This is a genomic window from Streptomyces sp. T028, assembly GCF_048159505.1.
Classification (GTDB): domain Bacteria; phylum Actinomycetota; class Actinomycetes; order Streptomycetales; family Streptomycetaceae; genus Streptomyces.
Genome location: NZ_JBLRVZ010000025.1, coordinates 57672 through 114954 on the forward strand (window position 1 = coordinate 57672; position 57283 = coordinate 114954).

47 protein-coding genes and 3 pseudogenes (1 of these 50 running past the window's edge) are annotated in these 57283 nt (G+C 70.7%); 27 read left to right on the plus strand and 23 right to left on the minus strand.

The features are described 5' to 3' along the window. Positions 1–621 carry the 5' portion of an FAD-binding oxidoreductase gene (locus tag ACLZN2_RS23625; RefSeq protein WP_416980997.1) on the minus strand. 411 nt of this gene lie to the left of the window's left edge, so only the first 621 of its 1032 coding nucleotides appear in the window; the start codon lies at positions 619–621; the stop codon falls past the left edge of the window. Positions 622–687: 66 nt separating this feature from the next. Beyond that, positions 688–2331, minus strand: a complete 1644-nt coding sequence (locus tag ACLZN2_RS23630; RefSeq protein ID WP_416980998.1) for a methane monooxygenase — start codon at positions 2329–2331, stop codon at positions 688–690. 282 nt (positions 2332–2613) lie between these two features. Between ACLZN2_RS23630 and ACLZN2_RS23635 the strand changes: the two genes are divergently transcribed. Then, positions 2614–4521 (plus strand): sigma-54-dependent Fis family transcriptional regulator, encoded by a 1908-nt coding sequence (locus ACLZN2_RS23635; RefSeq protein WP_416980999.1) that lies wholly within the window; start codon positions 2614–2616, stop codon positions 4519–4521. A gap of 63 nt (positions 4522–4584) precedes the next feature. Here the strand turns inward: ACLZN2_RS23635 and ACLZN2_RS23640 are convergent, their stop codons facing one another. From ACLZN2_RS23640 to ACLZN2_RS23670, 7 genes and pseudogenes are all read right to left on the minus strand, one after another. Next, positions 4585–4800 (minus strand): hypothetical protein, encoded by a 216-nt coding sequence (locus ACLZN2_RS23640; RefSeq protein WP_416981000.1) that lies wholly within the window; start codon positions 4798–4800, stop codon positions 4585–4587. A gap of 408 nt (positions 4801–5208) precedes the next feature. Then, the gene (locus tag ACLZN2_RS23645) at positions 5209–5697 is read right to left on the minus strand and encodes a luciferase family protein (protein WP_416981001.1); all 489 of its coding nucleotides are present in this window, start codon (positions 5695–5697) and stop codon (positions 5209–5211) included. A gap of 438 nt (positions 5698–6135) precedes the next feature. Then, positions 6136–6882 (minus strand): SDR family NAD(P)-dependent oxidoreductase, encoded by a 747-nt coding sequence (locus ACLZN2_RS23650; protein ID WP_416981002.1) that lies wholly within the window; start codon positions 6880–6882, stop codon positions 6136–6138. Positions 6883–7332: 450 nt separating this feature from the next. Further along, entirely contained in the window at positions 7333–8610 is a 1278-nt protein-coding gene (locus tag ACLZN2_RS23655) for an amidohydrolase family protein (protein ID WP_416981003.1), read from the minus strand. A 221-nt stretch (positions 8611–8831) separates the two neighbouring features. Beyond that, positions 8832–9028: pseudogene (locus ACLZN2_RS23660) on the minus strand (IS110 family transposase); the annotation flags it as partial. Between the two features lie 232 nt (positions 9029–9260). Beyond that, positions 9261–9859 (minus strand): annotated as a pseudogene (gene rraA, locus ACLZN2_RS23665) (ribonuclease E activity regulator RraA). Continuing rightward, a complete protein-coding gene (locus ACLZN2_RS23670; RefSeq protein WP_416981004.1) occupies positions 9820–10506 on the minus strand; it encodes a GntR family transcriptional regulator in 687 nt (228 codons plus the stop codon). Before ACLZN2_RS23670 ends, rraA begins: the two are co-directional and overlap by 40 nt. A gap of 247 nt (positions 10507–10753) precedes the next feature. Between ACLZN2_RS23670 and ACLZN2_RS23675 the strand changes: the two genes are divergently transcribed. From ACLZN2_RS23675 to ACLZN2_RS23710, 8 genes are all read left to right on the plus strand, one after another. Then, positions 10754–11902: an ABC transporter substrate-binding protein gene (locus ACLZN2_RS23675; protein ID WP_416981005.1), complete on the plus strand. Its 1149-nt coding sequence runs from the start codon at positions 10754–10756 to the stop codon at positions 11900–11902. 32 nt (positions 11903–11934) lie between these two features. After that, positions 11935–13716 carry an ABC transporter permease gene (locus ACLZN2_RS23680; protein ID WP_416981006.1) on the plus strand — a complete coding sequence of 594 codons (1782 nt, stop codon included), beginning with the start codon at positions 11935–11937 and terminating at the stop codon, positions 13714–13716. Next, a complete protein-coding gene (locus ACLZN2_RS23685) occupies positions 13709–14839 on the plus strand; it encodes an ABC transporter ATP-binding protein (protein WP_416981007.1) in 1131 nt (376 codons plus the stop codon). The genes ACLZN2_RS23680 and ACLZN2_RS23685 overlap by 8 nt, the downstream gene beginning before the upstream one ends. Positions 14840–14869: 30 nt before the next feature. Beyond that, positions 14870–15952 carry an isocitrate/isopropylmalate dehydrogenase family protein gene (locus ACLZN2_RS23690; RefSeq protein ID WP_416981008.1) on the plus strand — a complete coding sequence of 361 codons (1083 nt, stop codon included), beginning with the start codon at positions 14870–14872 and terminating at the stop codon, positions 15950–15952. Next, positions 15949–16710 carry an aspartate/glutamate racemase family protein gene (locus tag ACLZN2_RS23695; RefSeq protein WP_416981009.1) on the plus strand — a complete coding sequence of 254 codons (762 nt, stop codon included), beginning with the start codon at positions 15949–15951 and terminating at the stop codon, positions 16708–16710. The genes ACLZN2_RS23690 and ACLZN2_RS23695 overlap by 4 nt, the downstream gene beginning before the upstream one ends. Then, the gene (acnA, locus tag ACLZN2_RS23700; RefSeq protein WP_416981010.1) at positions 16710–19391 is read left to right on the plus strand and encodes an aconitate hydratase AcnA; all 2682 of its coding nucleotides are present in this window, start codon (positions 16710–16712) and stop codon (positions 19389–19391) included. Before ACLZN2_RS23695 ends, acnA begins: the two co-directional genes overlap by 1 nt. A 9-nt stretch (positions 19392–19400) precedes the next feature. Continuing rightward, positions 19401–20666, plus strand: a complete 1266-nt coding sequence (locus tag ACLZN2_RS23705) for a lactonase family protein (RefSeq protein WP_416981011.1) — start codon at positions 19401–19403, stop codon at positions 20664–20666. Positions 20667–20734: 68 nt separating this feature from the next. Beyond that, positions 20735–21955 carry an MBL fold metallo-hydrolase gene (locus ACLZN2_RS23710; protein WP_416981012.1) on the plus strand — a complete coding sequence of 407 codons (1221 nt, stop codon included), beginning with the start codon at positions 20735–20737 and terminating at the stop codon, positions 21953–21955. A 791-nt stretch (positions 21956–22746) separates the two neighbouring features. On the opposite strand, the pseudogene ACLZN2_RS23715 reads toward ACLZN2_RS23710, so the two are convergent. From ACLZN2_RS23715 to ACLZN2_RS23745, 7 genes and pseudogenes are all read right to left on the minus strand, one after another. Next, positions 22747–22894 (minus strand): annotated as a pseudogene (locus tag ACLZN2_RS23715) (dehydrogenase); the annotation flags it as partial. 557 nt (positions 22895–23451) lie between these two features. Next, a complete protein-coding gene (locus tag ACLZN2_RS23720) occupies positions 23452–24471 on the minus strand; it encodes a zinc-dependent alcohol dehydrogenase (protein WP_416981013.1) in 1020 nt (339 codons plus the stop codon). Between the two features lie 71 nt (positions 24472–24542). Continuing rightward, positions 24543–24866 carry a putative quinol monooxygenase gene (locus tag ACLZN2_RS23725; protein ID WP_416981014.1) on the minus strand — a complete coding sequence of 108 codons (324 nt, stop codon included), beginning with the start codon at positions 24864–24866 and terminating at the stop codon, positions 24543–24545. Positions 24867–24927: 61 nt separating this feature from the next. Continuing rightward, positions 24928–26511: an AMP-binding protein gene (locus ACLZN2_RS23730; protein ID WP_416981015.1), complete on the minus strand. Its 1584-nt coding sequence runs from the start codon at positions 26509–26511 to the stop codon at positions 24928–24930. A gap of 10 nt (positions 26512–26521) precedes the next feature. Beyond that, entirely contained in the window at positions 26522–27658 is a 1137-nt protein-coding gene (locus ACLZN2_RS23735; RefSeq protein WP_416981016.1) for a serine hydrolase domain-containing protein, read from the minus strand. A gap of 2 nt (positions 27659–27660) precedes the next feature. Then, entirely contained in the window at positions 27661–29184 is a 1524-nt protein-coding gene (locus ACLZN2_RS23740) for a flavin-containing monooxygenase (RefSeq protein WP_416981017.1), read from the minus strand. 56 nt (positions 29185–29240) lie between these two features. Continuing rightward, a complete protein-coding gene (locus ACLZN2_RS23745) occupies positions 29241–30284 on the minus strand; it encodes an AraC family transcriptional regulator (RefSeq protein WP_416981018.1) in 1044 nt (347 codons plus the stop codon). A gap of 400 nt (positions 30285–30684) precedes the next feature. Here ACLZN2_RS23745 and ACLZN2_RS23750 point away from each other — a divergent pair, with 400 nt between their 5' ends. Beyond that, complete coding sequence (locus ACLZN2_RS23750) at positions 30685–31161, plus strand: tautomerase family protein (RefSeq protein WP_416981019.1); 477 nt, start codon at positions 30685–30687, stop codon at positions 31159–31161. Between the two features lie 27 nt (positions 31162–31188). Here the strand turns inward: ACLZN2_RS23750 and ACLZN2_RS23755 are convergent, their stop codons facing one another. Beyond that, positions 31189–31773 (minus strand): TetR/AcrR family transcriptional regulator, encoded by a 585-nt coding sequence (locus ACLZN2_RS23755; protein ID WP_416981020.1) that lies wholly within the window; start codon positions 31771–31773, stop codon positions 31189–31191. Between the two features lie 118 nt (positions 31774–31891). Between ACLZN2_RS23755 and ACLZN2_RS23760 the strand changes: the two genes are divergently transcribed. The 3 genes from ACLZN2_RS23760 (at position 31892) to ACLZN2_RS23770 (ending at position 34068) form a co-directional block, all read left to right on the plus strand. Next, a complete protein-coding gene (locus ACLZN2_RS23760; protein WP_416981021.1) occupies positions 31892–33112 on the plus strand; it encodes a PaaI family thioesterase in 1221 nt (406 codons plus the stop codon). 245 nt (positions 33113–33357) lie between these two features. After that, a complete protein-coding gene (locus ACLZN2_RS23765; protein WP_416981042.1) occupies positions 33358–33642 on the plus strand; it encodes an ATP-binding cassette domain-containing protein in 285 nt (94 codons plus the stop codon). A gap of 54 nt (positions 33643–33696) precedes the next feature. Then, complete coding sequence (locus tag ACLZN2_RS23770; RefSeq protein ID WP_416981022.1) at positions 33697–34068, plus strand: fumarylacetoacetate hydrolase family protein; 372 nt, start codon at positions 33697–33699, stop codon at positions 34066–34068. Positions 34069–34467: 399 nt separating this feature from the next. On the opposite strand, the gene ACLZN2_RS23775 is transcribed toward ACLZN2_RS23770, so the two are convergent. From ACLZN2_RS23775 to ACLZN2_RS23790, 4 genes are all read right to left on the minus strand, one after another. Beyond that, positions 34468–35265, minus strand: a complete 798-nt coding sequence (locus tag ACLZN2_RS23775; RefSeq protein ID WP_416981023.1) for an MFS transporter — start codon at positions 35263–35265, stop codon at positions 34468–34470. Positions 35266–35343: 78 nt separating this feature from the next. Next, on the minus strand, positions 35344–36168 hold the full coding sequence (locus ACLZN2_RS23780; RefSeq protein WP_416981024.1) for an aldo/keto reductase: 825 nt from the start codon (positions 36166–36168) through the stop codon (positions 35344–35346). 175 nt (positions 36169–36343) lie between these two features. Further along, positions 36344–36970 carry an NAD(P)-dependent oxidoreductase gene (locus ACLZN2_RS23785; RefSeq protein ID WP_416981025.1) on the minus strand — a complete coding sequence of 209 codons (627 nt, stop codon included), beginning with the start codon at positions 36968–36970 and terminating at the stop codon, positions 36344–36346. A 288-nt stretch (positions 36971–37258) separates the two neighbouring features. Next, positions 37259–37840, minus strand: coding sequence for a TetR/AcrR family transcriptional regulator (locus ACLZN2_RS23790; RefSeq protein ID WP_416981026.1), 582 nt, complete (start codon positions 37838–37840; stop codon positions 37259–37261). Positions 37841–38093: 253 nt separating this feature from the next. Between ACLZN2_RS23790 and ACLZN2_RS23795 the strand changes: the two genes are divergently transcribed. From ACLZN2_RS23795 to ACLZN2_RS23815, 5 genes are all read left to right on the plus strand, one after another. Further along, positions 38094–38642 (plus strand): nuclear transport factor 2 family protein, encoded by a 549-nt coding sequence (locus ACLZN2_RS23795; RefSeq protein ID WP_416981027.1) that lies wholly within the window; start codon positions 38094–38096, stop codon positions 38640–38642. A 168-nt stretch (positions 38643–38810) separates the two neighbouring features. Further along, complete coding sequence (locus tag ACLZN2_RS23800) at positions 38811–39605, plus strand: maleylpyruvate isomerase family mycothiol-dependent enzyme (protein WP_416981028.1); 795 nt, start codon at positions 38811–38813, stop codon at positions 39603–39605. Between the two features lie 344 nt (positions 39606–39949). Further along, a complete protein-coding gene (locus ACLZN2_RS23805; protein ID WP_416981029.1) occupies positions 39950–40516 on the plus strand; it encodes a (2Fe-2S)-binding protein in 567 nt (188 codons plus the stop codon). Further along, positions 40513–41421: an XdhC family protein gene (locus tag ACLZN2_RS23810; protein ID WP_416981030.1), complete on the plus strand. Its 909-nt coding sequence runs from the start codon at positions 40513–40515 to the stop codon at positions 41419–41421. Before ACLZN2_RS23805 ends, ACLZN2_RS23810 begins: the two co-directional genes overlap by 4 nt. A gap of 247 nt (positions 41422–41668) precedes the next feature. After that, positions 41669–42532 (plus strand): SAM-dependent methyltransferase, encoded by an 864-nt coding sequence (locus ACLZN2_RS23815; RefSeq protein WP_416981031.1) that lies wholly within the window; start codon positions 41669–41671, stop codon positions 42530–42532. Between the two features lie 72 nt (positions 42533–42604). Here the strand turns inward: ACLZN2_RS23815 and ACLZN2_RS23820 are convergent, their stop codons facing one another. Then, the gene (locus tag ACLZN2_RS23820) at positions 42605–43978 is read right to left on the minus strand and encodes a metallophosphoesterase (RefSeq protein WP_416981032.1); all 1374 of its coding nucleotides are present in this window, start codon (positions 43976–43978) and stop codon (positions 42605–42607) included. A 903-nt stretch (positions 43979–44881) separates the two neighbouring features. Here ACLZN2_RS23820 and ACLZN2_RS23825 point away from each other — a divergent pair. The 6 genes from ACLZN2_RS23825 to ACLZN2_RS23850 all read left to right on the plus strand — a co-directional run bounded on the left by ACLZN2_RS23825 (position 44882) and on the right by ACLZN2_RS23850 (position 51426). Further along, positions 44882–45472: a malonic semialdehyde reductase gene (locus ACLZN2_RS23825; protein WP_416981033.1), complete on the plus strand. Its 591-nt coding sequence runs from the start codon at positions 44882–44884 to the stop codon at positions 45470–45472. Positions 45473–45676: 204 nt separating this feature from the next. Then, a complete protein-coding gene (locus tag ACLZN2_RS23830) occupies positions 45677–46615 on the plus strand; it encodes an ATP-binding cassette domain-containing protein (protein WP_416981043.1) in 939 nt (312 codons plus the stop codon). Continuing rightward, a complete protein-coding gene (locus ACLZN2_RS23835) occupies positions 46612–47454 on the plus strand; it encodes an ABC transporter permease (protein WP_416981034.1) in 843 nt (280 codons plus the stop codon). Before ACLZN2_RS23830 ends, ACLZN2_RS23835 begins: the two co-directional genes overlap by 4 nt. A gap of 90 nt (positions 47455–47544) precedes the next feature. Further along, complete coding sequence (locus ACLZN2_RS23840; protein ID WP_416981035.1) at positions 47545–48831, plus strand: sensor histidine kinase; 1287 nt, start codon at positions 47545–47547, stop codon at positions 48829–48831. Then, positions 48828–49502, plus strand: coding sequence for a response regulator (locus tag ACLZN2_RS23845; protein ID WP_416981036.1), 675 nt, complete (start codon positions 48828–48830; stop codon positions 49500–49502). Before ACLZN2_RS23840 ends, ACLZN2_RS23845 begins: the two co-directional genes overlap by 4 nt. 544 nt (positions 49503–50046) lie before the next feature. Next, on the plus strand, positions 50047–51426 hold the full coding sequence (locus ACLZN2_RS23850; RefSeq protein ID WP_416981037.1) for an amidohydrolase family protein: 1380 nt from the start codon (positions 50047–50049) through the stop codon (positions 51424–51426). Between the two features lie 554 nt (positions 51427–51980). Here the strand turns inward: ACLZN2_RS23850 and ACLZN2_RS23855 are convergent. Next, entirely contained in the window at positions 51981–53246 is a 1266-nt protein-coding gene (locus ACLZN2_RS23855) for a PucR family transcriptional regulator (RefSeq protein ID WP_416981038.1), read from the minus strand. Positions 53247–53365: 119 nt separating this feature from the next. On the opposite strand from ACLZN2_RS23855, the gene ACLZN2_RS23860 reads away from it, so the two are divergent. The 3 genes from ACLZN2_RS23860 to ACLZN2_RS23870 all read left to right on the plus strand — a co-directional run. Continuing rightward, positions 53366–55249 (plus strand): AMP-dependent synthetase/ligase, encoded by a 1884-nt coding sequence (locus ACLZN2_RS23860; protein WP_416981039.1) that lies wholly within the window; start codon positions 53366–53368, stop codon positions 55247–55249. Then, a complete protein-coding gene (locus tag ACLZN2_RS23865) occupies positions 55246–55647 on the plus strand; it encodes a VOC family protein (RefSeq protein ID WP_416981040.1) in 402 nt (133 codons plus the stop codon). Before ACLZN2_RS23860 ends, ACLZN2_RS23865 begins: the two co-directional genes overlap by 4 nt. Before the next feature lie 682 nt (positions 55648–56329). Beyond that, positions 56330–57283 (plus strand): DEAD/DEAH box helicase family protein (locus tag ACLZN2_RS23870; RefSeq protein WP_416981041.1); only part of this gene is annotated, 954 nt, incomplete at its 3' end.

Consider the following 57283-nt stretch of genomic DNA (forward strand, 5'->3'; position numbering starts at 1 on the left):
CATCACGCAGGTGCCGTAGGGACCCTTGACCGTGAGCGGGTCGCCCGGGGTCAGGGCGCCGTCGAGCAGCCCGGAGAACAGTCCGCCGGGGTAGCGCTTGATGATGAACTCCAGTTGGCCGCCGGGCCCTTCGGCGGGCAGGCCCGCCATGGAGAACGACCGCCACTGGTCGGTGCCGGGCACCTGGATGTCCACGTACTGCCCGGTGCGGTACGGCAGTTCGTCGGCGGGGTCGATCATCAGACCGAGCCGGACGATGTCGTGGGTGAGTGGCTGTACCGCGGCGACGGTGGTGCGGGCCTGACGCGGCGGGATGCCGGAGAGGAGCATCTCCTCGTCGTAGTTGATGAGTTCGACGCTGAGGTCGCCGTAGGCGTGCACGCGGCACAGCAGGACGTATCCCTCCTCGCTCTCGTAGTCGGCGAGCGCGAAGGTGGAGTAGCGCTCCATCTGCTGGTCGCCGTCGAGCAGGAAGGACTTGCAGGACGAGCACTGGCCCTCCTTGCAGCCGTGCATGAGCATGACGCCCTGGCGGAACGCGGCGTCCAGTACGGTCTCGTCCTCGTCGGCCTCGATCTCGATGCCGACCGGTTCGAATCGGATGCGGTGCTTGTCGCCCACAAGGACCAGCCTTCCGGGGCGGCGACCCCGCGACGGTTGCGTCCGCCGCCCCTGCACGGGTGTCGGTCAGAGCATTGACGGTGTGATGTTGCTGCGGCTGCGGTAGTCCGCGACGTGCGCCTCGCGCTCCGCGTCGGACATCTCGTTGAGCGCCACGTTGGGGCTGATGAGGGTGTTGCCGCGGATGTCGTCGAGCGTCCACAGCTTCTTCGGGTCGTCGAGGTCCAGGTGCGGCTGCGGGATCAGCGTCTTACCGTCGTCGCGGACGTAGCCGAGGTCCTGGACGATGTCGGCGAGGTCCTGCCCGTGGTAGCAGCTCTCCCACTCGCGCTTGCCGGTGAGGCGGCCCATCGACGGGGTGGGGCGGCCCTCGTACTCGGGCCGGAACGCGGTGGTGTCGGTCCACGCGCAGGTCTCCGAGCAGTACGTGCGCCACTGGCCGTCCACCTTGTCGACCACCATGTCCTGCCGGATCAGACAGGGCACCATGCACGACCAGCAGCGGTGCGGGTACTGGTAGCCGACGTCCTCGAAGGTGATCGGCTTGTTGGCACCGGGATGCCGCAGCCGGTTGTACGCCTCCCACCAGGCGCCGTACTCCGCGTACCAGCCCGGGTACTTGGACTCGAACCACTCGAAGTCGTCGTCGGTCATGCCATCGATGCGCCAGAAGTTCACCGGCCAGCCGGTGGCGAAGAACTGGGCGACCTTGTGGACGTAACCCTGGTTCCAGATCCGGTCCCACGCCTGCTCGACGAGGTCGTGCGGGATCTTCAGGCCGTACTTCTCCAGCGGGATCAGGTACGACCGGTAGTAGTCGTCGTAGATCCAGCGGCGCCACATCTCGGCGTAGCTGTCGCGGTCCCCCCGGCGGTCCTTGCTGCCGTACTCGATGAACGTGCCGATGGCGGCGTCCACCACACAGTGGTTGTTCCACCAGGCGTAGCGCAGATCGCGCTCCAGCAGCTGCCGGTTGTCCTCGTCGGCCAGCGCCATCAGCAGGATCGAGTAGCCGTTGGAGATGTGCCGGGACTCGTCCGACTGCACCGAGTGGAACACGGTGGGCAGCAGGTAGTCGCCGTTGGCGGCGGCCTCGGCGGGCATCGCCACGAACAGGGTGTTGGTGAAGGCCGTCTCCGCCACCAGCGTCAGGTAGACGTTGGCGGCGGTGATCGCGTCACCGGTGATGAACCCCTCGCCGAACTGCCGGCCGATGGTGCCCGCGTAGCAGTTGGCGAACGCCTTCTCGGAGATGTCGAACCCGGCGGGGTCGATGTAGTGGTTCATGTAGAGGCGCTTGAGGTTCATCTGGATCGTCGAGTGACGTACCTCGTCGATCATCTGCACCGCGAGCCCGTTGTGCAGCTCCGGATTGGGCACCGCGCCGATCGCCATCGGCATCGCGCGGGCCGCGCTGATCTCGGGGAAGGGGATGATGGACAGGAACAGCTTCTGCCACTCCATCCAGCGCTCCTGGACCTGGCGGAACATGTTGCCGCGGATCGCGCCGTCCATCGCGCCGTAGACCCGGTTGTCCTTCTCCTCCTCCATCGGGAAGTAGGAGCGCAGGACCTGCTTGAGCGGGTCCTTCTTGGGGGCCTTGTCGAAACGGTAGTCGGTCGCGAAACGGGTGGCCGGCGTCGCGAACGTCGGATCCCACGACAACTCGGTGATCTTCTTGTGCGCCTTGCTCAGGCTCTGTCGGCTCACGGGTGATACTCCTCCGGCTGACTCGGCAGCGATGGGGCTCCCCCCGGGATCCGGCACAACCGGAACCGGAGGGAAGGAACCTCGTTCGCCCGGCGCTCGCGGCGGCGCACTGCCGTCGGTGACCGGGGCGTCGCCCATCGTGGAGGCGCCCGCGGCAGCCGCGCGTCTCAATTCGAGACGGGCGTCACATCCCGGGTATGGCCACCACCCGACTCCCGGACTTACCGTGCGGGCAATACCGGAAACCCCGAGAGTCACCGCACGGCAGAAGGCACAGAGCCGATGGAACCTGTGGAATCCGTGGAACCCCCGGAGACGACGAGACGGCCGCCCACCGCCTCCCCGCTCGGCCCAGGCCGCCCCGTCCCACACCTCAACCCCGTACGTGAGCGGGCCCGGTTCCTGGAGGGCGGGGACGTCTCGCCCTCCGCTGTGCGCCCGCCCATCCTCGACTCATGGCAGCGCTCACGCTTCTTCGGCGTGGACGCCGACCACATCCAGGCCCCCTACAACGCCGACTTCGACCCGCACTCCCGGCTCGCCACCGCCGCCCGCCCCGTCCTCGACCGGCTCTCCGACGCCCTCCAGGGCACCCCCATGTGCCTCATCCTCACGGATTCCAAGGGACGGGTCCGTGAGCGCAGAACCGGCGACCGGGCCCTGCACCGGCATCTCGACGACATCAGCCTCGCACCCGGCTTCAGCTACGCCGAGGAGTACGTCGGCACGAACGGCATCGGCACCGCGGCCGAGGACGGCCGTACGGCGCTGGTCCTCGGCTCGGAGCACTTCTGCGTACGGCTGCAGCGGATGTCGTGCGCCGCGGCGCCCATCCGCAATCCGGTCAGTGGCCGGGTGCTCGGCCTGATCGATCTGACCTCTTGGCAGCACACCGCCTCGCCGCTGATGGTGGCGCTGGTCCAGGAGGCCGCCGCCGACATCGAGGAGCGGCTGCTCGACATCGGCTCGGAACGCGAACGAGCGGCACTGCGGGCTTTCCTGACCTCCCGCCAGAGCACGCGCAGGGCCCTCGTCACGCTCACCGACGGCTTACTGCTGGCCGACGCGGCCGCGACGGAGATGCTCGGCCCGGCCGACCACCGGCGGCTGCGGGAACTCGCCGCCGATCCGTCCGGGCTGCGCGAGCAGCGGATGCTCCTCAGCGACGGGCGGACCGTGCAGCTGAGAGGCCGCCAGGTGGAGGGTGACGCGCCCGGCGGACACCCGGCCGCGTATCTGATCGAACTGCGCCTGGTCGCGGAGCGGGACGAGCCTGCCCCGCACCCTGCGGTCCGCATGCCGCGGCTGGCCGGCATCAGCGGTTCCAGCCCCGTGTTCCGAGGCGCCGTCAGCCAGTTGATCCGCCACTGCCGGCAGGGACGCTGGACACTGGTGGAAGGGGAGGCGGGCACCGGCAAACAGGCGCTGGTCCGAGCCGTGCACCGGCATGTGGCGCCGACGGAGCCGATCGGCGTCCACGACGCGGCGGACGCGAAGGCCGGCGCGGCGCCGTGGCTGCAGGCCGTCTTCCACGATCTCGCCGAGGACCGCGGCACGGTCGTGCTCCGGCATCTCGAGCTGCTGTCCGCGCACGTGCTCGGGCAACTCGACGCGGTGCTGCGCACCACGGCCGGGCGCTCCGGCTGGGTGGCCGCGCTGCTCACCCATGACCGGCACAGGCAGCCCGGCGCGGGCGGCGGAGCGCCGCCAGGTGCCGACGGGGTGACCGCGCCCCGGCAGGCGGATCCCGCCGCCGCGGTGCGGGCGCGGTTCGGGGCCGCGGTCACCGTCCCGCCGCTGCGGCACCGTACGGCCGACATTCCCGCGCTCGTGACCTGCCTGCTGGCCCGCCACGGTGACGACAGCGGAGGGCTCGGGTGCACGGACGCCGCGTTGCGCGCCCTGTCCCGGGCACCTTGGCCGGGCAACGTCCGCCAGCTCGACGGCTCGCTCCGCTACGCGCAGACACACCGTTCGGGCCCCCTGATCGAGGAGTCCGACCTCCCACCGTCCCTCCTCTCCCAGGCCCAACACCCCTTGTCCGCCTGGGAGTCCACGGAACGAGACCTGATAGTCCAGTCCCTCCTCGACCACGGCGGAGACAAGGCGAAGGCGGCAAAGGCCCTGGGCATCTCCCGGGCGACGATCTACCGCAAGATCACGGCGTACGGGATCCGGCTGGGGCCGTAGAAAGGGTGAGGCCTGCCGAGATCACGTGGCGCCGACAGCCTCTGGTCCGGCGGGCAGACGCCGTCAGCGGCGGGTGCCCTTCCTCGCTCCTGAGAGCCAGGCGTTCCACAGCCACAGGCCGCACGCCTCCCAGCAGCCGAGTACGGCACCCGCGAGGGCGACTCCAGGGCCGGCCGGGGCACCCGCCACCGTCGCCACCGCACCGCCCACCGCCAGCAGGACCCCGAACCCGCCCAGGGCCAGCAGCCGCTCTCGGTGCCCCCACGACTGTTTCGCCATCTCCCCCCCACCCTCAACGCTCCGTCTCGGCACGCCGTCCTGAGCATGCCGGAGGGCATCGGCAGGACGAGTCTCACTGTGAGACACCCCCGGATCGTCGTGACGGCTTGGTGCCGCTCGGCGACGGCCGCAGGCGCGCGTGCGGCGGCGGGTGCTCCAGGCGGTTCTCGCACCCTGCCCCGAATGTGATCCTCCGTGGCTCCGGTGATGAAAGTGCTGCGGAACCCACCCTTCCCGACGCCGAGACCGGGCCGCTTTCCAGGAGGAAAGCGCCATTCCTACCGCGCTGAGCTGTTTTTCCCGCACGTAACTAACCCGGCGCATCACCCACACCTTCGAAGCCCTCCTGGAGGTCCAGGACTTCGCCGAGTTCTCCAAGGACAACATCACCCTGGAGAAGGCGCGCGGTCAGGCCGTAGCTGTCTCGGTGGTCGCCGCATGGCCGGTCGCGTAATGGTAGGAGGCGGCGATGACCTTCTTGGCCACCTCCAACTCGGACTGGCTGCGGGGGGCGTAGAACATCACGACGTTGACGCCGCGGTCGTAGAACGGGTGCTTCTCGCCCCACCCGGACGTCAGGAACGCGGGGTGGTCGGCCGGGTCCAGGCACAGATGGAGGCTCCCGTCGGCGTGCAGGTGCACGAACTCCGAGTTCCAGCGCGGCGGCATGAGGTGTACGTCCTCGGCTGTCGCGGCTTCCTTGAGGAACACCGCCCATGTGCTCGGAGGGGAGATCTCGCTGCGGCCCGTCACGACGCCGGGCAGAGCGGTGGTCATCCACTGCCTCAGGTTCTCCTTGACGTCGGGCGGGCTGGTCTGGGTGAGCTGCAGGTGCGGGATTTCCGGCCCGGTCACGGGCCGGTCGCCCTCACGCTCGGGCAAAACCGGGAGCGTCATGGCGACGCCTCCTTTCACTTCGTCGGAACCACGGGCCTGAGCAGCCCACGGTCGGTACCACGGGACTCTCCCCCGGCACCGGCCGGCACGGGCCGGGCGCGGTCGCCACTGCTGGTACGTCGGGGGCGCCCGCGTTTCTTCGGTCTGATCTCGCGAGGAGCCCGTGCGTGAACGCGCGGGTCTCTCGGGCTGAACTTCTGGTTGTGTCCAAGCCTCGTCCCCGCACTCGAATGTGTCGCGGAAGGGCATGGGCGTCACCACCGCCGGCCGTCGGCCTGCCTGTCATGACGTGGGCGCCTGCTGCGGCGACCAGCTGGTGGCGAGCGTGGGGCTGGGGCGGGAGCCGTTCACGCAGGCTTCATCTGTGCAACGACCTGCGCGCCCTGACGGGTACCCGCCGACGGATATGGTGTCCCGCCAGGACGCGTGGCGTTGGTTTCAGCGACGCCGCAGGCCACCGTCGACGAGATGGACCTGGCCGGTGATGAAGGAGGCGTCGTCGGAGGCGAGGAACGCGGCGAGGTTGGCGACGTCCTCGGGAGCCTGCTGCCGCTTCAGGTTCTGGATGTCGACATAGTGGGCGAACGCCTCCTCGGGCAGGTGGGCCAGGGTGGCGGGCGTGGGCACGACGCTCGGAGCGAGGGCGTTGACGGTGACGCCGTAGGGCGCGAGGTCCGTGGCCAGTGCATGGGTGAAGCCGTTGATGGCGCCCTTGGCGGAGACGTAGGCGACGAAGGCACCCGGGGCCTCCCAGTAGCTCGACGAGGACATGCTGATCACCCGCCCGTGGGAAGACCTCTTGAGGTCCTCGACGAAGGCCTTCGTGACCAGGAACGCGCCGGTGACGTTGATCGAGAACAGGTGCGTCCACTGTTCGAGCGACGTGTCCTCGATGACGGCCAGCAAGGGGATGGCCGCGTTGTTGACGACGATGTCGACCTCGCCCAGCTCTGCGTGGACCTGCTCGGCGAAGGCGTTCACCGAGTCCTGGTCGGCGATGTCGCCCTTGGCGCCGAAGAAGCGCCGGCCGTTCGCCTCCACGATCGCCCGGGTTTCGTCCGCGGGGTTGACGTCGAGGACGGCGATGTCGGCGCCTTCCTCGGACAGCTTCTGCGCGATCGCGCGGCCGATTCCGGCGGCGCCCCCCGTGACGACGGCGATCCTGCCGTCCAGTTTGTTCGCCATGATCTTGGTTCCTCTTCTGTGTGTGACGGTGACGCAGTCGGTGAAAACGGGGGTGATGGTTTCGTCCCCCGGATCTTGCGGCCGACTTCTGCTCTCACAGGCATTCGATGAGGCGAGAAGCCGGTGGTCTCGAATCAAGAGCGAAACCCGCTCACGCGGTCGGCGGCGTCGCCGACGGCCTCCACGGCACCGGCGGCGTCGCGACCGAGGGCCGGGAGTGCTCGCGCGGCACCATGCCGGCCGGCGTTCCGGCGGCGATCATCGTGTCGAACGGGTTCTGCCCCGCGGCCTTGCCCGTGTCCGAAGCGCGGCCTGATGCCCCTTGGGGGTGAGCAGGTCGCCGAGCGTGTGGTGCCGCTCGGGCCGGGACACGCAGTGCACGCATGACGGTGCTGTTCCGCGCGTTGACCTTGGTGAACACCTGGTGGTGCGAGGTGGTGGGGCCGTGGGTCAGTGATCGTCGACGTTGACGGCGGCGGCCGTGGCGCGCAGGGCGCGAGCGGCCTGGGCGACGTCGCCGTGGACGAGCTTTCCGCCGGCCTTGACGATCTGTCCGGCCACGAGGACGGTGTCGACGTTGTCGGCGTTCGCGGCCGTGACCACAGCACCGATCGGGTCGCGTTCGGCGGTGAGCATGTTGAGATCGCTCAGGCGCAGCAGGATGACATCGGCCTGCTTGCCGGGGCGCAGTGAGCCGATGCGGTCGGCCAGTCCCAGGGCGGCGGCACCGTCCAGCGTGGCCATCTTCAGCACGTCCCCCGCGGTCAGCGGAGAGTCGTCGGCGATCTGGCTGGCCAGCAATGCCGCGCGCATCACGGAGAACATGTCGCCGGGCAGCGAGGAGACCGCGTCGGCGCCGAGGCCGACGGTGACGCCGACGTTGCGCAGTCGGCCGGCCACGGGGGCGCCTACGCCCATCTGGGCCTCCGTGGCCGGCGTGACCGAGGCGGTGCCGCCGGATTCGGCGATCAGCTTCAGTTCGTCGTCGTCGAGCGAGTTCCCGTGCACGTACAGGGTGTTCGCGCGCAGCAGGCCGTGTTCGCGCAGGGCGGTGATCGGCCGCGTGGCGACCGGACCGCTGCTGACGTGGAGCGTCAGGGGAAGGTCCAGCTCGTCGGCCAGCTGCCAGTCGGCGGTCACGGTCTCGATCGGTGAGAAGGACGGCCCGAGCGGGGCCAGCGCCATGGTGACCCGGGCCTGGTCGTCGTGCAGGCGCCCGCTGCGGATCCGGCGTACGTCGTCGGGGCCGTGCTCGCCCCGGACCGGGAATCCGTAGCCGAGCACGGCGCGCAGCCCTGCCGTGTGCAGGGCGTCGACGGCCGCGTCGGCGTGCTCGGGGGTGTGCAGTGCATGCGAGTAGTCGATCAGGGTGGTGACGCCGGCGTCCAAAGCCTCCAGACCGCCGACCAGGGTCGCGGCGTGCACGTCCTGTGGCCGGAACCGCGGACCGTACCGCCCCAGGACCACACCCATGTAAGCGCCCAGGTCCAGGTCCACGGCCCCGGCGCGCACCGCCGTCTGCCACAGATGCCGGTGGGTGTCGACGAACCCCGGCAGCACGATCCGGTCGGTCGCGTCGATCACCGTGGCGCCGTCCGCCGACAGCCCTGGCCCCACCTCGACGATCCGGTCGCCCTCGATCAACACGTCAGTGGCGGGCCGGGCGACCGGCAGGGGCTCGGTGTCGACGACGTAGCCGTTGCGCAGCAGAAAACGGGTCTCGGCCATGAGCCCACCTTCCTTTCAGTAGAAAGCTTTAGTGAAAGCTACCTCGGAAGTGGTGTGCTGGCAATAGCCCCTTCGTCGGAGCCGGCAGAACGGATCACACGCCTCGGCGGCGTGGGTGACCGGGTGGTTGTGCTCGCCGGTCCAGATGATTCGGTTCCGGCGGGCCGGTCCCCATGGGGCGTATCCCGGGTATCCCTTGAGGGCGGCAGCCGGCCTGGACGGTCGACGAGTCTGCGGCGGCCGGCCTTTAGCCGGGCGGCCGGGGAGCCGTAGCGCTCCAGTGGCCAGGTGACGGCCTGGTGGCCGAGACGGGGAGCGAGGACGCGATCCAGGCTGGGTGGAACTGGGTGAGCAGGCCGCGTATCCGGTTGGACGTGCGGGTGGCCTCGGCGGCGAGGTCCTGGTCGAAGCCGACGAGGTCGTGTGTCACGGCTCCGTGTGGTCCGGCCGGCTCGACACGGCCTTGGTGCACTGCATGCCGGTTCAGCAGGTGGTTCGCGTCGCGGAGACGGTCGTCCGTCTCTTCCGGGCCGCAGCGACCGAACGCGCCTCGGCGGCGGTCCGGTCACTCGCATCGGCCGGAGCCGAGACGCCGACGCGGTTGCGCGTCCCGGCCGGGTGCGCCGGCCCGGCGGCGCCCGCGCCGGGAATCAGCCGGTCGGCAGGAGCACGACTCCGTCGTGGTCGGCGTGCAGGATGTCACCGGTGGTGAAGGTGACCCCGCCGAACGACACGGGCATGTCGACGGCGCCCGCTCCGGCTTTCTTGCTCTTGCGCGGGTTGGTGCCCAGGGCGTGGATGCCGATGTCCATGCCGGAGAGGAGGGCGCTGTCGCGGACGGCCCCGTACACGACGATGCCGACCCATCCGTTGTCACGCGCGCGCTCGGCCATCAGATCGCCGAGCAGAGCGCTGCGCAGCCGTCGACGACCGCGACGCAGCCCTTGCCGGGGGTGCGCAGCAGCTCGTGGAACAGGGCGTTGTCGCCGGGGCAGGAGAGGGTGCGCACGGGGCCTGCGAAGGAGTGTACTGCCCCGTAGGAGGTGAACTGGACGTCGCAGACGCGCAGTTGGTCGCCGTACTTGTCGGCGAGGTCGGCGGTGGCGATGGGGGATGTCCTGGGCACGCAAACTCCACGGTGTCGGGTCAGGGTCCGCCGCGGGGTGCGCCGGCTTCCGGTGGGGGCCGGTCCGGCCCGGCGTCGAAAGGTCAGGTCCCGTCGGCCGGCTCGCGGTGGCCGAGCCGCCACACCGCCGTCGCTCCGAGGCTGGTGTCGATGTGCTTGCGCATGATCTCCGCCGCGCCGGCGCCGTCTCCCAGGGCGACGCATTCGACGAGTGTGTCATGCTCCTTGGCCTTCTGGTCCCGGGCGCCCTGGCCCGGGTCCGTACGGAGCGCCAGAAGACGATAGCGGTCGGCCTTGTCCCAGAGCCCCTCGAGCGTCCCGATCAGCAGGTCGTTGTGGGACGCCGTGTAGATCGCGGCATGGAAGCGGCGGTGCGCCACCAGCTGCGCGACGCTCGGGTGGGGGTGCAGCGGGGCCAGGCCCTCCGCCGCGGCGCGGATGGCCCGGATATCGGCGTTGGTGCGCCGTTCGGCGGCCAGCGAGGCGGCCAGGGGGTCCAGGGACCGCCGGATCTCCAGCAGATCGCGCGCCTCCTCGGCCCGCAACGGTGAGACCCGGGCGTCCCGGTGGGCGTCCAGCTCGACCAGCCCCTCGCTCTTGAGGCGGCGCAGCGCCTCGCGCAGCGGCGTGGTGCTGATGCCGATGAAGCTCGCGAGTTCCCGTTGCTGGATCACCGAGCCGGGCTCCAGCTCCCCGGAGAGGATCCGGTCGCGGACCTGACGGTAGGCGAAGTCGCTCTTCGTCTCGAAAGCCTCAACCGGCTGCGACATACGGCCCCCTCTGAGAATCAATGGTTATAACCTACCGGGTCGGCGTTGGATGCGCCAGTGAGCACCCTATGTCGCAGGGCCTTGTGGGAATGGCCTCTTCTGTGCTCCCCGTAAGGCATCGATCACGGGCAAGGGTGGCCGGTGACATACGGATTCTGCCGCCAGGGTTGACGTCATAGGTTATAACCGTCACTGTTTGCGGCGACTCGCCTGAGGCGCACGTCTGGTCTCTTCAAGGAGGAAGAGCATGACCACCAACCCCCGCCGCCGGTTCAGGACCGCCCTCGCACTCGGCGCCGTGGCATCCCTGGGCCTGGTGTCCGCCTGCGGTTCCGGAGAGGACGAGCCCGGCGCCGACAACGTCATCGAGTCCGGCAAGGCCCCCTCGTACTACCCCGCCGCATACGCGGACGTCATCGCGGCCTCGAAGAAGGAGGGCGGCTCGCTCACCATCTACTCCAACACCGACCAGGAGAACTGGGCGCCGATCTTCCGCGACTTCCAGAAGAAGTACCCGTGGGTCAAGAAGATCGACGCGAACAACCTCGACAGCGACGAGGTCTTCCAGCGGGTGCTCAGCGAGCAGGCCACGGGCGGCTCCCCGGCGGACGTCCTGGTGTCCAACGCTTCGCAGGCATGGGCCGACTTCGCCGAGCGCGAGGGCACCCTGCTGCCGTACAAGTCGCCCGAGCTGGACAAGCTCCCCGAGACCGCCACGCTCCTGCCGAACGTGTACTCGATGTCGATGGACCCGATGTCCATCATCTACAACTCCACGCTTCTCAAGGAGAAGCCCACGGGACTGAAGTCCCTGGCCGACATCGTGGCCAAGGACCCCGGCACCTACCAGGGCAAGATCACCACCCGCGATGTCACAGGCGCCTTCGGGTTCTCGGTCTCCCACGCCTTCACCGAGGCCCGGCCCGAGGCCTGGACGTCGCTGGAGGAACTGCTGCCCCTCGGCAAGGCCGAGTCGTCCTCCGGCACCCAGCTGGAGAAGGTCCTCTCGGGCGAGTACCTCGCCGGGTTCTTCGTCAGCGCCGGCCCCGCCTACCCCAAGGTGAAGGACAGCGGCGGCCTGCTGTCCCTGACCTTCCTCGACGACGGCACCGTCGTACTGCCGCGCGGCATCGGCATCGCCGCCGACGCCCCGCACACCGCGACCGCGAAGCTGTTCACCGACTTCACCCTCTCGGCGGAGGGCCAGCGCGCCGTCGCCGAGGGCGGGCTGACGTCGTACCGCGACGGCATCGAGGCCACCGACGGCCGCCACACCTACCAGGAACTGGTCAAGGCGGTCGGCGAGAAGAACGTCATCGACGTCAAGTACGCCAAGGTCGGCGACGGCGAGGTGAAGGCGTTCACCACCCGCTGGGACGGGCTCCTCGGCCGCTGAGCCGCCAGACCGACGAAGGGCGCTGAGAAAGCATGTCCACCACCACAACGTCGCCTTCGCCGCCGAGCAGCGACAGCCCTCCACGGCGAGAGGGCCACCCGGCGCCCGGCTACCGGCGCGTCCTCGGGCGAGGACGAGAGGTGTGGCTGCACTACGCGGTCATCATCGTCCTGGCCGTACTCGTCCTGGCACCGATCGTGCCGACGCTGTACCAGTCACTGCTCGACCGGCCGCTGTACGAGGCCGGCGGCGTCCTCAGCCTCGACAACTACGTCAAGCTGTTCACCGAGGCAGGCTTCGGCAAGGTGGCGCTCGACACCGCGCTCTTCGCCGCCCTCACCACCGTCTTCACCCTGGTCATCGCGATCCCGATGGCGGTGGTCGTCGTACGGACGAAGATCCCCGGCGGACGCCTGCTGGCAGCCGCCATGCAGTGGCCCTTCTTCATCTCCTCGCTGATCCTCGGCTTCGGCTGGATCACCATGTACGGTCCCGCCGGCTTCGTCAGCGTCAAGGTCGCCGACGTACTGGGCAGTGTCCCCTGGAACCTCTACTCCATCCCCGGGATGGCGCTCACCGAGGCCGTCGCCCTCGCCCCGATCGCCTACACCTTCTGCGCGGGCGCCCTGCGCCAGAGCGACGCCTCACTGGAGTCGGCCGCCCAGGTCTGCGGCGCGGGACCGCTGCGCATCCTCTTCCAGGTCATCCTGCCGATGCTGCGCCCGCCCATCGTCTACAGCTCCATCCTGGTCGTCTCGATCTCCGTCGAGACGCTGAGCGTGCCCCTGCTGTACGGCCAGCCGGCCAACATCCAGGTCTTCTCGACCTTCCTCTACCGCAACGGACTTCAGTCCATCAACCCCGACTACGGCATCCTCGGCGCGGCCTCCGCCGTCATCCTCTTCGTCACCGTCGCCCTGGTCGCGGTCCAGGCCAAACTCCTCAAGGACGCCCAGCGGTTCGTCTCGGTCCGCGGCAAGGCCACCCGCCCCCGCCGCCTCGACCTGGGCTGGCTGAAGTGGATCAGCCTGTTCGGGATCCTCTTCTACGTCGTGATGGGCGCCCTCGTCCCCATCGTCGGCCTGGTCTTCCGCTCCTTCACCTTGGTCTTCACCCCGCTCCAGTCCCCGCTGAAGACCCTGACCATGGCCAACTACGAACGCATCTTCAGCTACACCGCGTACGTCGACTCCATCGTCAACAGCCTGATCGTCGCGGGCGTCGGCTCGGTCCTGGTGAGCGTCCTCGGACTGCTGGCCGTGATGGTGGCGCGCCGCTCCACCTTCCGCTTCCGCCGGGCCACCGAATATCTGGCGCTCGCCCCGCAGGCGATGCCCGGGATCATCGTCGGTATCGGCCTGTTCTGGGCCTTCGCCTACGCCCCGTTCAACATCGGCACCGTGATCCAGGGCTCGATCTGGGCCGTCATCATCGGCTTCGGACTGCGTGCCCTGCCCAGCGGGTTCGGCTCCCTGGCGCCGTCGATCATGCAGATCGGCCAGGAACTCGACAACGCGGCCCGGGTCTCGGGCGCCGACTGGGTCAAGGCGTTCACCATGATCCTGGCCAAGCTCCTCACCCCCGCCTTCGCCGGCGCGCTCGTCCTGACCTTCGTGACGATGCTCAAGGAGTACTCGCCGGCCGTCTTCCTCGGCTCGGCCGACAGCAAGATCATCGGTACGACGATGCTCGAACTCTGGGTCCAGGGGAACACCGGCTCCGTCGCCGCGCTGGCCACCCTGCAGATCGCCATCACCGCGGCCTTCGTCGGGCTCGCCGGACTCCTCCTGAAGGGACGCAACAACGATGCCTGACGTCAAGGTCTCGCACCTGGGCAAGCAGTTCGGCGGCAACGTCGTCCTCGACGACGTCGACTTCACCGTCAGGGACGGCGAGTTCTTCACCCTCCTCGGCCCCAGCGGCTGCGGAAAATCGACGACCCTGAACTGCATCGCCGGTCTCGAACAACCCACCAGCGGCGCGATCTCGGTCGGCGACACCCCCTTCGTCGACACGGAGAAGAAGCTCTTCGTACCGCCCGAGGGCCGCAACCTCGGCATGGTCTTCCAGTCCTACGCCCTGTGGCCGCACAAGACCATCGCCGACAACCTCGCGATGCCGCTGCAGATCCGCAAGGTCGACAAGGCCGAACGGCGCCGGCTCATCGACGACGCCCTGGACAAGGTCGGCCTGCTGCACCTGCGTGAGCGCTACCCCCACCAGATGTCCGGCGGCCAGCAGCAGCGCGTCGCCCTCGCCCGGGCGCTGGTCTACTCGCCGAGCGTCCTGCTCCTCGACGAGCCGCTGTCCAACCTGGACGCCAAACTGCGTGAGCAGGCCCGTGCCTGGCTCAAGCGGCTCCAGGAGGACCTGGGCATCACCACCGTCTACGTCACCCACGACCAGGACGAGGCCCTCGCCCTGAGCGACCGCATCGCGGTCATGTCCGGCGGCCACATGCTCCAGGTCGGCACACCGCGGGAGATCTACGAGACCCCGGCCACCGCCGAGGTCGCCGCGTTCGTCGGCCGCTGCAACTTTCTCAAGGCCACGGTCGGCGAGACCACCCGGGAAGGGGTTGTTCTGAAGCTGGCTGCCAACGGCCAGGCCGTGTCCGTCACCACGGGCCAGAGCCTGAGCGCGGGCGAGACCGTCACCGTCGCCGTCCGCCCCGAGCGCCTCTCCGTCCTGGTCGACCCCGACCAGGCGCCGCCCGGCGTCAACGTCATCGGCGCGGAGGTCCTCACCACCTCCTACCTGGGCTCCCGCTTCGAGTACGACCTCAAGGTCGGCGACCAGGTCGTCCAGGTCGTCTCCGACCGCGGCGGCCTCACCGGCCAGGTCAGCCTCGCCGTCGATCCTGCGGCCTGCCTGGTCTACACCGACACGGCCGTGCTCTCGGAGGACGCACAGGCCCTGCTGACCGTCGCCGGCTGACAGCCCGCCCACCCACCACAGAGGAGTCCCGTGCCCTCCCCCCACCGCTACACCCTCGGCGTCCTGTACGGCGACGGCATCGGCCCCGAGATCGTGCCAGCCTCGGTCCTGGTCGCCGACACCGCTCTCGCGGCCACCGGAGCCCCGCCCCTCACCTGGCAGGAACTGCCCCTGGGCCTGCGGGCCATCGAGGAATTCGGGGAGGCGACCCCCGAGGCCACGTTGGAGGCTCTCGCCGAGACCGACGGCTGGCTGCTCGGTCCCCACGACAGCGCGGCCTACCCGGAACCGTTCCACTACGAACTCAACCCCAGCGGCACCATCCGCAAGCACTTCGACCTCTACGCCAACGTGCGCCCCGCCAGGGCGTTCGAGGGCGGCAGGGCCGTCGTGCCCGGCACCGACCTGGTCATCATGCGGGAGAACACCGAGGGCTTCTACGCCGACCGCAACACCCACCTGGGCACAGGCGAGTTCATGCCCACGCCGGACGTCGCCATCGCGATGGGCATCATCACCCGCACCGCGTGCGAGCGCATCGCGCGGGAGGCGTTCGAGCTGGCCTCGCGGCGCCGCAAGAAGGTCACCATCGTCCACAAGGCCAACGTCCTCAAACTGACCACGGGGCTCTTCCGCGACGTGTGCCGCGAGATCGCACGGGACTACCCCGACGTCGAGGTCGACGACTTCCACATCGACGCCATGACCGTGCATCTGGTGCGGCGGGCCCATGAGTTCGACGTCCTCGTCACCGAGAACATGTTCGGCGACATCCTCTCGGACCTGGCCGGCGAACTGGCCGGATCGCTGGGCATCGCGCCCTCCCTGAACGCCTCCCAGGACCGCGCGATGGCCCAGGCGGCGCACGGCTCGGCGCCGGACATCGCCGGGCAGGACTTGGCGAATCCGGTCGCGATGTTCCTCTCCACGGCGATGCTGCTGGAGTGGCTGGGGTCCCGCCACGGGGACGAGACGCTGACGCGTGCCGCACGGATCGTCGAGGAGGGCGTGGCCTCGACGCTCGCGCGGGGAATCCGCACGAGGGACATGGGCGGGTCGGCGGGATGCCGAGAGTTCGCCGAGGCGGTCGCCGCCTCGATCGGGCAGCCGTGAGCGGGAACCGGGCTGACCGGCCGTGCACGGTGGCCGTCGTCCACGCCACTCCGGCGTCGGTCGCTCCCACCCGGAGCGCCCTCGCGGAGGGATTCCCCGAGGCCTCCGTGTGGAACCTCCTGGACGACCGCCTCATGAGCGATGCCGAGGAGGCGGGTGGGGTCACACCCGACCTGTCCGACCGGATGCTGTCGCTGATCGACTACGCGGTACGTGGCGGCGCGGACGCCGTCCTGCTGTCGTGCTCCCTGTACGGGTCGGTGCTGGAGCAGGCCCGGCGCCGGTACGACCTGCCCATGCTGAGCTCCGACGACGCGCTCTTCGCCGAGGTCGCCCGGCGGCGGTTCGGCAGCGTCCTGCTTCTCGGCCCGCTCGCCCCGGCGGTCAGGGACTCGGTGAACCGGCTGGAGCGAGTGCTCTCCGGAGCGCAGGACGGCGAGCGTACGAAGGTCATCGGCCGTACCGCCACCGGAGCGGCCGAAGCCGCCGCGCACGACGACCTCGGCGCGCTGGAGCAGTCGCTGACCGCGGCGGCCACCCCGTACCTGAAGGACGTCGATGCCGTGGTTCTCGGCATGTTCTCCCTCGCCCCCGCACACGCCGGTCTGGAGCAGGCGCTGGGCCTGCCGGTCCTGAGCGCTCCGCCGCTCGCCGCCCGCGCTCTGCGCGAGAGCGCCGGCGCCGGGCGCGCCCACACCTCCTTCATACCGTCCGTCCCCGGGAGCATCCCCGACTCGTCCGCCGTGGAGGCATCGTGATGAGCCGTAACCACCTGGCGGGCTCCGGCCTCGACGCACTCGGCACCCGGGCACGCCTCGACGTCGCCGGCCAGTCGCTGTCGTACCACCGCATCGACGGGCAGGCTCCCGCCGACCTCCCGGTCAGCCTGCGGATCCTGCTGGAGAACGTGATCCGCTTCCACGACGGGACCGCTCGGGGCGACGACCAGGTGCGGGCGATCGTGGAGCGCGGGGCATCCGGCACACCCGTCGACCTGTACGCCTCGCGGGTGTTCCTGCACGACACCAACGGCGTGCCCACGGTCGTCGACCTGGCAGCCATGCGGGACGCCATGACCGCCCTGGGCGGCGACCCCGGCCGGGTCAACCCCGTCATCGCGTCGGAACTCGTCATCGACCACTCGGTCATCGCCGACGTCTTCGGGCGCCCGGACGCCATGACCCGCAACGTCGAACTGGAGTACGCCCGCAACGGCGAGCGCTACGGCTTCCTGCGCTGGGGACAGCAGTCGCTCAAGAAGTTCGCCGTCGTGCCCCCCGGCACCGGGATCATGCACCAGGTCAATGTGGAGCACCTGGCCCGCGTGGTCATGGTCGAGGACGGCTGGGCGTTCCCCGACGTGTGCCTCGGCACCGACTCGCACACCACCATGGTCAACGGGCTCGGCGTGCTCGGCTGGGGCATCGGAGGCATCGAGGCCGAGGCCGCGATGCTCGGCCAGTCCATGTCCGCCCTCGTCCCGGACGCCGTCGGCGTACGCCTCACCGGCGCCCTTCCCGCCGGGGCCACGGCCACGGACCTGGTGCTCACCCTCACCGAACTGCTGCGGGCCCACGGAGTCATCGGCAAGTTCGTGGAGTTCCACGGCGACGGTGTCTCCGCCCTGTCGGTGGCCGACCGCGCGACCGTCTCCAACATGTGCCCGGAGTTCGGCTCGACCTGCGCGCTCTTCCCCGTCGACGACGAAACCCTGCGCTATCTGCGGTTCACCGGGCGCTCCGAGGGCCACGTAGCCCTGGTCGAGGCGTACACCAAGGAACAGGGCCTGTGGCATGAACCCGGCAGCCCGCCGCGGTTCACCGACACCGTCGACCTCGACCTGTCGACGGTCGTCCCCTCCCTGGCCGGTCCCTCCCGCCCCGAGGACCGCGTCCCGCTGGACCGGGCGAAGAGCCGCTTCCGTACGGCCGTCGAGTCGATCCGCGAGCAGAACGGCACCGGAGAGGCGAAGACCGCGACAGTCGTCATCGACGGCACCGCACACCAACTGCACGACGGCGCGGTGGCCGTCGCGGCCATCACGTCCTGCACCAACACCTCCAACCCGGCGGTCATGGTCGGGGCGGGTCTGCTGGCCCGCAACGCCGTCCGGGCGGGACTGCGCAGCAAGCCCTGGGTCAAGACCACCCTCAGCCCCGGCTCACGGGTCGTCATGGACTACTACCGGAGGGCCGGCCTCCTCCCCGACCTGGAGACCCTCGGCTTCCACCTGGCCGGCTTCGGCTGCATGACCTGCATCGGCGCTTCCGGCCCGCTCATCGGCCCGGTGTCCGAGGCGGTGAACGACACCGGTCTGACCGTGACGTCGGTGCTCTCCGGGAACCGCAACTTCGAAGGCCGTATCCAGCCCGACGTCGCCATGAACTACCTCGCCTCACCGCCCCTCGTCATCGCCTACGCACTCGCCGGCACGATGGACATCGACCTCCAGGCCGAGCCCCTCGGCCACACTCCGCAGGGAGACCCGGTCCACCTGCGCGACATCTGGCCGGACCCGGCGGAGATCGAGGCCGTGATGGCAGGGAACATCGACGCGGCGATGTTCACCGACGCCTACGGACACGTCTTTGCCGGCGACCACCGGTGGCAGGACATCAGCGTGCCCGCGACCGAGCGCTTCTCGTGGGATGAGGACTCCACCTACGTCCGCCGGCCGCCCTACCTCGACGGCATGACCACGGAACCCGAGGCCGTCAAGGACATCACCGGGGCCCGGGTGCTGGTGAAACTCGGTGACAAGGTCACCACCGACCACATCTCCCCGGCCGGCGCCATCACCGCCTCCAGCGCGGCGGCCCGGTATCTCACGGAACTCGGCGTCGACAAGGGGGACTTCAACACCTACGCCTCCCGGCGCGGCAACCACCTGGTGATGATGCGAGGCGCGTTCGCCAACATCAGGCTGCGCAACCAGGTCGCCCCCGGCACCCGTGGCGGCCGGACCCGCGACTTCCTCGCCGACGGCCGCGAGAGCTCGATCCACGACACGGCCGCCGCCTACCGCGCGGCCGGAGTCCCCATGGTCGTCGTGGCCGGAAAGGACTACGGCGGCGGGTCCTCGCGGGACTGGGCGGCCAAGGGGCCCGCACTGCTGGGGGTCCGCGCGGTGATCGCGCAGTCCTTCGAACGCATCCACCGCTCCAACCTGATCGCCATGGGCGTCCTGCCCCTGGAACTCGTCGACGGCGGCCCGGACGACCTGGCCCCCACCGGCGCCGAGACGATCACCATCGCCGGACTGGAAGCCCTCAACGCGGGACACGTCCCGGCCACGGTGCGCCTCCTCTCCGAGGGCCGGGAGTTCACCGCCCGGGTCCGCCTGGACACCCCCCGCGAGGCCGACTACTTCCGCCACGGCGGAGTCATGCCGTACGTCCTGCGCGGCCTGCTCACCCACCCGACCGAAACCGACGAGTGAGGGGCACCGATGAACCACACGCCCTCCCGAAGAACCGTCCTGCTGGCCTCGGCCGGCACCCCCCTGTCCCTGGCGGCCACCGCGCCCTCGGCGACGGCGGCCACCTCCTCCACTCCCCGCGGACTCCCTCCGGTCCAGTACGCCTACGTGGGCTCCCGGACGACGAAACAGCGAGGCGCCCGGGGCTCCGGCATCACCGTGTGGCGGGTCGACCCCCGCCGCGACACCTGGGAGCTGCTCCAGACCGTCCCCGCCGACGACGGGGACCCGGCGACCGAGACGCCGGCGGGAGCGCTCCCGGTCAACCCGTCCTTCCTCACCCTCAACCCCGAAGGCACCCGCCTCTACACCGTCCACGGCGACGCCACGACCGTGAGCGCCTTCGCCGTGCACCCGTCACACGGCACGGTGCGGCTGATCAACACCGTCGACGTGGGCCGGGGCAACCCCGTCCACCTCACGCTCGACCCCACCGGAAAGTGGCTGGTCGTCGCCTGCTTCGCGGTGCCCGGGTCCGTGGTGACCCTGCCGGTGCGGGCCGACGGCTCCCTCGGCACCGTGGCCGGCGTCCTCGAACTCCCCGGAACACCGGGCCCGCACAAGGCCGCGCAGACGGGCCCCAACCCCCACCACGTCGTCTTCGACCCCACCGGCCGGTGGCTGGCGATACCCGACCGCGGCCTGGACCGTGTCTTCATCGCCGCGCTCGACGCCACCACGGGAGCGCTGAGCCTCAACGACCCCGGATGGGTGCGGACCAGGGAGCTGGAAGGCCCCCGGCACATCGCGTTCCATCCGCACCGGCCGCTGGCGTACCTCGTCAACGAGCTCCGCTCCACCGTCCACACCTACCGATGGAACGCGGAGGCAGGCACCTTGACGCCTCTTCAGTGCCTCGCCTCGACAGCGCCCTCGATGACCGGCGACACCCGCGCCGCCGAGATCGCCGTCTCACCCGGTGGCGGACATGTCTTCGCCTCCAACCGCAGTGGCGCGGGCGATTCCGTTCCCGGTGGCCCCGACCCGGACACCATCGGTGTCTTCGCTGTCGAACGCCACGGGGGCCTCGAACCCGTCGGCTGGGTCTCCACCCAGGGCCTGCGCCCGCGCTTCTTCGGGCTGGAGCCCTCCGGACGACGGCTGTTCGCCGCCAACGAGGTCACCGACACCGTCGTCGGCTACGAACTCCACGCCGACGGCCGTCAGTTGCGTCCCCTCGGCATCGTCGCCGAGACCGGTTCCCCCACCTCCATCGTCTGGCGCGCCGCTTGCTGACTCACACGCTGAGATCAGTCGGGAACGCGCTCGGCCCTAGTTCATGACACGTCGACACAGGAGGAAAGATGACGCCATCCAGGCGTGAATTCGGTGCGTTCGTCATGGCCGGCATCGGCACGGCGGCGATCCCGGCCACGCTGCTCGTGGGGGCGGCGGACGCGCGGGCCACCGAGTGCGGGTGCACGGCAGTCGCCCAGACCGCTGCCGACGTGCCCTGGGGCGGCCCGCTGGCCCCCGACAAGCCGCTGGCCAAGGCCTACGCCGACGGGGCCAAGGCACTGGCGGAGGTGGACGACAACCCGATGATCCGCTGGCAGTACCGCGTGTGGTGCGAGACCGGTTACCGCAGTCCGGGCAACGCGGGAACGGGGCAGCCGGTCGACCGACCGGTGGACCCGACCAAGGACTTCGTCTCCCCGATGGGGTTCCTGTACCGGGACTACGTCCGGCCCATGCCGGCGGGCGGGGTCCAATTCCTCGACAACGCCTGGTACTTCGGCACCGACTTCACCGGACTCGTGATCGTCCGTACCCCGGACGGCCTGGTCATGCTCGACGCGCTCACCACGCCGGACGACATGCGCACACAATTCCTGGACCAGGCCGCGGCGGCAGGCCTCGACCCGCGGGACATCCGTTACATCTTCCTCGGCCACGCACACGGCGACCACGTCGGCGGCGCGAACCTGATCCGGGACGAATACGCGCCCAGAGCCAAGTTCGTCATGGGGCAGCCCGACGCGGCGGTCATCGCGGAGCAGCGCGCCGAACTGAAGAAGAACAAGGACCAGTACACCAAGGAGGAATACCTGGCACGGCTGGCCCGGATACCCAGCCGGATCGACATCGAGATCGAGGCCTACCCGGGCCACACCGTCGGCATGAAGAAGATCCGCATCGGTCGGCGCACCGAGGCCACCGCCATGCTCGCCCCCGGCCACACCATCGGACAGATGCATGTCATCGTGCCGGTGGTCCACCAGGGCGAGACCCGCCATCTCCTGGTGTGGAGCGGCAACGACAACATCGACGCCGCCGCCCAGTACGCGATCTCCGCCGACTTCGTCCAGGGCATCGCCGGCCAGGAAGGAGCCGACGTCTTCCTCAACACCCACGCCTACCAGGGCGGCGCCTTCAGCCACCTGCGCGCCCTCAAGGCCGACCCCTCGGCGCCCAACCCCCTGCTGATGGGCCGTGCCGGGGTGCAGCGCCACATCGAGATCTTCGGCAACGCCCACCGCGCCCTCGCGCAACGCCTTGTCGACGGCACGTGGAAGGCGATGTAGCAGGGAACATCTGAGAGGGCGTCGGCGTCGCGACGACGGGCACGTCGCGACGCCGACGGCGAGCCCGATGTTCGTCAAGCAGCGCCAAGACCACTGTCCCGGCCCCGCCGGGGACCGGTCCGACGAGCTGCGGGGCTCCACGCGGGCAGTGGCCGGCCAGCGGACACGGGGCAGCGCGCGGTCTGGCCGGGGTCCGGCGAGACGAAGCCTCCGGCTGCCTCCATCAGGACGTGGAGAGGTCCTGTTCGGTGGTGGCGGAGCCGATGCCGGAGATCTTGCGGCCTCGGCTTCCGTGACTGGGCGAGCACGCGCAGCGGTGTCCGCAGAGGAACGGGACGCTGGTGGCGCATCCGGAGCGAGAGGGCCATCCCCGGCGTCCCGGAGACGGCGCTGGCCCAGCCCATCAGTTCGTCCGGGAGCATGGAGGTCATGCCTGTCGGCGTGTCCGTAGCCGGGCGGCCCTTCGTGGGCTATGCCGAGGACGCGGGTTCCCGTCACACCGCGGTCGGCCGGTGTGATGCGCACGAGTGGACTGCCGACTCCGGTGAGCGCCCGGTCGGCTACCCGGTGAGGCTGCGGGTTCCGGCCGCCACGCGGTGCACAGTGTCCGCCGAGGCCGCGGTACGGACGGTGGTGTCGACCAGGGCCTGCGGCTCGTGGCCCAGCGGTGATCGCCGCCCGCCGTGGAGTGGCGCTTCATGGGCGAGTTCATGGGGTTTCCGGGTGGCCTTGCGTCGCGCGCCGCGGCCCGGTGATGTGCGGCAAGGCTGCGGTGGGGGAGAGGCGACGTGGCGTACGAAGACAGGCTTGAGGTGCTTCTCGGGCAGCGCGTCCGGGAGTTGTTCCCAGGGTGACGCCGCTGAGGTACATGTCGAGCAGGGGCACCTCACCGGGCTGGAAGTGGCTGCCCGGCGACTCGCAGATGCTCTCCGTGGCAAGGACGTGACGCTGAGGGCGAGCCTCCTCGCCCACGGCGCTGACGACCCTCACCGGTCCGCGGTCGACCACCGGTTGCGGGTGGCGGAGGTGAGCGTGCCGGTCGGTTCGGTGGGCCGCTGGTACGACCTGTTCTTGCGCGGCACCGCGGCTTCACGACGCTCTGCGCGGCGGGGCGGGACGCGAAGCCCGGCGCAGGGCAGGTCCGTGGACACACATGGCGATGGGCGTCTTCGCGGAGGCGCGGCACAGATTCCTGGAGTCCGGACTCGCCCATGCTCATGGCGGCCGGCCGCCCGCGCGCACCCGTACGCCGGTACGTGAGGGGTGCGGCCGCCCCTGTCGGCGACGGAGAACTTCTCGCTGTCAGCAGGCGTTGCGCCGACCGGAGTGCCGTGCCGGTGACGGCTCGGCATCCGGCGCGGCGGCGGATCGGTGCGTCGACGCACGCTGTGGGCCCGGTCCCGCCGTGCGGCCCGGACCGCTCGAACGGGCCGCCGGTCACCACGGCGTCGCCGTTCGAGCGGTGCTCTCCGCGACGGACCGACGGTTCCGAGGCCTCAGTTCTCCAGGACGAAGATCGGCTTGTGGCCGGCCCGGTCGGAGGTCAGCACGTCGGGGATCTCGTCCCAGCCGTAGATTCCGCTGGTGACCAGCTCGGGGTGAAGGGTGCCGGCGGCCACCGCCTCCAGGGTCGGTGTCATGTTCGGCCGCGCGTGCCCCTTGCCGTTGTGGAAGTGGACGCCGCGCTGGTAGAGCGCGAGCAGCGGGAGCGCGACGTCGTCGAAGTAGATGCCGACGCTGTTGACGTAGCCCTCGGGCATGACCGACAGCAGTGCCTTGCGCAACCGCTCGGGGTTGCAGCTGGCGTCCACGGCCAGATGGAAGTCCTTCTCCCGCTTGCCGTTGATGTCCTGGACCTCCGCGCCGAGCTGCTCGGCGACCTTCATCCGGACCGGGTCGTCGTCGTAGTAGACGGTGCGGGCGCCCGCGCAGTGGACGGCGACGTCGACGCAGTACAGCCCGATGGAGCCGGTCCCGCCGAAGACCGCGATCTTCGGGTCGGTGATGCCGGCGACGGTCGGCATCACCGTCTCCCAGCCGAGGGCGAGGTTGTCGCCGATCGACGCGAGGTGCACGGGGTCGACCCCGGCGGGCAGCTTGGCGAGGTTGAAGTCCGCGTAGGGGACGCGGATGAGTTCGTCGAAGGTGCCGCCCCAGGCTCCGTTCACCGGGAGGCCGTACTGGGCGTCGCCATGGAGGAGACAGCGGGCGGTGTGGCCGAGCTTGCACTGCGCACAGGTGCCGCAGGCGATGTGCCAGGCGACGCCGACGACGTCGCCGACCGCGACGTCGGTGCAGTCGGGGCCGACCTCGACGACCGTGCCGACGCACTCGTGGCCGAGCGGGAACGGGCCGAATCCGGAGAACGGGGTCTTGTCGGCGATGACATGGTGGTCGAGATCGCAGGTCGTGGCCGCGAGCGGGCGCACGAGCGCGTCCGTGCCCTCGACGATCGTGGGGGCGTCGACCTCGTCGAAGCGCAGCTGTCCGGGCGCGACGAACATCAGGCTCTTCATGGGAAAACTCCTCGGTTGCGTGGGGGTGCCGGGTCGAGCGGCATGTCCGTCGGCCCGGTGCCCGCGTTCGGTCAGATGGCGCCGGAGTCCGGGACGCCGACGGGGATCGCCTCCAGGAAGAACGCGTCCAGCGGACGGGCCAGTGCCTCCGCCAGGGCGGTGCCGATCTCCCGCATCGCGGCGCCCTTCATGTGGGCGCCCAGCGCCTCCTGCGAGGCCCACTTCTCGATCATCACGAACTCGCCGGTGGTGCCCGCCTTGCGGTGCAGCGCGTACAGCAGGCAGCCGGGTTCGGCGTGCACCGCGGGTATCGCCGCCTTGAACGTCTTCTCGACCAGTTCTTCCTGGCCCGGCTTCGCGACGATCGTCGCCACCATCAGTACCGGCTCGGCCATGGAGCACACCTCTCTATATAACGGTCGTCATAATCATGGCAGAAGTCTGCGGGGCCGCTGGTCACAGCGGACGGCTTGATCTCAGTTCCTTGCGCAGGATCTTGCCCGCCGACGACTTGGGGATCGCGGCGACGAACTCGACAGCCCGCACCTTCTTGTACGGCGCGACCCGCGCGGCGACGAACTCCATCACCCGCTCCGCGCTCAACGCCGGGTCGCCGGCGACGACGAACGCCTTGGGGATCTCCTCGCCCTCGGCGTCGCTCACCCCGATCACGGCGGCGTCGGTGATGCCCGGGTGGGCCAGCAGCAGCGCCTCGAGTTCGGCGGGCGCGACCTGGTAGCCCTTGTACTTGATCAGCTCCTTGATGCGGTCGACGATGTGGACGCATCCGGTGGGGTCGACCCGCGCCAGGTCCCCGGTGTGCAGGAACCCGTCGGCGTCGAGGGCCTCGGCGGTGGCCTGCGGGTTGCCCAGGTAGCCCGCCATCACGTTCGGCCCGCGCACCCACAGTTCCCCCGGCTCGCTCAGCCCGTCCGCGGGCAGGCCGATCTCGGCGCCGGTCGCGGGGTCGACGAGCTTGTTGACCGTGTTGGGCAGCGGCCAGCCGACGGCCGCGACCGGTGCGCGACGGCCCGCGATCCCGGCTCCGCCGTCGGCCACCGGCACGAGGTGGCTGACCGGGCTGAGCTCGGTCATGCCGAACCCCTGGACTACCGGCACCGACAGCCGCCGGGCCACTTCCGCGCCCAGTTCCTCGTCCAGCGGGGCCGCGCCGCTGACGATCGCCCGCAGCGACGTCAGGTCGTAGGAGTCGACCAGCGGGTGCTTGGCCAGGGCCACCGCGATCGGCGGCGCGACGAACAGGTAGGTGACGCGGTGGCGCTGGACGGCTTCCAGGAACGCGGTCAGGTCGAAGCGGGCCATGGTGACGATGCGGCCGCGTACGGCCAGGGTCGAGTTCATCAGCACCGACATGCCGTAGATGTGGAAGAACGGCAGGACCGCCAGCACCACGTCGTCGGAGCGCAGGTCCAGCACCGGTTCGAGCTGCGCGATATTGGCCACCAGGTTGCGATGGGTCAGCATCACGCCCTTCGGTATGCCCGTGGTGCCGGAGCTGTAGGGCAGCACGGCCACGCGCTCGGCTGCATCGAACCGTTCCGGCGCGGGCGCCGGGGCGGACGCGGGCGGACGCTCGGTGTCCAGCAGCAGGATCGCGCCCGCGTCGAGCCCGGCCGCGCCCACCGCGGTCTCGGCCGTGGAGGCCAGGGACGTCACCGTCACCAGCGTCCGCGCCCCGGAGTCGGTCAGCTGCTTGGCGGTCTCCGCCGCGGTGGACAGCACGTTCACCGTGGTCACCGTGGCGCCCGCCCGAAGGATCCCGTGGAAGGCGACAGCGAACGCCGGCGTGTTCGGGCACAGCAGCGCCACCGTGTCGCCGGGGCCGATGCCGCGCGCGGCCAGTTCGGCGGCGAACCCGTCGACGCGGGTCCGCAAGGCTTCGTACGTCAGCGCTTCACCGGACTCCGCGGAGACCAGTGCGACCCGGTCCTCCTCGGCGGGGCCCAGACCCGCGAACAGGTAGGCGTGCAGCCCCGCGTCAGGCAGCTCCACGTCGGTGTGGGGACTGGCGAAAGTCATCTGTGCACCCTCAATCCAGGGCCGCGAAAGCGGCCTTGACGTACTGGGTCGTGCGGTCGCTGCCGAGCAGCCCGGTGCCCATGCTGTTCATGACGTACGAGATCGTGGCCCGGCGTTCGGTGTCGATCACGACCACCGAGCCGCCCCAGCCGGTCCAGAAGCAGATCCGTCCTTCCGGGAGATACGGCACCGCCGGGGACGGCAGCCCGAACCCGATGCCGAAGCGCAGATGCGCCCCGAGCACCAGGTCCGGCCCGTCCGTCTGCTGGCGGAAGATCAGGTCGATGGTCCGCGGCGACAGCAGGCGTACGCCGTCGAGCGTGCCCCCGCAGGCGATGACGGAGTGGATCCTGGCGAGCGACCGGGCGTTGCCGTGGCCGTTCGCCGCACCGATCTCGGCGCGGCGCCACTTTGGGCGCCACGACTCCTCGGCACCGCCGAGGGGACCGGTGAAGGTCTTCATCGCCACCCCGTCCGGATCGGCGCCGGCGAGATCGCTGGACCGCAGCGGCGGCGGTACGACATCGGCGACCCGGCCGGACTCGGAGTCCGGCAGACCGATGTGGAAGTCGGCGCCGAGCGGACCGGCGATCTCCTCGGCGACGAACCGGCCCAGCGTGCGCCCGTCGGTCCGCCGGACCAACTCGCCCACCAGATGGCCGTAGTTGAGGAGGTGGTAGCCGGACGCCGTGCCCGGGGGCCACCACGGCGCCTGTTCGGCCAGCCGGGCCGTCGACGCCGGCACGTCGAGGACGTCCGCGACGGTCACCGGCCGCTCCCATCCCGAGACGCCGGAGGTGTGCGACAGCAGGTGCCGGACCAGCACGCCCTCCTTGCCGCGCGCGGCGAACCGGGGCCAGTAGCGGGCCACCGGGGCGTCGACGTCGAGCAGTTGGCGCTCCACCAGCAGCAGCGCCGCCAGGGACGTGACCGTCTTCGTGCACGACCAGACGTTGGTGATCGTGTCGCGCCGCCACGGCGCCGTACGGTCCTGGTCGGCCCAGCCGCCCCACAGGTCGACCACCGGTTCCCCGTCGACCGCGACCGCGATCGAGGCGCCGAGTTCGTCGCCCGCGTCGAGGTTCTCGGACAGCCGCGCGGCCACCTCCGCGAAGCGCTCGTCGCACACTCCGTCCAGATCCGCCACGGTCAGTCTCCCGTCCGGGTGTCGTCGCCGGCCGGCCGCACCGACGCGCGAGGCACGCCGCGCAGTTCGCGGCGGAGGCTGGCGCGCGCGATGTCGGCGGTGTCCAGCAGATAGGTCTGTCGCATCCGCCACGGGGCGCGGTGGCCCTGCCGGGGGAAGCTCTTAACGCCCCGCTGGACGTAGCCGGAGGCCAGCTCGATCATGGGCTGCTCCCGGATGCCGGGCTGCGCGGGCGGGGTGACCGCGGCGAGGCCGGCGCGGCGCATGTGGTTGAGGACGCGGCACACCAGTCGCGCGGTGAGGTCCGCCCGCATCGTCCAGGACAGGTTGACGTAACCGAAGCAGAGCGCGAGGTTCGGTACGTCGCTGAGCATGGTGCCCCGCCACAGAAGGTGTCGCGCGGGCTCGACCGGCTCGCCGTCGACGCTCACCGCGACATGGCCGAACGCCAGCATGCGCAGCCCGGTCGCCGTCACCACGATGTCGGCGGGCAGCACCCTGCCCGACCGCAGCCGGATCCCCTCGGCGACGAAGCCGTCGATGTGATCCGTGACCACCTCGACCTCCTCGCGCTGGATCGCCTTGAACAGGTCCGCGTCGGCCGTGATGCACACCCTCTGGTCCCACGGCGCGTACGACGGGGTGAAGTGCTCACGCACCGCCTCCTCGCCGATCCGTCGCGCAGCGGCCCTGGTCAGCAGCGTCCGCGCGCGGTCCGGGAAGCGCCGGCAGTAGTGGTAGAAGCCGCCTGCGTAGGCGGCGTTGCGCGCCCTGACGATCCGGTGCGCGAGCCCGGCGGGCAGCCGCCGCCGGACCCTGGCGGCGAACCGGTCCCGCCGCGGCAGCGCGCTGATCCAGGTCGGCGTGCGCTGCAGCATCGTCACCTTCGCCGCGTCGCGGGCCATCGCGGGGACGATGGTGATCGCGGTCGCGCCGCTGCCGATCACCACGACGCGCTTGCCCGTGTGGTCGAGCCCCTCGGGCCAGAACTGCGGATGCGCCACCGTCCCGGCGAAGGACTCGATGCCCTCGAACCGCGGGTCGTGCCCGCGCTCGTAGTCGTAGTAGCCGGTGCACAGGTAGAGGAACGTGCAGGTCACGGTGGACCGCCGCGGCCCGTCCGCACCCCCGCCCTGCTCGACGGTCACCGTCCAACGGGCCGTCTCGCCCGACCAGTCGGCCGCGACCACCTTCGTGGAGCAGTGGATGTGGCGGTCGATGCCGAACTCCTCCACGGTGCGCCGCAGATAGTCGAGGATCTCGTCCCCGTCGGCCATGGAGTTCTCACCCGTCCAGGGCTGGAAGGGAAAACTGAGCGTGTAGATGTCGGAGTCGGCACGCACGCCCGGATACCGGAACAGATCCCACGTCCCGCCCAGGGACTCGCGGGCCTCCAGCACGGCGTACGACCGATCGGGACACTGCGACTGCACCCGGTACGCGGCGTCGATACCGGAGATGCCGGCGCCGACGATCAGGACGTCGACATGCCCGGGCAGCGATGAAGGGTGCGGGGGACTGGTCATGGCACCCGAGTATGGAAGCGCTTACAAGACGTCGCTTTACCCTGGGCGACAAAAATTTAACTCTGCGCGACACGCGGTGCCGGAGAGGCGTACCTGGCGTCACGGCGGACCTGCGTCGGTGTCCTGCCGAACCAGCGGCGCACCGCACGCGTGAGGGCCGCCTGTCCGGCCAGTTCCACCATCGACGCGACCTGGGAGAACGGCATGTCCGTCCCCGTCAGCAGCCGGTGCGCCGCGCTCTTGCGGACGTCGTCGACGATCGCCTGGAACGAGGTGCCCTCCTGCGCCAGCCGTCGCTGCAACGTGCGCGGATGCATGTACAGCCACTCCGCCACCACGTCGATCCGCGCCGGCACCGTGCCCAGCGCGCGGCTGACCGCCGACCGCACCGCGGTCGCGACGCTCTCGCGCGGATCGGTGTAGTGCGCCTCCAGGTACTCCACGACCATGCGCCGCAGTTCGGGATTGACCGGCGTCGACATCGGCCGGTCGAAGAGCTTCGTCGGCACCCGCAGCAGGGCACGGCCGGTGTCGAACCGGACCGGCGCACCGAAGAACCCGGTGTAGACCGACTCGTCGGTCAGCGGCGGGTGGGGCATATGGACCCCGAGCAGCTCGTACCCCCCGCTCATCGTGATGAGATTGCGGTGCAGCAGCCCCAGGCCCGCGTCGATGGTCTGAGGCTCATACGGAATGTCCGGGTGCAGCATCCGGTATTCGACGGCCCCCACCCCCGCATAGTGTTCGGGATCCTGCTCACGAGACAGACGAATCCCCTGGTTGTGCACGAACAGGAAGCGCGACGCGCAGTCCAGCCCTTCTCCCACGGTGTCGCAGTTCCCCACCGCCAGAGCCAGCGGGCCGAGCATCGACAGGTCCTGGTACGCCGCCAGGCGCAGCCCGAAATCAGGACAGTTCAGTTTCTTCGTGGCGCTGCGCAGGATCCGCCCGGCCGTCACCGTCGACAACAGCCCGTGCTCGGAGTCCAGATCACCGGGCGACACTCCGAACTCGGACAACAGCCCCGCCCCGTCGCCACCAAGGTCGTCGATCAGACGATCGATGCCGCGGATCGCGGCGGCCCGGATCTCCATCTGCATGCCCCGACCGTATCGCCGCGGACCGCCCGCGCCGATGCCGGTCTCCCGGACCGCGGTCGGGAAACAGCCGGAGGGGAGGGCCGAGCCGGGCATCGCCTCGTCGGGTTCGGGTGGCGTCGCGAGAGCGGCGGCACGCAGCGCTGTGGCCTCGCTCCGGCCGCACTCGCGACTTCAACGGTGTGCCGCAGGGCATCGGCGCGCACGACGGTTCCGGGCGCCTGAGAGTGGCGGCCGCTCGGCCAAGCGGAAGCCGTGGCCCGTCCGCAGGCGCGGTCGAGGCCGTGCATCTGTGCGCACGGCGGGGTGAAGGCCGGTCGGGGAGAGGCAGAGCTCGATATGACAGTCGTTATAGGGCGGTGTAGCCTGCACCTGTCTATAGCGACTGCCATAGGAGGATGCCGTGACCATCATCACCGTGAACGCACCGAAGGGGCGCCTGAGTGTGGAGCAGCGCCGTGAGCTGGCCGAGACACTGACGGACGCGGTGCTGGTGCCCGAGGTGGGGCAGAACGCCCCGGCCGCTCGGGCCGGGTTCCAGGTGCACTTCGTCGAGCGTGAGCGGGACATGATGGCCATCGGCGGCCGGTTGCTGGCGGACGCCGGCCCGGAACTCGACGTGATGGTGATCGACCTCGCGGTCATGGACGCCGCCTGGCAGCCGGAGGTGCGGGCCGAGGTCATCGAGCGTGTCCTGGCCGCGCTGGCGACGGCCTGTGGGCTGGAGAAGCCGGCGCCGGCGTGGTGGGTCAACTTCCGGGTGATCGACGAGGGCAGCTGGGGCTCGTCCGGGGGCGTGCTGTCGATCCTGCCGCTGCTGCAGAGCGGGGTGTTCACGGATGAGCGGGTCAAGGCGGTCCGCGCCGCGCTGGGTGCCTGAAGCCCGATGAGTTGAGCGTGGGCCGGTTCAGTCCTTGATCGTGGCGAGGATGAGCGCCTGCAGCTGCTCGGCGGTGTGGTCGAGGGGCTCGGTGCTGCGCTTGGCGCGGCACATGGCCACGGTTCCCTCGACGGCCGCGACGATGAGCGTCGCGAGCTGAGCCGCTTGACCGGGCTCGGTGCCATGCTCTCGCAGGGAGCCGGCGAGCAGGCCCTCCCACGTGGTGAAGACGTCGGCGGCGGCCGCGAGGGCGGTGGGCGTCTCGCCGGTGGCGGGTTCCTCGATGGAGACGGCGAGGACGGGGCAGCCGGCCCGGAAGTCGCTGTCGACGACGATCTTGCGCCACAGGGCGAGGAAGGCGCGCAGTCCGGCGACCGGACCCGCCGCCAGTTCCTTGCGCAGGCTGCGCGCGGTCCACTCGCCCGTGAAGCGCACGGCCTCGGTGACCAACTGCTGCTTGCCCTCGGGGAAGTAGTGGTACGTCGAACCGAGCGGCGCCCTGGAGTGCTTGGCCGTCTCGCGGATGCTCGTCGCGTTCAGGCCGCGCCGGCTGATCATGTCGGCCGCACCGGCCACGATCCGCTCGCGCGCTGTCGGGCTGGGCTTGGTCACGTACGTGATCCCTCCTGACTCCCTTGGTCATAACGACCGTCATAGTCTAGCGTGGTCACCGTCTATGACAACTGTCATGGGCATGTGCCGCCTCGTGAACCGGGAGAAAGGTGTGCCCATGCCGATGGTCCGGCCCATGTCCCCGGCCGGCATCCTGCCCGGCGAAGGGCGCCGAAGCGTCCAGCACGGTCTCGCGAACACGCGGCTGCACAGGGAGGGCGCACTCGACGCGTTCTCCTTCCGCGCCCAGGCGAGTTGCCCGGCCGAACTGCCCGAGGGCGCGCAGGCCACCGCCGGGGATGACGTGCCGCGCTTCCTGGTGGAGGTCACCCGTCCCGCAACACGCCCTGTCCGAACTTGGCAGGGCCGGCCTGATGGAGGAGGCGACGAACACCGTCCTGGCAGGGATCTGCGGGTCGGCGGACGACCGCTTCAGCCCGGCGAGCTGCCCCTGCTCGACATGCACCTCACCGGCGTCACCCTGCGCATCGCCCGCGACAACGTCCGCGCCCGCACCCCCGGGAAGGCGATCTCCCATGTCATCGACGGGGAGGACCTGACGACCGCGTTGTCGGAGAAACGCCTCAAGCCCGTCCTCGTCCAGGCCGAAGCCCGACCCCAACCCCGTCCCGCCACCTCACCGAGGAATGCGATGCACACCTCCCTCAACGAGCCGTCGGCCACCGGCACTCAACCTGCGACAGCCGAGGAGCTGGAACACCAGAAGGCGGCGATCACCCGCCTCGGGCACGAACTGCGCGTCCTGGTGGAAGCCGCCGTCCGCACCGCCGCCTCCCCGGACACGCTCCACCGCGTGGCCGACGGTGTCCGTCACGTCACCGGCCAGCTGACGGGACGGCGGCGTACCCGGGCGGAGATCCCCGAGGTGGACGAGTTCCCGACGGGGCCACGGATGTACAGCCCTGTCACCGGACCTGGCAGCCCGCTGGCTCCACCCGTGCGCGTGACGCCGTCCGACGACGGCCTGGTCGGCCACTGCACCCTCGGCATCGCCCACGAAGGCCCGCCCGGCTACAGCCACGGCGGCATGAGCGCCATGCTCCTGGACGAACTCATGGGCCGCGCCTGCACAGCAGCGGGATCGCCCGGCCTGACCGTCTCCCTCCAGATGCGCTACCACCAGCCCGTCCCGCTGGAGACACCGCTGCGGATCCTCGCCCGCGTCACCGGCACCGACAACCGCAAGATCTTCGTGAACGGCTCGATCACCACCCGAGCGGACCCCGTGGTGGACCTCGTCACAGCGGATGCCGTCTTTGTCACACCCGACCTCGACCGCACCCGCGCTCTGTTCCCCGGCCTGGACCGGCGGACCTGACGGGCCGGCCCGCCACCCGCCCCCGCCGCGCGCCCGGCCCGCCCCGCCTGCCCGGTGACCTCGACGTCACCGCAGCGCCGCACGGCCGCTCCCGGGGGCGCGGGCGGGGCCGCCGATGCCCTGTCGGGACAGTCGGCGCATGGCTGCGAAGCCGAGCCGGTTCACGGGCAGGTCGCCGCCGAGACGGAATTCTCCGCTCAGCCCCCGCCACCGCCCGTGGCAAAGCCGTACACCTGCCGGACCGGCTGCGCGTCACCCGTCCCGAGGCCCGCCTCGCGCAGTATCCGAACGAACTCTCCGGCGGCATGCGCCAGCGGGTCCTCATCGCCATGGCCCAGATGGCGCAGGCCGACCTGATCACCGCGGACGAACCCACCACCGCGCTGGACATGACCGTCCAGCACCACGTGCTGCGCACCCTCCACGAACGCTGCCGCCAGGAGGGGAGCGCGGGCCCGCGGCACGACTACACCCGCACGCTCATCGATTCCCTGCCCACACCCGGCGAGTTCGGCGCGGTCGCCGTATAGCCGACGGCACAGCCGCCCCGCCGAACCAGCCGCATCCCAGCAAGGAGCAGGAGCATGTCCCACCCCCTCGGCATCAAGCCGTCGAAGATCATCGCCGTCCACCTCAACTACCCCAGCCGAGCCGCCGAGCGCGGGCGCACGGTGCCCCGCCCCTCCTACTTCCTCAAGCCCGCCTCCTCCCTCTCCGGCACCGGCGACCCCCTGGTGCGCCCCGAAGGCTGCCGACTGATGGGCTTCGAGGGCGAGATCGCCCTGGTCATCGGCCGGTACGCGCGCAACGTCCGGCCCGAGGAGGCATGGGGGTACGTCGACTTCGTCACCGCCGCCAACGACGCGGGCGTCTACGACCTGCGCTGCCGTGATCCCCTCCTGGTTACAAGGAGGCCACCGAAGTCCTCGACCTCGACAGGAATCCGCAGCCGGTGACCGAGACCCTGCTGGACGAGTCGGCCGTCCAGGTCGGCGCGGACGGCCTGGGCTGATGGCACCAGGTCCCTGCCGGCCATGAGGCGTCGAGGACGTGCTCCCCGCTGCCGGGCGGTGGGCCTCGGCCCCGGTGCGGCTCGGGTCATCCGGGCGAGAACGCCTCGTGACGGATGCCCGGTGAATCCCCGGGCCCTGAGCTCCCGCGTGAAGGTGCGGACCAGGGCGGTCGGGGGCCGCAGCAGAGGAACGCCGGGACGTCCGATCCGACGGTGCCATCGGGCTCCCGGCCCGATGAGGCATGTGGCGCTGGACCGAGCCGCGCCCGGAGGCAGTTGACGTCCTCGTCCCCGGGCTCCGAGGCGGCTCGGAGACGAGGGTCTTCGGTGCATCCTGCGGTGATCAGACCGTCTCCGCGTTCGACCGGGCCGACGGGGTCTTCGTGCCCTCGGACGTCGCAGCGGCACCGTGCCTGCCGGGCAGAAGGACGAACACGAGCACCGCTGCGAGAACACCGAGCCCGTCGGCCACGACATAGGCCGCGTCGAGTCCGCTCGCGAAGGCGGCGTGCAGGTCCCGCACCGGGATGCCCCCCCGCAGGGCGTCCGCCCCGCCGCCCGCGAGCGCGTGGGCGGCGGCCCGGGGGTCGGGGGCGGCGGAGAGGGACTGCTCCACGCGCGCGGTCGCGACCGTACCGAAGACGGCGACGCCGAAGGGGTACCCGAGTTGGCGGAAGGTGTTCACGGCCCCGCTGGCCTTCCCGGCGTTCTCGGGCGGCACGGCCGCGAGAGCCGCGCCAGCCATCGAGGGGTTCACCAGACCGGTGCCGATGCCCGTCACCACGAGTCCGGCGATGAGCACCGGCCAGGACGAGCCCGCGTGCAGCACGGCCTGCCCCAGGGGCCCGGCGCCGATCAGCAGCAGACCGCCGCCGATCGCCGACCGGGGCGGCACCGCGTGCAGCAGCCGACCGCCCAGTCCGGCGACGAGGAACGCGGCCGTGGCGAGTGGCAGCAGCACCAGACCCGTGCCGATGGCGCCCAGGCCCAGCACGCTCTGCAGCCAGATCGACGTGAACGGGAGCACACCGAACGCCACCCCGTTCAGGGCGAGCGACCCGGCCATCACACCCACGAACGCGGCCCTGCGGAAGAGCCGCAGATCGAGCAGGGGTGAGGCCACCCAGCTTTCGACGAGCACGAAGCAGACCAGTCCCACCGCGGCCAGCGCGAAGGCGAGCAGGGTGGGTGCCGAGCCCCGCCGTGGTTCAGGTGCTGCTCATCGGGACAGCTCTTCCAGGCGGCCGAGTTCCTTCTCGGTGAGCCGGAAGGCCTGCGCGCCGGCGTTTTCCTCGGCCTGCTTCGCTCTGGACGCGCCCGGAATCGCCACCACGGTGTCGCCGTAGAAGTTGATCAGCCAGTTGAGTGCCACCTGGGCACGGGAGAGGCCGTACGCGTCCGCGATCCTGCCGAGTTCGTGGATCAGCGGCCGGGTGCGGTCCAGGTCGCGGGCCCGGCCGAACATGGCCTTGCGCGGCAGGGGTGCCCGCCGCATCGCGGCGGGGTCGTCGTGGAAGCGTCCGGTGAGGATGCCGGCATGCAGCGGCGAGTAGGCGATCAGCGTGATGCCGAGTTCGCGGGCGGTGTCCAGTACGCCGTTGCGTTCGATGGTGCGGTTCAGCAGGTTGATCTGCACCTGATCGGCGACCAGCTCGATGCCTTCGGCACGCAGGGCCGTAGCCGCGCGCGTCATCTGGCGGGCGCTGAAGTTGCTCACCCCTATCGAGCGGATCTTGCCGGCGCGCAACAGTTTCGCCATCTCGCGCATCTCGCTCTCGACGGACGAGAAGCCCCAGGGCTGGTGGATCTGGTAGAGGTCGATGGGATAGCCCTGCAGGGCACTGATCCGGTCGCCGATGGTGCGCGGGATGTTGGCGGCGCTGCGGCCCATCGGCAGCTGCTTGGTCGCGATGACCACGTCGCCCTGCCGCACGCCCGCAGTGCGCAGGCCGGTGGCCAGCGCACGCTCGGACTCGCCACGGCCGCCGTCACCCTGGCGTACTGTCTGCCGAGGGCAGGGCCCGTCCTCTGGGGGTTCGGCCACTGCCGCTGCCGAGCATGGGTGCCCCGACGGCGTCCTGTCCGAGGCGATCCTGTGGGCCCGGCCGGTCCGTGGCCGTGAGGTGACGGCGAAGCGGGAGACCCCATGGTGCAAGCCGGGGGAGGCCGGCGTCGGGAGAGTTGCGTTCGAGGTTCGGCGCGGGGCGGGAGGGAGGCCGTCAGTCGGTGATCACGGGGCTGCGGTGGATCCACTCGCTGCCGTGTGCCGCCTTGTGCATGAAATCAGCCACGTCCGCGCGGCTGATGGTGGGGTTGCCCTTCATCGGCAGCCGGTCCGCGGCGCTGTACGTGCCGCCTGCGGGGCCGTGCGTCAGCCGGGTCGGGTAGACCACGGTCCAGTCCAGGCCGCTGTTGCGGATGCGTTCGTCGGCGATCGCCTTGTCGGCGTAGATCGACCGCAGCAACGTGCTGTAGATCGCCTTCTGCGTGGTGCTCGACTCGTCGAAGGTGTAGCCGACGCCGAACGACGACAGCCACACCAGCCGGGAGACACCCGCCTCCTTGGCCGCACCGATGACGGCCGCCGAGGAGCGCGTGAAGAATTCGTCGGCGCGTATCGAGGAGCCCCTGCCGAGGGCGGAAACGATCGCGTCCTGCCCGGCCGCGGCGGCGAGGACATCGCGATGCGAGGTGGCGTCTCCGGTGACCACCGTCAGCCTGTCGGCCAGGTCACCCAGAGCCGCCGGGTTGCGTACGAAGGCGGTGACCGAGTCACCGGAGCGCAGGGCCAGGTCGACGACGTGGCGGCCGGTGGGGCCGGTCGCGCCGAGGATGAGCAGCTTCATGGGGAGGGAACCTTCCGTGAGTGGGGGCGCAGACGGATGCACGTCCGCCGTGCCGGGCGGCGCATACGGGGCCGCGAGACAGAGAACCGAACCGGATAACTGTCCGCCACGAGGAACGTAGCGGACGGCTGTCCGGTTGGCAAGGTGGATCCGGATGCGAGCCGGGTGCGGGCGCCGGGTGGCCGGGGCCGCGGAGCGGATGCGCGGCGGGTGTACAAGGGGGCGGCCGGCGGGTTCCGTCCGCCGGCCGCCCGTCGCCTCCTGTCGTTCTCGCGGGTGAGGCGGTTCTCAGTGCCGCCCGGGAGCCCCCGCGCGCAGGCCGTCCATGACGAGGTCCAGCAGCCGGGTGGTCTTGGTATGCCAGTCTCCGCGGATGTCGATCTGCCAGATGCCGGCGATGGCGAGCAGGAAGTCGTCGACGGTGATGTCCGGGCGGATCGTGCCGGACTCGCGGTTGGCGTCGAGCAGGACCTCGATCGATTCGCGCACCAGTGAGTACCCCGACAGCTCCTGCCCTCCTGCCGCGCTGGCGGCCTGGCGCAGCGCGTCCGCCAGTCCGGTCTTGGCCATGATGAAGCGGGCGAGCCGGTCCATCCATGTACGCAGGGCCTCATCGGGCTCCCTGGTCTTCAGCAACTCGGCCGCGCTGTCGGTGAGTTGCCGCACCTCGTGGTGGTACGCCTCGAGGACGAGCGCCTCACGGTTGGGGAAGTTCCGGTACAGCGTGCCCTGCCCGACGCCCGCCTTCTTGGCGATCAGGCTCATCGGGGCATCCGCGGAACGCGCCAGTTCGACCAGTGCCACCTCCAGGATGCGCTCCCGGTTGCGCTGCGCGTCCGACCGCTGCGGACCGCCGTTTCTCGTCTCCACATGTCCTCCTCCCGGGCTCGCTTCCGAAGCCCTTGCCTAACCGGACGACCGTCCGCTACGTTCTCCGTACCGGATTGCTGTCCGTTTGCGATTCACCATAGCGGGCGAAATCGTTCGGCGTCATGGGCCCCTGGCGTGTGCCGTCGGCGTCCGCCCCCCCACGTCCCGCCTGATCACGTCCCGCCGTCACCCCCTGTGCCGAAGGCTGATCCAGGACCACGCGTCACCGGCCGGTACAACTCTGGAGACCATCATGAACCTCCCCGTGCTCCGCCGCGGCGGCGTCTTCCTCGGCGCCGGCATCATCACCGTGGCCGCGCTGACCGCGGGCACCACCGCGTCCGCCAGTCCCGACACGGCGCTGCCGGCACCGGCACCCGCGTCCGCACCCGCTGTGGTCACCCTGAACGGTGCCCGGGCGAGCCAGGAAGCGGCCAACAAGCGCATCGCGACCGCGTTCCTGGACCTCGCCGTCAATCAGAAGAAGCCCCGCGAGGCCGCAGCCCGCTACCTGGGCGCCCCGTACATCCAGCACAACCCCCAGCTCGCCGACGGCAAGGAGGCGTTCGTCGCCTGGGCGGAAGCCTTCATCGCGGCGGCCCCGGAGGTCAGGATGGACTTCAAGAGGGTCCTCGCCGACGGCGATCTCGTGATGCTGCACAGCCACGTGACGACCTCCCCGTCCGACCGCGGCACGGCGGCGGCGGACATCCTCCGGCTGAGGAACGGCAGGATCGTCGAGCACTGGGACGTGCTCCAGGCAGTGCCCGAGACATCGGCCAACGGCAACACCATGTTCTGAGCCGCACCGCCGCCCCGCACACACCTGGCGGTACCGCCCCTCCCGCACCGGCCTTCCGCCGGATCACGGGCCCGCAGCCCTGGGCCACGGGTCCTGCCGCAGACGGACCACCGGCGCCCCGCCCCCTCCCACGCCAGTTCCTCCAAGAGCAAACAACGGAGACGAACCATGAGTGAACGCGCCGACCACATCATCGCCGCCCTGCGCAGCGGACACGACCACCTCGCCCCACTGGTACGCGACCTGGGCACGGTCGACCTCACCCGGCCCTCCGGGGCGGCGGCGTGGGACGTGTCGCAGGTGCTCAGCCACCTGGGCAGCGGCGCGGAGATCGCCCTGGCTGTCCTCGAGGGCGCTCTGGACGGCACCGGCCCCAAGGACGCGGACTTCAACAAGTCGGTGTGGGCGCGCTGGGACGCGATGTCCCCGGGCTACCGGGCCGCGGGCTTCGTGTCCGCCAACGAGACGTTGGTCGCCCGCTACGAGGGCCTCGACGCGCAGACGCGCGAGGATCTGCGGATCGACCTCGGCTTCCTGCCGGTGCCCGTGGACGTGGCCACGGTGGCGGGGTTGCGGCTCAGCGAGTTCACCTTCCACACCTGGGACGTCGAGGTCGCCTTCGACCCGGCCGCCGTCCTGGCGCCCGCCGCGACCGGACCGCTGCTCGACCAGGCCGGCCTGCTCATCGGCCGCCTCGGCAAAGCCGACGCCGTGGACGGCCGTCCGGTCCGCCTCGCGATACGCACCACCGCACCCGAGCGGTCCTTCGGGCTCGACCTCGGCGAAGCGGTCGCGCTCGGTGACGAGCCGGCCGGGCCCGACGCGGTGCTGACCGCGCCCGCCGAATGGTGGCTGCGCCTGACGACCGGCCGCCACGCGCCCGCGTACACGCCGGCGGACGTGACCCTCACCGGCGGCGCCCTGACACTGGACGACCTGCGGCGCGTCTTCCCCGGGTTCTGAACCGGCAGAGGCGCGCGGACGGGCGTTCCCGGCCGGGGCCCCGGTCCTGCCGGCACGGGTGCCCTTGGCATGGCGGGCGTCCCGGGGGTGAGGCTCGCTCACTTCACACGGACCTCCTCGACCAGGTGTGCTTCGTCCCTGCTGCCAGTCGGCGCGGATCGGCGGGTCTCACCGGCTCCGCCGCTGTGCTGTGGCGTCCGGCCTGCTTCACCTGCCCTCCTCCTGGGCTCGCGCCGAACCCTCGACCCTTGCTTCATCTACGGCACATGGGCCGGGCGGGTGGCCCGCAGGCGTGCGCGACCTGTGTCGGCGGCCCGTTCCCGATCTGTGAAAGAAGGCTGATTATGGCCCCATCGACGACCAGCACCGTCACGTTGCACATCAACGGCGAGAAACACACCCTGTCCGTCGACCGCCGCACCACGCTGCTGGACGCGCTGCGCGAGCGCCTGGACCTGACCGGTACCAAGAAGGGCTGCGACCAAGGCCAGTGCGGTGCCTGCACCGTCCTGCTCGACGGGCGCCGGAGCGTTTCCTGTCTGCGGCTCGCGGTGGCGGCCGAGGGCCGGGAGGTCACCACCGTCGAAGGTCTGGCGGACGGTGAGCGGCTGCATCCGGTGCAGCAGGCGTTCCTCGACCTGGACGGTTACCAGTGCGGCTACTGCACGCCGGGACAGATCTGCTCGGCGATCGCGGTGATCGAGGAGCACACGGCGGGCTGGCCGAGCGCCGTCACCGGCGACGTGCGGCCCGAGGCCGGGCCGCCGCCCCTTTCCGCGGACGAGATCCGGGAGCGGATGAGCGGCAACCTGTGCCGCTGCGGCGCGTACACGGCGATCGTCCAGGCAGTCTCCCGCGCGGCCGGGGCAGAGAACACCGCTGAGGGTGCGAGCGTGGAGGCAGCGGCGTGAGGGAGTTCGGCTACCAGCGCGCACACGACGTCTCCGGAGCCCTGGCTCTGCTCGCCGCCGATCCCCGGGCGCGCTTCCTCGGCGGCGGCACCAACCTCGTCGATCTCATGAAGTCCGGCGTCGAACGCCCCGCCCGGCTCGTCGACGTCCGCGAACTGCCCCTGGACCACATCGAAACGACCGAGGACGGTGGCCTGCGCATCGGCGCCACCGTCACCAACGCGGTCCGGCACGCCACCGGCGTCCGCCACCGCCACCTGCCCATCCGGGTGTTGCTGGGGGGCGGCCAGGTGTTTGACGTCGCTGGGGAGTTGAGCCGCTGGATCCAGGAGGCCCGGACCTTCGCCGTCGCCACCGTCGTGGCGGTGAACGGCGACGGCCCGCGCGTGCCCGGTGCGGTCCTGGCCGTGGACGTCGAGGGAACGGCCATTGGTTCAGTCTCCGGCGGCTGCGAGGAAGAAGCGGTCCGTGAGCTCTGCGGCAAGGCCCTGGCCGACGGCGATCCGGTCATCGAGCGCTTCCGCTACTGCGGCGAGGAGGCTTCTTCGGTCGGCCTGACCGGCGGCGGGTTCATCGACGTCCTGGTCGCGCCCGTACTCGCGGGGACTCCCGTCGGGGGTGTGTTCCGGTCCGCGGTGATCGCCGCCGCCCATGGTGAACCCGCGGCACTCGCCCGGGTGGTCCGCGGCCCCGCCGACAAGATCGGCGCGGCCCTTGTCGTGCGCCCCGACGGCTCCTACGAGGGCGGCTTCGGCGGCTCTGCGGAGCTGGACCTGGCGGCGGCAGCTGCGGCACGCGACCTGCTGGAGGCAGGCCGCGGCGGCAGGCTCGACCTGCGGGCGGACGGCTTGCTCGGCCCCGGCGGCCTGACCCTGTTCGTCGAGCCCAACATGCCACCACCGTGATCGCCTCAGGTCGATCGACCACATCCGCTGACGTCGGTGCCCGTATGCCCGAGGGGACGCCACCGCATCGCAACGAAGATCTTCGCGGCCCGGCCCGGCGGGACGGGCGCCCCGTCGCAGGAGCCGTCGCCGTCCTGCCCGGCAGGCCCGGTGGGTACCGCACCGGCCAAATCGGAGCCGAGCCGAACCACGCAACTTGTTCCCGCATGACGCCAAGCCGGGAACCCGACGAAGAAGGGGAAAGAGCATGAACGAAAAGACCACGCCGGTCACAGGGGCCGCATCCGACGCGCACGCCGACTACGTGCTGGGAAGCTCGGACCTGGAGCACCGGCGTCTCATGCTGCAGGCGCGGATCCTGCGTCCCTCGACGGACCGGTTCCTGCGCCTGGGCGGTCTGAGGCCCGGCATGTCCGTCCTGGACCTCGGCTCGGGGATGGGCGATGTCTCGATGCTGGCCGCCGGGATCGTGGGGCCGCGTGGCCGGGTTGTGGGCATCGACCGCGACCCGGTGACCACGGGCAAGGCCCGCCGCAGGGCGCGCGGCGAAGGCTTCGACGGGAGCCTCGAGTTCGAGGTCGCCGACCTCGACGACTTCGACACCGGGGAGCGTTTCGACGCCGTGGTGGGCCGCTATGTCCTGCTGTACCAGAAGGACCCCGCCGCCACGCTCCGCCGGTTCGCCCGCTTGCTGCGGCCGGGCGGGATCATGGTGTTCCACGAGTTCGACTTCGTCGTGCCGAACCCCACTTTTCCGCCCTGTCCGCTCTGGGACGACAGCTACCGGCTGCTCACCGACGTGTACGAGGCCATCGGAACGCCGCCGGACTTCGGGCGTCGGCTGAACCGTGCTTTCCTCGATGCCGGCCTGCCCAGCCCGACGGTGGAGTGCCAGGGGCCGGTCGCTGCGGGCGAGAAATCGCCGCTCTTCCCGTGGCTGGCCTACTCGCTGCGCGTCCTGGAGCCGGCGCTGGCGAAGACCGGCCTGTCCCTGCCCGCGGGCCTCGTCTGCGACGACACCCTGCCGGACCAGCTGGAGAAGGCCGTGGTGGAACAGGGCAGTCAGGTCCTGGGGGCGTTGCAGTACGGCGCCTGGACCCGAGTGCCGTGAGGCAGCGCCGCAGACCGGCCCGATGGCATGTGCCCAGGGCCGGTCTGCGGCGGTTGCGGCCCCGAGCGAGGGCTATGCCTGCTTCGAGGCGACTTCGACGACGGTGATGTCGGACGGCGCGCCCACGCGGACCGGCGGGCCCCAGGCCCCGGCGCCGCGGGTCACGTACAGCTGGGTGTCGCCGTACCGCTCCAGGCCGGCGACGGTGGGGTTGGCCAGTTCGGCGAGGAGGTTGCCGGGCCAGAGCTGGCCGCCGTGGGTGTGGCCGGAGAGCTGGAGGTCGACTCCGTGGCGGACGGCGTCGTGGATGACGACGGGCTGGTGGGCGAGGAGGACGGCGGTGCGGGAGCGGTCGCGGTCGCCGAGCGCCTTGGTGAAGTCGGGGCCCTGTCCCTCGCCTTCGCCCTCGACGTCGTTGACGCCCGCGAGGTCGAAGCCGGGCAGTTCCGTGCGGGCGTTCTCCAGCGGGCGCATTCCCAGGTCCCGTACCTTCTCGACCCACGGTTCGGCGCCGGAGATGTACTCGTGGTTGCCGGTGACGAAGTAGGAGCCGTGCCGTGCCTGCAGCCGGGCGAGCGGTTCGACGGCCGGGGCGAGGTCCTCGACGCTGCCGTCCACGAGATCACCGACGACGGCGATCAGGTCGGGCCGGGTGGCGTTGATGGTGTCGACGACCCGCTGGGAGAAGCCGCGGCCCAGGACCGGGCCGAGGTGGATGTCGCTGACCACCGCGATCCGGAAGCCGTGCGCACTGCGCGGCAGCTTGGCGAGAGGAATGGTGAGCCGCTTCACTCCGGGGCCGCGGAGTACGCCGTATGTGCCGTGGCCGACGGTGCCCAGGGCCACCGCCGCGGCCGCGCCGCCCACCACACGGGAGACGAAGCGGCGGCGCGATGGGGCGGAGCCGGAGGAGCGCCCGGGTTCCCGTCCGCGCGGGTGTTCCGCCGCCGTGACCGGCTCGGCCGTGCCCTGCGGCGTACCGGAGACACCGAGCTCCGCCCCGCCGGACCGCTTGTCGCCGATGGGGACGAGCAGCTTCTGGTCTGCCGCCGCGCTGGGCTCGACGCGCCGTGGGTCCGGGGAGTCCGCTGCGGGGGAAGCCCGTCGTTCGGTGCCGACGTCGGCGTCCCGCCGGGCGAGCCACCACCGCAGCACGGGGCGGACGGCCTCGCCCGCCAGCAGCGCGAGCAGCAGGTACAGGAAAAGGGCCAGCCACAGGAGTCCGGGCCAGGCCATGAGGCGCTGGAGGACGAACGGGACTCCCGCGAATTCGCCCACCAGGCCACCGGCCGCGAGCACCGGCCCGGCCACGAAGACAGCACTCCCAACTCGCCGGGGGAGGGAGCCCGGGAGCGAGGTTTCGCGTATGAGACGGCGCCACGCGTACCAGTGGAGTGCGCCGAGCGCCAGTGCGGCGACTGCGATGACTACGAAGACGATGACCACGGCCTGGCGCAGTCCTTCCGTTTGAGATGCCTTGTCGAAAGCGGGTTCAGCCCTCGCGGACCGGCGGTCCTCGCCGCTGCGGCCGACCGTTCGACGACGGTCCTGCCGTCCGTGAGTGCTTGCGTGCACAGGTCGTAGACGGCTTCTTCCGTACGACCGCCGAGGACCGATCCGGTCGCGGCCCGCGCTGCCGCTGACGCCGGCAACAGTGGCAGCGGAGAACTTCCGACCGTCCTGGACCACCGACTCGACTCTCGGCGATGTCAAGCACCTGGTGCCTCCGCAGACAGAGCACGATCGGGTCGGACGCGTAGTGGTGGTGGGTGCGCCGGTCGCGGCCGCACGGCGTTGCCGGTAGCCATCGCCGTGCTCACGTTCCGACGTCACCTTTGGCCTTGATCGGCGGTGGGTTCGCCGTGCCACTGACTGAGGCCGTCGTCGGGCCAATGACTGCATAAGCGGACTGCTGTCCGTGCGTGGAGAACTTAGTGGACGGCAGTCCGCTTGGCAAGGGGCTTGGGGGCTGCCTTCAGGGGGAGGGGTGAGGGGGGTTCGGCCTCGGCGGCCCATTCCTCCGGCGGCAGTCGTCCCTGGCGCCGGCCTGCTCGGCCTCGCCCTCGTGCTCCGCGCGGCGCGACTGGGACCGCTGCTCGCAATCGGGCTGTTCGGCGCCCTTGCAGGGGGTGAAGGTGTCGACCGTGTCGCGGATGGACGGGGGTCGACTGGGGGGGGGCGTCGACGGCGGGGTGGGCGGCGGGCGGTGCCGCGGAGGCGGTCCATGTGAAGCGGGTCACTCGCACGGACCTTTGTTGCGCTTTCGGCTCTTCTGTGCGTACCTTCGTCCTGTCGACGAACCGGACAGTAGTCCGGTTTGGATCGCGATACTACCTGAGGAAGTCCCCCATGTCTCTCGTTCTCGACCCCACGGCCCAGGACCTGCTGTTCCGTGAGGCCCGTACCGCCAACACCTTCACCGAGGAGCCGGTGACCGACGAGCAGATCCAGGCCATCTACGACCTGGTCAAGTACGGTCCGACCTCCATGAACGGCTCCCCGCTGCGCGTCACGCTGGTCCGCTCCGCCGAGGCGCGCGAGCGCCTCCTGCAGCATGTGTTCGAGGGCAACCAGCCCAAGACCGCCGCCGCCCCGCTGGTCGTCATCCTCTCCGCGGACAACGAGTTCCACGAGGAGCTGCCGCAACTGCACCCGCACTTCCCGCAGGCCAAGGACCTCGTCTGGGGCGAGCGCGCCTTCCGCGAGAAGAACGCCACTCTCAACGCCGCCCTGCAGGCCGCCTACTTCATCATCGGCGTGCGCGCCGCCGGGCTCGCCGCCGGCCCGATGACCGGCGTGGACCTCGCGGGTATCCAGAAGGAGTTCCTGGACGACGACCACACCCCGCTGATGGTCGTCAACATCGGCAAGCCGGGCGAGGACGCCTGGTTCCCGCGCGCCCCGCGCCTCGGCTACGACCAGGTCGTCACCACGGTGTGAACGCCCCCATGGCAGAGGCCCCTGGCGGCGGGTGTGCCGATCCGGCAGGCCGTCCCGTCGGGTGCCGAGGGCAAGCTCGCCCCACGGTCGCCACCGGTGGCGACGGCGTACCGCGATCGCGGTACGCGCAGTGAACGCCGTAGGTGGACGTGGAAGCCCGCCCTTCTCGAAGAAGCTTGAAGCCTCAAGATATGGAGGCGGATGATGATCGAGGTGAACGACCTCAGCAAGAGGTACGGCGACAAGCTCGCGGTCGACGGGCTGAGCTTCGCCGTGCGTCCCGGAGTGGTGACGGGGTTTCTCGGCCCCAACGGGGCGGGCAAGTCGACGACCATGCGGATGATCATGGGGCTGGACCGGCCGTCGTCCGGTACCGCGCTCGTCAACGGACGCCCGTACGAGCGGCACAAGGCCCCGTTGCAGGAGATCGGGGCGTTGCTGGAGGCGAAAGCGATCCACCCCGGACGCTCGGCGTATGACCACCTGCTCGCTCTGGCCGCCAGCAACGGCATCGGCAAGCAGCGGGTGCTGCAGGTGATCGACATGGTCGGACTGGCAGAGGTGGGCCGCAGGCGCGCGGGCGGGTTCTCGCTGGGCATGGGCCAGCGGCTGGGTATCGCCTCGGCCCTGCTGGGCGATCCGCAGGTCGTCATGCTGGACGAGCCGGTCAACGGACTGGACCCCGAGGGCGTGCTGTGGATCCGCCACCTGCTGAAGGACCTCGCGGACCAGGGACGGACGGTCTTCGTCTCCTCCCACCTGATGAGCGAGATGGCGCTGATCGCCGAGGACCTGATCGTGATCGGACGGGGGCGGCTGCTGTCCGCCGGTCCGCTCACCGACTTCGTCGCCCAGTCCTCCCGCCACAGCGTCCGCGTGCGCTCCCCGCAGGCCGCGCCACTGCGAGAGGTGCTGGTGGGCGACGGAGTCTCCATCACCAGCAACGAGCCCGGCGTGCTGGACGTCACCGGACTGGAGGCGGCCGAGATAGGTGAACGCGCCGCGGCCGCCGGCGTGGTCCTGCACGAACTCCACCGTCAGGAGGCCTCGCTGGAGGAGGCGTTCATGGAACTGACCCGCGACGCCGTCGAATACCACGCCACCACCGCGGAGTTCGCCACCACAGGAAGGACGAACCGATGAGCACCACCGCCCTCGCCCCGCGGGAGGAGACGACGACCCGGAAGGCTCCGCCGCACGCGGGCGGTCAGCGGGTCACCTTCCCCCGGATCGTCCACATGGAATGGATCAAGCTGCGGTCGCTGCGCTCCACGCTCTACACGCTGGCGGTCACCGTGGTCCTCGTCATCGGTGTCGGACTGATCCTGAGCAGCGTGGTCGGTACGGGAAGCGGCCCCGACCGGGAGGACTTCGGCGACCCCACCTCGATCACCCTGAGCGGAGTCCCTCTCGCCGCCCTGGCCATCGCCGTGCTCGGGGTGCTGATGAGCGCCGGTGAGTACGCCACCGGGACCATCCGCGCCACGCTCGCCGCGGTCCCGGCCCGGCTGCCCGTCCTGTGGGGCAAGGCGGTCGTCTTCGCCGCGGTGAGCTTCGTGCTCATGTCCGCCGCGGCCCTGGGGGCTTTCCTCGCCGGTCAACCGGTCCTGTCCGCCAACGGCATGGACACCGCCGCGCTGTCGGACCCCGGGGTACTGCGTGCGCTCGTCGGCGCGGCGGTCTACCTGACCGGTGCCGGGCTGATCGGCCTGGCGGTCGGCGCCCTGCTGCGCAACTCCGCCGGAGCCATCACCCTCGTGGTGGGCGCGCTGTTCCTGGTGCCCGGCCTGGTCGAACTGCTGCCGGGCACCTGGAACGACGCCATCGGCCCGTACCTGCCGTCGAACGCGGCGAACGCGTTCATGACGGTGCAGACGGAGAGTGGCGCGCTGTCACCCGGGCCCGGCCTCGCGGTGTTCGTCTGCTACATCGCCGCACTCCTGGCCGGCGCGGCCGTCCTGCTCAAGCGGCGCGATGCCTGAGCCCGCGGACGCCACCGCGCCGACCCGCCCGTACCCCTCCGGCGTACGGGCGGGTGGCCCCGTCTGTCCGTACGCGGGGACCGTGCAGCCGTGACCGGCCCGGCGCCGCTGAGACGGGTGACGGGCGTTCAACCGCGCCTGCTGGACACCGCCCTCGCCACCCTCGTCGGCGCAGGCGGAGTGCTGTACCTCGTGCTCGGACGAGCGCCCTACGGCGCAGCACTCTCGGGCGTCGACGCCGTGGCCGCCGGGGCCGCGTTCCTGCTCGTGCTGGCCCGCCGCCGGGCACCGCTGCCCGTCCTGGCGCTGTCGGTGCTCGGCGAGACCGCCTTCACCGCCATGGCCTCCCGTGCGTCACCCGTGCTCGGGGCGGCAGCGCTGATCTCGGTCTATACCGTGGCCCGCACGGTCCGCCGACGCATCGCGCTGATCGCGGCCGCCCTCACGGCCATCGCGCTGTACGCCGTCGTCGCCTACCCGATGGATCCGACGTCCAGAACGGAGGGCGCCGGGGTGTTCGCCTGGGTCGGCATGTGCGCCGCGGTCGGGGGCACCGTACGCACCTGGCGCGACTACCTGGCCGCGGTGGAGGAGCGGGCACGACGGGCGGAGGCGGGCAAGGAGGAAGAGGCCCGCCGCCGGGTCGCCGAGGAGCGGCTGCGCATCGCCCGGGAACTCCACGACGTGATCGCCCACCACATCGCCCTGATCACCCTTCAGGCGGGAGCCGCCAGACATGTCCTGCGCACCGAACCGGACCAGGCCGACACGGCGCTCGGCCATATCCGTGACGCCGGCCGCACCGTCCTGGACGAACTCAGCTCCCTGCTGCACGTGCTGCGACAGCCGGGCGACGAGACGGACGGGCGGCCGGACCCGACCGAACCCACCCCCGGCCTATCCCGCCTCAGCAGACTCCTCGAATCCGTGACCGCCGCCGGACTGCGCGTGCGCCACCAGCAGGCCGGACACCCGCGTCCCCTGCCGACCGCCGTCGACCTGGCCGCCTACCGCATCATCCAGGAAGGGCTGACCAACGCCCACAAGCACGGCGGCACCGCCGGCACGGACCTGCTCGTCGACTACCGGACCGACGCCCTGCACATCGAAATCTCCAACCCGGTACGCACAGACTCCTCTGCGGCCTTCGCCGCCGTGGGCACCGGACACGGCCTGACAGGCATGCGCGAGCGCGCCCACGCCGTCGGCGGCAGCCTCCACGCCGAAGCACACGCCGACGGCCGTTTCCGCCTGGACGTACGGCTGCCGCTGCCCGAACCCGAAACACCGGCGGACGCCGGCCCCGACGACACCCGTCCATCACGTCGGCCCGACACGGTGCGGCGGGCGCCCGCCGCACAGGAGAGGCAGAGATGACCATCCGCGTACTGCTCGCCGACGACCAGACCCTCGTCCGCTCCAGTTTCCGCATGATCCTCCAGTCGGAGCCGGACATGGAGGTCGTCGGGGAAGCGGCGACCGGCGGCGAGGCGGTCACCCTGGCCCGCGCCACCCGCGCCGACGTCGTCCTGATGGACATCCGCATGCCCGACATGGACGGCCTCGCCGCCACCCGCGCCATCACCGCCGACGAGGACCTCGCGGGCGTACGGGTGCTGATCCTGACGACGTTCGAAGCCGACGAGTACGTGTTCCAGGCGCTGCGTGCCGGGGCCGGCGGGTTCCTCGGCAAGGGCGTGGAGCCCGCCGACCTCCTGGACGCCATCCGGCTGATCGCCCGGGGAGAGGCCCTGCTGTCACCCACGGCGACCAAGGCCCTCATCGCCCGCTACCTCGCCGTGCCGGACCCCACAAGTGTCTCGGCGCCGGAGCTGAGGACCCTGACCGAACGCGAGAGCCAGGTACTCGGCCTCGTCGCCGCCGGCCTCACCAACGACGCCATCGGCGAATGGCTCCACGTCTCGCCCCTGACCGCCAAGACCCATGTGAACCGCATCATGGCCAAGCTCGGCGCCCGCGACCGTGCCCAACTCGTCGTGATGGCCTACCAGTCCGGCATCGCCGGCCCTGCCACGCGAGCGGGCTGACCTGCCACAACGGGCGCCGGTCCGGCCGGCCTCCCGTGAGAAGACGATCGGTTCACCGTCCTTCGCCGCCGACAGGCACGGGCCAAGCGGGTCTTCGCCGTCATCGCCACGGCAGTATGACGGCGTCACCGCGCCGACGAGGGGGACGTCCACAGGCCCGTCGTCTACCCGGCATGCGCTGAACCCGTGGCCTTCGGCCCTCGCACGCCCTTGGCGATCACACGCAGCGGGACATGCCGCATGCGTCCCCGACCAGCACCCTTGCTAACCGGATTGTTGTCCGTTACGTTCGATGTTCATACCGGACTGCTGTCCAGTTAGGCCGTCCGTGCCTGGCGGCCGCACACCGTGTGAACACCGGTGGCGTGCGTGACCGACGCCGCACTCCCATATCCCCACCCACGCCCCGGCACCGACCCGCCCCCATTCGCCGTGGCCCGTGAGGCAACAGACAACAGCACACGCCGTCGAAGCCCGGCCGCACACCACGAACCACCACCTTGCCCGCGCCAGACCAACCCTTCTGAAACAACGGAGACGAACCATGAGCATGCCCCGCAGGAACCTACTGACCGGGGCGGCCGCGACCGCGGCCGCGCTGACCGCATCGCCAGCCACCGCGGCCACGGGCGGAAGCCGACACACCAAGCCGGCACTGTCGGCGAACGAGACAAGCAGCGGCGTGCCGAAGAGCCGCATCCTCATCCGCAACGGCCACGTCATCGACACCGAGCCCCAGCCGGTCGCCCACACCCACACCGACGTCCTGATCGAGAACGGACGCGTCACCGCCGTCGGACGCAACCTCCACTCCAAAGGCGCCACCGTCATCGACGCCACCGACCACATCGTGCTCCCGGGCTTCGTCGACACCCACCGGCACGTATGGCAGTCGGCGCTGCGCAACGCGGCCGTGGACGCCGACCTCGCCACCTACTTCCGCCTGCTGGGCCAAGTCGGCCCGAAGTTCCGGCCGCAGGACGTACACACCGCGACCCTGGCCGGCGCGCTGGAGTGCCTCGACTCCGGCATCACCACCCAGCTGGACTTCGCGCACATCGCCTACTCACCCGAACTCGCAAGCGCCGCCGTGGACGCACTGAAGGCGACAGGACTGCGCGCGGTCTTCGGCTACGGCACCCCGGTCAATGTCACCGGCGGCGGCAAGCTCGCCGACGTCCGCCGGATCCGCGAACGCCTGGCGGACGACAACGCGCTCGTCACCATGGCGTACGCCCCGCTCGGCCCTTCATCCACCCCGATGCAGACGGTGGCCAACGACTGGCGCATAGCCGACGAGCTGGACCTGCCCCTGACGATCCACCTCGCCAGCACCCCCGTCAACCAACAGCCCGTCCTCGCCCTGCGCGAGGCCGGCCTGCTGCGCGAGAAGACCCTCTACGCCCACGGCAGCGGGATCGGCGACGACGAGCTGAAGCTGATCGCCGACTCGGGCGCCACCGCCTCGGCCACGCCCGGCGACGAAGCCGGCCGCCTGCGGCGCGCCGGCATCACGACCGGCATCGGCGTCGACAGCGTCGCCCTCGCCGCCGGCGACATGTTTTCCACGATGCGGGCAACCCACCTCGCCGCCAAGATCGCAGACGACCCCTCGATGACTGCCAAGGACATCCTTCGGATGGCCACCCTGGACGGCGCCGCCGCGCTAGGACTGGCCGACCGCATCGGCTCCCTGCGCCCCGGCAAGCAGGCCGACATCATTATGCTCCGCCTGGACGACATCAACATGCTCACCGCCGAACGCGACCCCATCGCGGCCGTGGTCACCGAAGCACAGCCGCACAACGTGGACATGGTCCTCGTGGCAGGCAAGCTCGTGAAGACCAAGGGCCGACTGATCCACGCCGACCTCCGCCGCACCGCCCGAGCCCTGCGCGCCACAGCAGCCGCGATCAGCGACTGAGCGATCGCGACGATGCTTCGCAGAGCCGTCCCCGACTGGATCGAAACTTCCCCTGAAACACGAACCCAATGTCGGGCCGGCCATGAGCAGCGGCAGCCGCCGCGAGCTTCAGGCCATCGGCGACGGTGACCGAGACCGCGCCCGGCGCGGGTACCACCGCGGCGAGGGCGTCAACCTGCTGGTCAGCGGTGGCGCCATGTCCTCTGCATCGCTGCTCGCGCGGACAACACGGCGCACCGGCTGCTGGCCAAGGACAGGGCAGCGGATGTGGGCGGGCGTGGATGCTCCTGACCTGCTGGTTCTGTCGTCGATGCGGGACGGTCACCAGATGCTGAAGGGGGCGGGTTCCGTTCCATGTGTCGGCTCGTGGGCGGGCTTGGTGCTGCCTCGGGTGACCTGGCGTGACGCTGCCCCTGCAGTGTAGGCAAGGCGCGAATACGGAACTCGTGGTCGCCGCGAGAGCAAGAAATGGCGAGGCGATGGCAGAAGCCTTCGCGCTGGCCGGCGGCCCCTTCCGCCGCGTCCGAGGCTTCTGAACGCGGCGCTTCGTCCCTTCATCCGCCCAGACGCCTCGCCGCCACCGCCGCGGCGAGGCGCTGGGTGTCGAGCGGGTCGGAGGGATGCAGCCCGGTCAGGTGCGCGATGCGACGGACGCGGTAGTCGACGGTGTTCGGGTGGACGTGCAGCGCCGTCGCCGTGCCGCGGCGGTCGAGACGGTGGGCGAGATGCGTCTCCAGCGTGTGCAGCAGTTCGGGGTGGCCGTCGAGGGGAGAGAGGAGGGCGGCCAGCGCGTCCCGGCCGGCTCCGGGCCTGGTGAGCTGGTACTCGAGCGTGACGTCCGGGAGCCGGTACAGACCGGGCGGACGCTCGAACGCGCGGACGACCTCCAGGACCTGGCGGGTGAGGCCCGCCGCGTCCTTGACCTTCTCGGGGGCCGCGAGTTCGGCGGCGGCCGTGACCGCGACGCCCGCGGCACGGCTCAGAGCGTCCGTCAGCCGGGTCGTGGTGGCCCACTCCCAGGGGGTTCCGCCTCCCTCGGCGAGGGGGACCAGGACGATGCCGCCCCCGGCGTCGAGCACAGACAGCACGGTCCCTTCCTCGAGGCCCTCACCGGCGCTGGAGCCCGCGAACTCCTCCAGCGCGCCTCTGATCCTGCGCAGTTTCCGGCGGCTCGCGATGGGCCCGCCAGGCCCCTTCTGGTGCTCGTCCGGATGCGTGCCCAGCGCCAGGGACAGCACGAGGTACCGGGCGGCCAGCCGGATCCCCGCGTCGGCCGCCGGTCCGACCACCGACTCCCCGCGCAGCAGCACGGACGTCACCCTGTCACGGGCGTACTGCTCCTGGCTGAGCATGCTCTGGCGTTCGGCCAGATAGCTCGCGCAGATCGCCTCGACGGCGGTGCCGAGGAAGAGCAGCAGCAGGCGGTTGGCGCTGAGCACGTCCGCGAGGTCGTCCCGCTCGGCCGGTTCCACCAGGGCGTCCCAGGCCTGCTGGACGCCCAGGTGGTAGGCGGTGATCACGGCCTCCAGGGGGATGCCCTCCTCGGCCCTGCGTGCGGCCGACGCCACCAGAGCGGACAGTTCCTCCGGCAGGGGGCCGCGCCGCTCCCGGAGTACTCGTGCCACCAGGTGCAGGCTGCTCTCGACGACTCGCGTGATGTCCCCGCTCAGCTCCTCCTCAGGCAACTGCCGGTAGATCGGGATCGTATCCACGAAACTCCCCAGGATCCGCCGCGTGAGCACCGGCACCAGGCCGGTCAGCCGGAGATGCATGGGGCGGCCCGCCACCGTGAGGCACTCGGGCAGATTTTTGTCATCCATCACAAAGAACTTCCTGAAGATCTGCGAAGAACCCCAGTATCCCCGTGTGCGAGTTCGCCACATGCTGTTGCGCACCACATATCGCCGCCGTGTATGAGCGAACGTCCAGGAGGTCAACGGTGACCGATCCTCTCCTCTACGCCACGGAACACCCCGCCGAGCAGACCGTCCCCCGCCTCGTCCTGCGCAACGCGCGAGCCTTCGGTGACGCCCCGGCCCTCACCTCGCTGGACGAGCCCGGCCGCCCCACGATCACCTGGGCCGCTCTGCGCGAGCAGATCGCCGACACCGCACGCGGTCTGGCCGACGCCGGCCTGCGGCGCGGTGACCGGATGATCGTCATGGCACCGACCTCGCCCGACCATCTGGTGGCGGATCTCGCGGCGGTCCACCTCGGGGTGATCTCCTGCACCGCCTACCAGACGCTGAGCCCGGACCAGATCGTCTACATCGCCCGGCACAGCGGCGCCGAGGCCGTGGTGCTCGGCGGCGCCGAGGAACTCGCCCGCTGGGAACCGGCACTGCGGGAACTGCCCGGCATCCGCCTGGTCGTTCTGCTGGACGGCACCGCCGTACCGGACGGCGACCCGCGATACCGCTCCTGGGAGGAACTGCGCCGCACCGGGGCCGCCCTGCACACAGCCGACCCCCGGGTCTTCGAGGAGGCCGCCGCGGCCGTCCGCCCAAAGGACCCGCTGTCGATGATCTACACCTCCGGCACCACCGGCGACCCCAAGGGTGTCGTGCTCTCCCACCGGGGTGTCCTGGAGCAGGCGTACGCCCTGCTCACCCTGCACGGCTGCCCCATGCACATGACGAACATCTCCTACCTGCCCCTGGCCCACATCGCCGAACGGCAGGGCACCCTCTACATGCCGGCCGTCGGCGCCGGACATGTGCACACGCTCGCGGACCCACGGGCGATCGGCGAGGCGCTGCCCCGGGTGCGTCCGCAGCAGTTCTTCGGGGTCCCCCAACTGCTGGAGAAGATGGCGGCCGGGCTCCAGCGCAGGCTGGCCGCCCTGCCGCGGGACGCGCGCGAGGCCGTGCTCGCGCTGACGGAGCTGCGGAAGAAGAGCTACGACCTCCGGAGCGCGGGGGAGAGGGTTCCGGCCGGGATCGAAAAGGAGATCGCCGCGGCGGACGCGGCCGTGCTGGCTCCGGTACGCCATGCCCTGGGGCTCGACCGGCTCCACTTCTTCAGCTGCGGCTCGGCCCCCGTGCCGGTCGAGGTGCTGCGCACCCTCGCGGGTGTCGGCATCGAGGTGTACGAAGTCCTCGGGATGTCGGAGACCTCCGGCGTCATGACCACCAACTCCGCAGCAGGGTTTCGTACCGGTTCGGTGGGCCGGGCGCTCGGCGGGACCGAGCTGGCTCTCGCGGACGACGGCGAGATACTCGTCCGGGGCACGAGCGTGTTCCTCGGCTACCTCCAGGAGGACGGCTCCCTCCGGTCCGAGACCGACACGAACGGCTGGTTCGCCACCGGTGACATCGGCACCTTCGACGCCGACGGATTCCTCACAGTGACGGACCGCAAGAAGGAACTGATCATCACGTCCGGGGGCAAGAACATCGCCCCGGCCCGCATCGAGAGCCTCCTGCGGGAACACTCCCTGATCGCCCACGCATGCGCGATCGGCGACCGCCGTCCCTACGTGACCGCCCTGCTCGTACTCGATCCGGACGGGCTCGGGCAGTGGGCCGCGGCGAACGGCCTCGACGACGGCGCGGACCCGGCGGAGCTCGCCGGACACCCCGAGATCGCGGAGCAGCTCGCCCAGGCAGTGGCCGCCGCCAACGCGCGGCTGGCCCGCGTCGAGCAGATCAAACGCCACCACGTCCTCATCACCGCGTGGAGCGCGACGGCAGGCGAGGTCACCGAGACCCTCAAGCTCAAGCGCCGGATCATCCACGAGCGGTACGCCACGGAGATCGCCGCGCTCTACGCGGAACCCCACCGTCCAGCCGACCACACTCACCGAAAGGAACCGGCCCGTTGATCAACCTGCACCACACCCACCTCATGGCCACCGACGTCGAGGCGACGATCGCCTTCTGGCGCGACGGATTCCGCGCAGAGGTCGTCTACGACGTGGACTTCGCCGGCGCCCGCAACGTCTTCATGACCATCGGCACCGGCCGCATCCACCTCTACGACCAGCCGCCCAGGGCCCTCGGGCAGGCCACGGTCCACCATGTCGGCGTCCAGACCGACGAGTTGGAGAGCATCGTTGCACGCCTGCGGAACATGGGCGTGTCGGTCACCGACATCCGCTCCGAGCCCACCGCCCAGTACGCCATGGCCGAAGGCCCCGACCGGCTGCTCATCGAGATCTTCCAGCCGGACCCCGCGCGTGTCCCGCCGCATCTGCACGAGTACTTCGGCATCGGCGGCTGATTCCCGCGGGTGGCCGGTGAGCCACCGCTCATCGTCCGGTCACGGCGGCGACGAGCCCCTGGAGCTGCTCGGCGACACGGTCGAGGGGTTCGGCCCGCCAGGTCCTCGGATCCGACTCCGGACTCGTCACGAGCCAGGCAGCGACTGATACGGCGGTGGGGCCGCCCGCCTGGTCGACTGGTCGCCGTCTCGGCGTTTCACCTTCACCGGACGGCGCAATCGTCGACACCGCCGTCCGCGGGGAGACGGCCGTGTTGCTGATGGAGCACCTCGTCCGGGTGCCGTTCGAGTCGGGTACACCGCCAGGCCGTGGCGCATGCGCTGGCCTGCGAGGTCGTGATACCCGTTCCGGGATTCGACCCTGTCCGTTTTGTGTGCCCCGGAGGGGAGCCCTCTGAGTTGTGGCGACAGAGTCTTCAAGCCCCGGCTGGAACGCAGACGTCACCTGTAGCACTCGACTTTGGTGGGGGCGACCCGCACAGCCAGCCAGGTTACCTCGCCTCAAGCACACAACGCTTGCAGCAAGCAGTGAAGGGAGCCGCATCCCACCAGCCGGGCCGGGAGACCCGCTCGGCCGGATCAGCGTCCACTGCGGTGAAGCCAGTCCGGGAAGCGGCTCCTTCGACAACCCGCCCGGAAGCGCGGCAATCTACCCCGCGCAGAGTCACTCCCTCGGGCCAGAATGGCTGTCTGCCCTGCACCGCGCCGGACGCCGAGGACCCCCCAGGTGACGCTCTCCAGCCCCGCAAACCCCCAGCCCACCGCCCGCCTGGCCTTGCGTACCGATCAGCAGGAAGGCATCGCCAACACGGTCCGCCACCTACGCCGCCCGCACACCCGCGGCCACGTCGTCTCGGCCTGCGGCACCGGCAAGACCCTCCTCGCGCTCCGCGCCTCCGAAGAACTCGGAGTGCGGCACTTTGCGGTGGCAGTGCCGAGCCTGGACCTGATCGCCCAGTGGGCGACCGCCGCCCGCGCCGACCTGCGCCGCGAACCGATGATCACCGTCTCATCGCTACGCGCCGCCTCCCACCCGGTGCTGGCCGCAGCCGGGGCCGATTCCACCAACGCGGGGGAGTACCTGGCCTACTGGCTGGCCCGCCACCCTCGAGCCACGGTGTTCTTCACCTTCGACTCCCTTTCCAAAATCGAGGAAGCCCAGCACTCCGCCGTCTTCCCCGCCCCCGTCTTCGACCTGCTGGTCGTTGACGAGGCCCACGCCACGGCCGGCACCTGGGCCAAGAACTGGACGGCGCTGCACGACAACAGCCGTATCCCGGCCGACCGCCGCCTCTACCTCACCGCCACACCCTATGTGTGGGAGGCACCGCGCCTGGCCGAGCCGCCCACCACCGGCCCGACCCCAAAACGCACGACCGCTACTGCCCCGCACTGGGACGACCCCACGCTGCTGGCCACCATGGACCAGCCGAAAATCTTCGGCCCCCGCCTGCACACCTACTCCCACGCCGACGCCATCGACGACGGCGTCCTGGCCGACTACCAACTCGTCGTACCCACCGTCACCGACGACGAACTGCGCACCACGCTCACCGATCCGGAAGCCGGCCCCACCGCACGCCGCACCACAGCCCTGCATCTCGCCATCCTCAAGGCCATGCGAGAGCAAGACCTG

Coding starts and splice junctions, on each gene's coding strand:
- ACLZN2_RS23635 (WP_416980999.1), top strand. CDS start 2,614: ATGGAACCTGTGGAATCCGTGGAACCCCCGGAGACGACGAGACGGCCG.
- ACLZN2_RS23640 (WP_416981000.1), bottom strand. CDS start 4,800: ATGGCGAAACAGTCGTGGGGGCACCGAGAGCGGCTGCTGGCCCTGGGC.
- ACLZN2_RS23645 (WP_416981001.1), bottom strand. CDS start 5,697: ATGACGCTCCCGGTTTTGCCCGAGCGTGAGGGCGACCGGCCCGTGACC.
- ACLZN2_RS23650 (WP_416981002.1), bottom strand. CDS start 6,882: ATGGCGAACAAACTGGACGGCAGGATCGCCGTCGTCACGGGGGGCGCC.
- ACLZN2_RS23655 (WP_416981003.1), bottom strand. CDS start 8,610: ATGGCCGAGACCCGTTTTCTGCTGCGCAACGGCTACGTCGTCGACACC.
- ACLZN2_RS23670 (WP_416981004.1), bottom strand. CDS start 10,506: ATGTCGCAGCCGGTTGAGGCTTTCGAGACGAAGAGCGACTTCGCCTAC.
- ACLZN2_RS23675 (WP_416981005.1), top strand. CDS start 10,754: ATGACCACCAACCCCCGCCGCCGGTTCAGGACCGCCCTCGCACTCGGC.
- ACLZN2_RS23680 (WP_416981006.1), top strand. CDS start 11,935: ATGTCCACCACCACAACGTCGCCTTCGCCGCCGAGCAGCGACAGCCCT.
- ACLZN2_RS23685 (WP_416981007.1), top strand. CDS start 13,709: ATGCCTGACGTCAAGGTCTCGCACCTGGGCAAGCAGTTCGGCGGCAAC.
- acnA (WP_416981010.1), top strand. CDS start 16,710: ATGAGCCGTAACCACCTGGCGGGCTCCGGCCTCGACGCACTCGGCACC.
- ACLZN2_RS23705 (WP_416981011.1), top strand. CDS start 19,401: ATGAACCACACGCCCTCCCGAAGAACCGTCCTGCTGGCCTCGGCCGGC.
- ACLZN2_RS23710 (WP_416981012.1), top strand. CDS start 20,735: ATGACGCCATCCAGGCGTGAATTCGGTGCGTTCGTCATGGCCGGCATC.
- ACLZN2_RS23720 (WP_416981013.1), bottom strand. CDS start 24,471: ATGAAGAGCCTGATGTTCGTCGCGCCCGGACAGCTGCGCTTCGACGAG.
- ACLZN2_RS23725 (WP_416981014.1), bottom strand. CDS start 24,866: ATGGCCGAGCCGGTACTGATGGTGGCGACGATCGTCGCGAAGCCGGGC.
- ACLZN2_RS23730 (WP_416981015.1), bottom strand. CDS start 26,511: ATGACTTTCGCCAGTCCCCACACCGACGTGGAGCTGCCTGACGCGGGG.
- ACLZN2_RS23740 (WP_416981017.1), bottom strand. CDS start 29,184: ATGACCAGTCCCCCGCACCCTTCATCGCTGCCCGGGCATGTCGACGTC.
- ACLZN2_RS23745 (WP_416981018.1), bottom strand. CDS start 30,284: ATGCAGATGGAGATCCGGGCCGCCGCGATCCGCGGCATCGATCGTCTG.
- ACLZN2_RS23760 (WP_416981021.1), top strand. CDS start 31,892: ATGCCGATGGTCCGGCCCATGTCCCCGGCCGGCATCCTGCCCGGCGAA.
- ACLZN2_RS23770 (WP_416981022.1), top strand. CDS start 33,697: ATGTCCCACCCCCTCGGCATCAAGCCGTCGAAGATCATCGCCGTCCAC.
- ACLZN2_RS23785 (WP_416981025.1), bottom strand. CDS start 36,970: ATGAAGCTGCTCATCCTCGGCGCGACCGGCCCCACCGGCCGCCACGTC.
- ACLZN2_RS23795 (WP_416981027.1), top strand. CDS start 38,094: ATGAACCTCCCCGTGCTCCGCCGCGGCGGCGTCTTCCTCGGCGCCGGC.
- ACLZN2_RS23800 (WP_416981028.1), top strand. CDS start 38,811: ATGAGTGAACGCGCCGACCACATCATCGCCGCCCTGCGCAGCGGACAC.
- ACLZN2_RS23805 (WP_416981029.1), top strand. CDS start 39,950: ATGGCCCCATCGACGACCAGCACCGTCACGTTGCACATCAACGGCGAG.
- ACLZN2_RS23815 (WP_416981031.1), top strand. CDS start 41,669: ATGAACGAAAAGACCACGCCGGTCACAGGGGCCGCATCCGACGCGCAC.
- ACLZN2_RS23825 (WP_416981033.1), top strand. CDS start 44,882: ATGTCTCTCGTTCTCGACCCCACGGCCCAGGACCTGCTGTTCCGTGAG.
- ACLZN2_RS23830 (WP_416981043.1), top strand. CDS start 45,677: ATGATCGAGGTGAACGACCTCAGCAAGAGGTACGGCGACAAGCTCGCG.
- ACLZN2_RS23835 (WP_416981034.1), top strand. CDS start 46,612: ATGAGCACCACCGCCCTCGCCCCGCGGGAGGAGACGACGACCCGGAAG.
- ACLZN2_RS23845 (WP_416981036.1), top strand. CDS start 48,828: ATGACCATCCGCGTACTGCTCGCCGACGACCAGACCCTCGTCCGCTCC.
- ACLZN2_RS23850 (WP_416981037.1), top strand. CDS start 50,047: ATGAGCATGCCCCGCAGGAACCTACTGACCGGGGCGGCCGCGACCGCG.
- ACLZN2_RS23855 (WP_416981038.1), bottom strand. CDS start 53,246: ATGGATGACAAAAATCTGCCCGAGTGCCTCACGGTGGCGGGCCGCCCC.